Below are 56259 nucleotides of genomic sequence, written 5' to 3' on the forward strand. Positions count from 1 at the left end.
GTCGGCTGCATCTCGCTGCAGAAGGCCGAGGCCGACGACGGCCGCTGGTACCCCGAGTTCTTCCGCATCAACTTCTCCCGCTGCATCTTCTGCGGCCTGTGCGAGGAAGCCTGCCCGACCACCGCGATCCAGCTGACCCCGGATTTCGAGATGGGCGAGTTCAAGCGCCAGGACCTGGTGTACGAGAAGGAAGACCTGCTGATCTCCGGCCCCGGCAAGAACCCGGACTACAACTTCTACCGCGTCGCCGGCATGGCCATCGCCGGCAAGCCCAAGGGCAGCGCGCAGAACGAGGCCGAACCGATCAACGTCAAGAGCCTGCTGCCGTAAGGAGACGTCGCGTGGAATTCGCTTTCTACTTCGCCGCCGGCGTCGCCGTGCTGGCAACCCTGCGGGTCATCACCAACAGCAACCCGGTGCATGCCCTGCTCTACCTCATCGTTTCGCTGCTCGCCGTGTCGATGACCTTCTTCAGCCTCGGCGCCCCGTTCGCCGGCGCCCTGGAGATCATCGTCTACGCCGGCGCGATCATGGTGCTGTTCGTCTTCGTGGTGATGATGCTCAACCTGGGCCCGGCGATCGCCGAGCAGGAGCGCAAGTGGCTCAAGCCCGGGGTCTGGATCGGCCCGGGCGTGCTTTCCGCCGTCCTGCTCGTCGAGCTGCTGCTGGTGCTGTCGCGCAACCCCAGCGGCGCCGGCATCGGCCACACCACCGTGGACGCCAAGGCCGTGGGCATCGCCCTGTTCGGCCCTTACCTGCTGGTCGTCGAACTGGCCTCGATGCTGCTGCTGGCGGCACTGGTCGCCGCCTACCACCTCGGCCGCCACGACGCGAAGGAATAACACCATGAATGCAATCCCCCTGGAACACGGGCTGGCACTCTCCGGCGTGCTGTTCTGTCTCGGGCTGGCCGGCCTGATGGTCCGGCGCAACATCCTGTTCGTACTCATGAGCCTGGAAGTGATGATGAACGCCGCCGCGCTGGCCTTCGTGGTCGCCGGCAGCCGCTGGGCGCAGCCCGACGGCCAGGTGATGTTCATCCTGGTGCTCAGCCTGGCCGCGGCCGAGGCGAGCATCGGTCTGGCGATCCTGCTGCAACTGTATCGCCGCTTCCATACCCTCGATGTCGACGCTGCCAGCGAGATGCGCGGATGAACCTGCTGCCCCTCACCTTCCTGTTCCCCCTGGTCGGCTTCCTGCTGCTGTCTTTCTCCCGCGGCAAGTGGTCGGAAAATCTCTCCGCGCTGGTCGGCGTCGGCTCGGTCGGCTTGGCCGCGCTGTCCGCCTTCTGGGCGATCTGGAGCTTCCACAGCGCCCCGCCGGAAGGCGGCGCCTACACCCTGGTCCTGTGGCAGTGGATGAACGTCGACGGCTTCGCGCCGAACTTCGCCCTGTACCTGGACGGTCTGTCGGTCACCATGCTCGGCGTGGTCACCGGCGTCGGCTTCCTGATCCACCTGTTCGCCAGCTGGTACATGCGCGGTGAAGCCGGCTACTCGCGCTTCTTCGCCTACACCAACCTATTCATCGCCAGCATGCTGTTCCTGGTGCTGGGCGACAACCTGCTGTTCCTGTACTTCGGCTGGGAAGGCGTGGGCCTGTGCTCCTACCTGCTGATCGGCTTCTACTACAGCCACGTACCGAACGGCAACGCGGCGCTCAAGGCCTTCATCGTCACCCGCGTGGGCGACGTGTTCATGGCCTTCGGCCTGTTCATCCTGTTCCAGCAGCTGGGCACCCTGAACATCCAGGAACTGTTGGTGCTGGCCCCGCAGCACTTCGCCCAGGGCGACCTGTGGGTGAGCCTGGCGGCCCTGGCGCTGCTCGGCGGCGCGGTCGGCAAGTCGGCCCAGCTGCCGCTGCAGACCTGGCTGGCGGACGCGATGGCCGGCCCGACCCCGGTTTCCGCACTGATCCACGCGGCGACCATGGTCACCGCGGGCGTCTACCTGATCGCCCGCTGCCACGGCATCTTCACCCTGGCGCCGAACGTGCTGGAACTGGTCGGCGTGGTCGGCGCGGTCACCCTGGTCCTGGCCGGCTTCGCCGCCCTGGTGCAGACCGACATCAAGCGCATCCTCGCCTACTCGACCATGAGCCAGATCGGCTACATGTTCCTGGCCCTGGGCGTCGGCGCCTGGGACGCGGCGATCTTCCACCTGATGACCCACGCCTTCTTCAAGGCCCTGCTGTTCCTCGCCTCCGGTGCGGTGATCGTCGCCTGCCACCACGAGCAGAACATCTTCAAGATGGGCGGCCTGTGGAAGAAGCTGCCGCTGGCCTACGCCAGCTTCATCGTCGGTGGTTCGGCCCTGGCCGCCCTGCCGCTGGTCACCGCCGGCTTCTACTCCAAGGACGAGATCCTCTGGGAAGCCTTCGCCAGCGGTCACCAGAACCTGCTGATCGCCGGCCTGGTGGGTGCCTTCCTGACCTCGATCTACACCTTCCGCCTGATCTTCATCGCCTTCCACGGCGAGCAGAAGACCGAGGCCCACGCCGGCCATGGCATCAGCCACTGGCTACCGCTGTCGGTGCTGATCGTGCTGTCGACCTTCATCGGCGCGCTGATCACCCCGCCGCTGCACGGCGTGCTGCCGGAAAGCGTCGGCCATGCCGGCGGCGAAGCCCAGCACAGCCTGGAAATCGCCTCGGGCGCCATCGCCCTGGCCGGTATCCTGCTGGCCGGCCTGCTGTTCCTCGGCAAGCGCCGCTTCGTCAGCGCCCTGGCCAAGAGCGCGCCGGGCCGCTTCTTCGGCACCTGGTGGTACCACGCCTGGGGCTTCGACTGGCTGTACGACAAGCTGTTCGTGAAACCCTACCTGCTGCTCTGCCGCCTGCTCGGCCGCGACCCCATCGACCAGACCCTGGTCCTGGTGCCGCTGTCCGCCCGCGGTGGGCACACCCTTCTGAGCCTGACCGAGAACGGCCGCCTGCGCTGGTACGCCGCTTCCCTGGTCGGCGGCGCGGTGCTGCTGCTCGCGCTGCTACTGGCCTAACGCATTCACGAAAGAGATCGAGCCCGTCATGATTCTGCCCTGGCTAATCCTGATCCCCTTCATCGGCGGCTTCCTCTGCTGGATCGCCGAGTACACCAGCAAGACCCTGCCCCGCTGGGTCGCGCTGGGTTCCATGACCCTGACCCTGGCCCTGAGCCTGTGGCTGTGGCACACCGGCAACTTCCACCTGGCGCCCGCGCCGGGTGGCGAGCCGCAGTGGACCGCCGAGTTCAAGCTGCAATGGATCGAGCGTTTCGGCATCAGCGTGCACCTGGCCATCGACGGCCTGTCGCTGCTGATGGTCGCCCTCACCGGCCTGCTCGGCGTGCTGTCCGTGCTCTGCTCGTGGAACGAGATCCAGCGCCGCATCGGCTTCTTCCACCTGAACCTGCTGTGGATCCTCGGTGGCGTGATCGGCGTGTTCCTCGCCGTCGACCTGTTCCTGTTCTTCTTCTTCTGGGAAATGATGCTGGTGCCGATGTACTTCCTCATCGCGCTCTGGGGCCATAGCTCGGACGACGGCAAGAAGACGCGCATCTACGCCGCCACCAAATTCTTCATCTTCACCCAGGCCAGCGGCCTGGTGATGCTGGTGGCGATCCTCGGCCTGGTGTTCGTGCACTACAACAGCACCGGCGTGCTGACCTTCAACTACGCCGACCTGCTGAAGACGCAGATGAGCGAGCACGTCGAGTGGCTGCTGATGCTCGGCTTCTTCGTCGCCTTCGCGGTGAAGATGCCGGTGGTGCCGGTGCACTCCTGGCTGCCGGACGCCCACGCCCAGGCGCCGACCGCCGGTTCCGTGGACCTGGCCGGCATCCTGCTGAAGACCGCCGCCTACGGCCTGATCCGCTTCGCCCTGCCGCTGTTCCCCAACGCCTCGGCGGAGTTCGCGCCCATCGCCATGACCCTGGGCCTGATCGGCATCTTCTACGGCGCCCTGCTGTCCTTTGCGCAGACCGACATCAAGCGCCTGGTGGCCTTCTCCAGCGTGTCGCACATGGGCTTCGTGATGATCGGAATCTACTCCGGCAGCCCGCAGGCGCTGCAGGGCGTGGTGATCCAGATGATCGCCCACGGCCTGTCCGCCGCCGCGCTCTTCATCCTCTGCGGCCAGCTCTACGAGCGCCTGCACACCCGTGACATGCGCAAGATGGGCGGCCTGTGGTCGCGTATCCCCTACCTGCCGGCCGTGGCCCTGTTCTTCGCGACCGCGTCCCTGGGCCTGCCGGGCACCGGCAACTTCGTCGGCGAGTTCCTGATCCTGCTGGGCGCCTTCAAGACCGTGCCGGTGGTCATCGTCATCGCCACCTTCGGCCTGGTGTTCGCCTCGATCTACTCGCTGATCATGATCCACCGCGCCTACTTCGGCCCGGCGAAGGCGGACTCGCCGATCGCCGGCCTGAACGCCCGCGAGCTGAGCATGGTCCTGGGCCTGGCGGTCCTGCTGATCATCCTCGGCATCTACCCGCAGCCGGTTCTCGATACCTCCGCCGCCACCATGCACGGTGTCCAGCAGTGGTTCGATTCCGCCCTTTCCACCCTTGCCGCACGGTAGTCGCGAAATGACCTTCACGATCCAACACTTCATCGCGCTCCTGCCGCTGCTCATCACCAGCGCCACCCTGGTGGTGGTGATGCTCGCGGTCGCCTGGAAACGCAATCACCGGCTGATCGCCACCCTCTCGATGATCGGCCTCAACCTGGCACTGCTGTCGATCCTCTGGGCGATCAAGGCGACGCCCATCGCCGTCACCCCGCTGCTGCTGATCGACAACTTCGCGCTGTTCTACTCGGCGCTGATCCTGATCGCCGCCCTCGCCTGCTCGACCCTCGCCCATGCCTACATGGAGAGCTACCCGGGCAACCGCGAGGAGCTCTACCTGCTCCTGCTGCTGGCCACCGCCGGCGGCCTGGTGCTGGTGGCGGCGCAGAACCTGGCCGGCCTGTTCATCGGCCTGGAACTGCTCTCGGTGCCGGTCTACGGCATGGTGGCCTACGCCTTCTTCAACAAGCGCAGCCTCGAAGCCGGCATCAAGTACACCGTGCTGTCCGCGGCGGGCTCGGCCTTCCTGCTGTTCGGCATGGCCATGCTCTACGCCGAAGCCGGCACCCTGGACTTCGCCGGCCTGGGCAGCGCCCTGGCCGAAGGCACCGTGCACAGCCCGCTGCTGACCATCGGCGTGGGCATGATGCTGGTGGGCCTGGGCTTCAAGCTGTCGCTGGCGCCCTTCCACCTGTGGACCCCGGACGTCTACGAAGGCGCCCCGGCCCCGGTGGCGGCGTTCCTCGCCACCGCCGCCAAGGTCGCCGTGTTCGCCGTGCTGCTGCGCCTGTTCCAGATCGCCCCGGCGGCCCTGCACAGCGGCGTGCTGCACGTCGCCCTGGCGGTCATCGCGGTCATCTCGATCCTGGTCGGCAACCTGCTGGCACTGACCCAGAGCAACCTCAAGCGCCTGCTCGGCTACTCCTCCATCGCCCACCTGGGCTACCTGCTGATCGCCGTGGTGGCCAGCAACGGCCTGGCCGTGGAGACCGTCGGCGTCTACCTGACCACCTACGTGGTCACCACCCTGGGCGCCTTCGGCGTGGTCACCCTGATGTCCACCCCCTACGGCGGCCGCGACGCCGACGCGCTGTTCGAGTACCGCGGCCTGTTCTGGCGCCGTCCGGTGCTGACCGCGGTGATGACCGTGATGATGCTGTCCCTGGCCGGCATCCCGCTGACCGCCGGCTTCATCGGCAAGTTCTACGTCATCGCCAGCGGCGTCGAGTCGCACCTGTGGTGGCTGGTCGGCACCCTGGTGCTGGGCAGCGCCATCGGCCTGTACTACTACCTGCGCGTCATGGTCACCCTGTTCCTGGTCGAGCCGAACATGAAGCGCCACGACGCGCCCCTGGACTGGGCCCAGCGCGCCGGCGGCATCATGCTGGTGGCCATCGCCCTGCTGGCCTTCTTCCTCGGCGTCTACCCGCAGCCGCTGCTGGACATCCTCCAGCACTCCGGCCTGGCGGTAGCCGTCGCCGGCTGATCGCAGGCAGCAAAGAAAAACCCCGCCTCGGCGGGGTTTTTTGTTGCCTGCGAAAAGCTGTTCGTACGCGCCGGGATTGTTCTTCGTAGGAGCGAGCTTGCTCGCGAACAGGCGCCGCTGCGGAGCTCATTCGCGAGCAAGCTCGCTCCTACGAAAAGCCGTGCTTCCTGGAGCGTAGGAGCGGATCTTATCCGCGACTCCGCCGGCAAGGCCGGCGTTCATGCCATCGCGGACAGAGTCCGCTCCTACCGCATGAGCGAGCATGGCTTTTCGTAGGATGGTGTTGAGCGAAGCGATACCCATCAGCGCAACCGCATGGGTTTCGCAAGCTCAACCCATCCTACGAAAAGCACCTCGGCGCAGACCGTTGCTCCTACGCAATCCTCAGGCCCTCCCCTACCCCGCCGGGTCTTCCAGTTCCTCGCGGCCGGTGAACAGGTCCCAGCTGGCGATGAACAGCGCGGCGATCAGCGGGCCGATGACGAAGCCGTTGAGGCCGAACAGCGACATGCCGCCCAGGGTGGAGATCAGCACCACGTAGTCGGGCATCTTGGTGTCCTTGCCCACTAGGATCGGGCGCAGGATGTTGTCCACCAGGCCGATCACCAGCACGCAGAAGAGGATCAGCACCACGCCCTGCCAGATCGCCCCGGTGAGCAGGAACCAGGCCGCCACCGGCACCCATACCAGCCCCGCGCCTATCGCCGGCAGCAGCGACAGGAAGGCCATCAGCGTGCCCCACAGCAGCGAGCCCTGGATGCCGAGGAACCAGAAGATCAACCCGCCCAGCGCGCCCTGGGTGGCGGCCACGGCGATGTTGCCCTTCACCGTGGCGCGCACCACGGTGGTGAACTTGGTGAACAGATGCTGCTTGTGCTCGTGGTCCAGCGGCACCGCCTGCTTGATCCGCCGGCCCAGGGTGCGGCCGTCGCGCAGCAGGAAGAACAGCAGGTAGAGCATCACGCCGAAGCTGACGACGAAGTCGAAGGTGTTCTGGCCGATGCTGAAGGCCTTGGTGGCGACGAACTGGCTGGCCTGCATGGCGCCGCTGGAAAGCTTCTCCTGCAGGCTCGAGAGGTCGCCCAGGTCGAAGCGCTCCAGCCACTGGTGGGCCCACGGCGGCAAGGCGGCGAAGGCCTGCTGCACCAGGCCGGCGAGGTTCAGCTGGCCGGACTTCAGGCTCTGGTAGAGGTTGGCGCCTTCCTGCACCAGCGAGCCGGCGATGAAGATCACCGGCAGGATCACGATGAGGATGCAGGCGCTCAATGTGATCAGCGCCGCCAGGTTCCGGCGCCCGCCCAGGCGCACCTGCAGCCGGCGGTGCACGGGGGTGAAGATGATGGCCAGGATGGTGCCCCAGAACACCGCGCCGTAGAACGGCAGCAGCAGCCAGGCGAAGGCGATGCTGACCACCGCCAGCAGTATCAGGAACGTCCGGTTTTCCAGTTTCGAATCGAGCATGTGCAATCCCATCTGCCGAGAGTGGCCTGCACATTAGTCAGCAGATGGGTGGCGAAGTGCAACCCGGCGCGAGACTGGCGCCCCAGAGGCCCAGCCGACGGACGGCAGCAATGTCTGTAAAGAAAATCGCACAGATGCCGATATTTCCGAACACCCCCAAGGTTCCCGCAGAGGACACCCCCATGCCTTTTCGTCGCCTCTCCATCCAGTGGAAGATCACCCTGCTCGCGGGCCTGTGCCTGCTCGGCGTGGTCTCGCTGCTCGCCGGCCTCTCGATCTTCCGCATGCAGCACAGCACCGCGCTGGTGAAGGAATCCAGCACGCACATGCTGGACGATGCCGCCGAAGCCCGTCTGCGCGCCCGCGGCGAAATCCAGGCGATGCGCATCCAGCGCTACTTCAGCGACGCCTACCGCTACGCGCAGAGCTTCGCCCGGCAAGCTTTGGCCGTGCGCCAGCTCGCCGCCCAGCGCGGCCTGGACACCCTGGCCCTGCGCGAGGAGCTGAACCGGCAGATGCGCGATGCGGTGGCGGCCAACCCCGAACTGCTCGGGCTGTACCTCGCCTTCGAGCCCGACGCCCTCGACGGCCATGACGCCCAGGCCGAAGGCCGCACGGAGATCGGCAGCAACGAAAAGGGGCGCTTCTCGCAATACTGGGCGCAGGCCACCCCCGGCAAGCTGGAAGCCGAGCCGATGGACGAGAAGATGCTCGCCGACACCAGCCCCGGCCCCAGCGGCGCGGCCTACAACGCCTGGTACACCTGCCCGAAGGCCGCCGGCAAGACCTGCGTGCTGGAGCCCTACGTCGACGAAGTGGGCAACCGCAAGATCCTCATGACCAGCATCGCCCTGCCCCTGCAGGTGGACGGTAAGCTGGTCGGCGTGCTGGGCGTGGACATCGCCCTCGACCGCCTGCAGGAAATCGCCCATGAAGGCAGCCAGGAACTCTACGAAGGCCAGAGCCGCGTCGCCATCATCAGCCCCGCCGGCCTGCTCGCCGGCTACAGCGCCGACGCCGGCAAGCTCGGCAGGAAGCTGCAGGAGGTCTACCCCTCCCAGAGCGAGCAGTTGCAGCAACTGCTGGGCGCCGACCAGCACAAGATCCTCGAACACGACGGCGACCTGCGCGCCCTGCAACCGCTGCGTCCGATCCCCGAGGCCGATGCCTGGGGCGTGCTCATCGACGTGCCGCTGCAGGCCTTGCAGGGCCCGGCGGTGAAGCTGCAGCAGGAACTGGACCAGCAACGCACCCAGGGCACCGTCGTCGAACTCGGCCTGGGCCTGCTCGCCGCCCTGCTCGGCCTGCTGCTGGTATGGCTGACCGCCCGCGGCGTGACCCGCCCGATCCTCGGCGTGGCCGGCATGCTGCGCGACATCGCCAGCGGCGAGGGCGACCTGACCCAGCGCCTGAAATACCAGGGCCAGGATGAACTCGGCGAGCTGGCCGGCTGGTTCAACCGTTTCCTCGACAAGCTGCAGCCGATCATCCGCGACGTGAAGGCCTCGGTGCAGGACGCCCGCGCCACCGCCGACCAGTCCGCCGCGCTGTCGACCCAGACCAGCGCCGGCATGCAGCAGCAGTTCCGCGAGATCGAGCAGGTGGCCACCGCCTCCCAGGAAATGAGCGCCACCGCCCACGACGTAGCCAACAGCGCCGCCAAAGCCGCCGACGCCGCCCGCGGTGCCGACGGCGCCACCCGCGACGGCCTGGCGGTGATCGACCAGACCACCCGCGCCATCGACGAACTGGCCCGCGACATGAGCCAGGCCATGACCCAGGTCGAAGGCCTGGCCGCCAGCAGCGAGCAGATCGGCTCGGTGCTGGAAGTGATCCGCGCCATCGCCGAGCAGACCAACCTGCTGGCGCTCAACGCCGCCATCGAAGCGGCCCGCGCCGGCGAGGCCGGGCGCGGCTTCGCGGTGGTGGCCGACGAAGTGCGCAACCTGGCCAAGCGCACCCAGGACTCGGTGGAGGAAATCCGCCAGGTGATCGAAGGCCTGCAGAACGGCACCCGCGAAGTGGTCACCGCCATGCACAGCAGCCACCAGCAGGCCCAGGGCAGCGTCAGCCAGGTCGAGCAGGCGGTGGCGGCGTTGCAGCGCATCGGCGAGGCGGTGGGGGTGATCAACGACATGAACCTGCAGATCGCCAGCGCCGCCGAGGAACAGAGCGCGGTGGCCGAGGAGATCAACCGCAACGTGGCGGGCATCCGCGACGTGACCGAATCGCTGTCGGGCCAGGCCCAGGAGTCGGCGCAGATCAGCCAGTCGTTGAATGACCTGGCGAATCACCAGCAGGGGTTGATGGGGCAGTTCCGCGTGTGATCGTGGAAGGCGCTCCCCTGTAGGAGCGAGCTTGCTCGCGAACAGGATTCCCCGGCGGCTGCGGCGTTGGATGCAAGAGCGCCCTCTCCCCAACCCTCTCCCTGAAGGGAGAGGGGGCTGTCCTGAGTGCTCGGAGAATCTGGAGTCATCCTGAAACTCCTAACCCCCCTCGTCATTCCCGCGAACGCGGGAACCCAGCGACGTAGGGCGCATAACCGTTCGCGGTTATGCGCCGTTGGCCGTGCCACCGGTGCGTCGGCCCCTCCCCCTGAAACCAACAAAAAACGCCGTTTCCCATGACGGGAAACGGCGTTCTTTCTCGAACCCCGGGCCATCACCGGCCCGCCGGCATTACAGACCGAGCTGGCGGTTCGACGCCTTGAGGAACTCCTGCTTCAGGTCCTCGTAGGTGTGCACCGCCGGGAACTGCGGGAACTCGCGGATGACGTTCTCCGGCGCATGGAACAGGATGCCGGCGTGGGCTTCGCTGAGCATGGTGGTGTCGTTGTACGAGTCGCCGGCGGCGATCACGCGGTAGTACAGGCTCTTCAGGGCGATCACCGACTGACGCTTGGGGTCCTTCTGGCGTAGCTGGTAGCCGACCACGCGGTCGGTCTCGTCGGTGACCAGCTTGTGGCACAGCAGGGTCGGGAAGCCCAGCTGGCGCATCAGCGGCTGGGAGAACTCGTAGAAGGTGTCGGAGAGGATCACCACCTGGAAGCGCTCGCGCAGCCAGTCGACGAACTCCACCGCGCCTTCCAGCGGCTTCAGGGTGGCGATCACTTCCTGGATGTCGGCCAGCTTCAGGCCGTGCTCGTCGAGGATGCGCAGGCGCTGCTGCATCAGCACGTCGTAGTCCGGGATATCGCGGGTAGTCGCCTTGAGCGCTTCGATACCGGTTTTTTCAGCGAAGGCGATCCAGATTTCCGGGACCAGTACCCCTTCCAGGTCGAGACAGGCGATTTCCACGAACGATTCCCCGCAGGTTTGGACAGAAGGCGGCACTCTAGCGGCTCGCCCGGGCCGGCGCAACGCGGCGCTTATACCCAAAGCATACAGTCGACCTTCCTGATGGTTATTTAGGGGCATATCCCTGCCTTTGTTAAGATCGGCAGTCTTATAGCGCACCGCGCAAGTACAAGTGGAAAACCGCCTGATGAGCCATCCGTTCGACGTCGCCGAAATCGCCGCGACCTATGCCAGCAAGTCCCCCCAGGACATCCTCAAGTTCGCCTTCGAGCACTTCGGCGACGACCTGTGGATCTCCTTCAGCGGCGCCGAGGACGTGGTGCTGCTGGACATGGCCTGGAAGATCAACAAGAACGTCAAGGTGTTCAGCCTGGACACCGGCCGCCTGCACCCGGAGACCTACCGCTTCATCGAGCAGGTGCGCGAGCACTACGGCATCGCCATCGAGGTCATGACCCCCGATCCGCGCCTGCTGGAGCCCTTCGTCAAGGAAAAGGGCCTGTTCAGCTTCTACAAGGACGGCCACGGCGAGTGCTGCGGCATCCGCAAGATCGAGCCGCTCAAGCGCAAGCTCGCCACCGTCAGCGCCTGGGCCACCGGCCAGCGCAAGGACCAGAGCCCCGGCACCCGCAGCCAGGTGGCGGTGGTCGAGCTGGACGGCGCCTTCTCCACGGCGGAAAAGCCGCTGTACAAGTTCAACCCGCTGGCCAGCATGAGCAGCGAGGAAGTCTGGGCCTACATCCGCATGCTGGAGATCCCCTACAACAGCCTGCACGAGCGCGGCTTCATCAGCATCGGCTGCGAGCCCTGCACCCGCCCGGTGCTGCCCAACCAGCACGAGCGCGAAGGCCGCTGGTGGTGGGAGGAAGCCACCCAGAAGGAATGCGGCCTGCACGCCGGCAACCTGATCACCAAGGGCTGAGCTCGTCGCCGGCGGGTTTTCCGCCGGCGCCGCAGCGCTTAAGGTAGGCCCTGCCCCTACCGCGAGAGGAAAGCCCCATGCGCATCACCATGGTCAAGAAGGTCCTGGCCGACGGCGAGGACTGCGGCAAGTGCAAGGACGTGCAGCAGCGCCTGGAGAAAGGCGGCTACCTGCCGCGCATCGACCGCGTGCTGGTGGCCGACGAACGCAACCCGGGCAGCGCCGGCTGGATGGTCGCCGCCCAGTACGGCGTGGACAGCGCGCCCTTCTTCGTGGTGCGCCACGACGACGGCCGCGAGCAGGTGTTCACCGTGTTCATGAGCTTCCTCCACGAGATACTCGAAGGCCGCGGCCCGGCGCCGCAGGATTCGCCCGAGGTACTGGCCGAGCTGGCCGGGCGCAACGACCTCGACCGGCTCTGATCCGCGCCCTGGCTTAATGTCGCCTTCAGGCTCCGACGCCTATAGTCCCGCGTGCCCCCTTACAAGAATCGACCATGCCCACCTTGCTCCCTACTCCCGGCCCCAGCCTGCTGGAAGCGCTCGACCGCCAGGCGTTCCTCGCCATCAACGCCACCGCGCAGACGCCAGCCTGGCTGATCGACGCCGCGCGCTTCATCGCCACCGTGCCGCTCTACCTGTTGCCGCTGGCATTGCTGTACCTGTGGTGCCGGGGTGACCACGGCCTGCGCGGCCATCTGCTGCGAGCCCTGGGAGTGACCGCCGTGGCGCTGGCCTCCAGCCAGCTGATCGGGCTGTTCTGGCCGCACCCGCGGCCCTTCGCCATAGGCCTGGGCCACGCCTGGCTGGCCCACGCCGCCAACGCCTCCTTCCCCAGCGACCACCTGACCATATTCGCTGGCTGCGCCCTCAGTCTGCTGTTCGATGACGCCTGGCTACTAGGTGCGTTGATCGGCGCCGTCGGGCTGGCGGTGGGCTACGCGAGGGTCTATCTGGGCATCCACTCTCCGCTGGATATGCTCGGCGCGCTGGCCGTTGCAGCGGTGAGCAACAGCATGGTCTGGCTGCTCTGGCAGCGTCATGGCGGTGCGCTCACGGCCCGAGCCGAGACGCTGTACCGACACGTTCTGGCGCCGGCCATCAGCCGGGGGTGGCTGCGTCACTGAATGTGTCTGGCGAGCGGCATGGATTCGGTTGTGAGCCTTGCCTCTCGCTCCTTCCTTAACAACCTCGTCATTCCCGCGGACGCGGGACCCCAGAGACTTCTTTGGGGTTGGGCTTGGTGTAGCGCGCCGCTCCGAGTCTGCGGAGATTTTTTGTTTCGCCCCCTCGGGCGAGTCCCTTTTGTCAAACGCCACAAAAGGAACCAAAAAGGCTTGCCCCAACATACGGGCCCGACAAAGCCGGGCTACCCTCACGAACTCCCCCGCCACGGAGGCCCGCCCCGAGGGTACGTCCCTGTAGCCCGCGGGGCTCTCGCGACATCCATGTCGCATGACCTCCTGAGCGCGGGTTTCGCTCGGCCTTCTGAAGGGGCGTTTCGGAGTGCGCGGATGTTTCTCTGGAAGTCCAAAAGCAAGAGCAAACGCGCTTTTGCTTTTGCTCTTCGTAGGAGCGAGCTTGCTCGCGAACCCCGCAGTCTCTGGGTTCCCGCGTCCGCGGGAATGACGAGGTGAGGTTAGGAGTGGGAGGATGGCGCCTGAGCGACGCACCGCTCAGGACAGCCCCCGCTCCCGCTTGCGGGAGAGGGTTGGGGAGAGGGCGCTCTTGAACCCAACACCTACCCCACCAGCAGCCACCACCCGCAGCAACTCAACTAAACCCCACCTACCCCACCCGTTTCACACCAGCCTCAATAAACCGGCAGCTCGATCCCTTCGAACAGCTCATCCAGCTCGGCCTTGTTGTGGCACTGCACAGCCTTGGCCAGCAGCTCGCGGGTCAGGTGCGGGGCGAACTTCTCGATGAAGTCGCACATGAAGCCGCGCAGGAAGGTACCGCGGCGGAAGCCGATCTTGGTCACGCTGGACTCGAACAGGTGGCTGGCGTCGAGCATCACCAGGTCGCTGTCCAGTTTCGGGTCCACCGCCATGTGCGCCACGATGCCCACGCCCAGGCCCAGGCGCACGTATGTCTTGATCACGTCGGCGTCGGCGGCGGTGAACACCACCTTGGGCACCAGGCCGCGCTGGTTGAAGGCCTCGTCCAGCTTGGAGCGGCCGGTGAAGCCGAACACGTAGGTGACGATCGGCTGCTCGGCGAGCAGTTCCAGGGTCAGCTTCGGCACCTTGGTCAGCGGGTGGCCCTGGGGCACGATCACGCAGCGGTTCCAGCGGTAGCAGGGCATCATGATCAGGTCGCCGAACAGCTCCAGGGCCTCGGTGGCGATGGCGAAGTCGACGGTGCCGTCGGCGGCCATCTCGGCGATCTGCATCGGCGTGCCCTGATGCATGTGCAGGGAGACGTCCGGGTACTGCTTGATGAAGCCGCTGATCACGCCCGGCAGCGCGTAGCGCGCCTGGGTGTGGGTGGTGGCGATGGACAGGGTGCCCTTCTTCTCGTTGGAGAATTCCTGGGCGATCTGCTTGATGCTCTCGACCTTGCGCAGGATCTCGCCGGCGGTGTTGATGATGCGCTCGCCGGCCGGGGTGACGCGGGTCAGGTGCTTGCCGCTGCGGGCGAAGACTTCCACGCCCAGTTCGTCTTCCAGCAGGCGGATCTGCTTGCTGATGCCCGGCTGCGACGTGTACAGGCTCTGCGCGGTGGCGGAAACGTTGAGGTCGTGGTGCGCGACTTCCCAGATATAGCGCAGTTGCTGAAGCTTCATGGAGATTCCTCGAAATGGATGTCGCGGCCCGCGACCCGGGCTCTGCTTTTATAACCATATTAATGGTTTGAGGAATAAAGTTAGACGTTTTTTTCGAGCTTGCCTACTACGTCCCCTATGGCAACATCCCGGCAACCCACGGACACCGGGAAAAGTGCGCGGCAGAGCGCCGCGTCCGTTCGTCGCGCAGCCGCCTTCAGCTGCGGTGCTGCAACATGGGCACCAGGTAGACCGGCACTTCCGCCAGTTGCACCACCCGTGCGGCGGTACGCCCCAGGGGCGTGTTCATGCCCTCGCCGTGGCTGTGGCTGCCGGCGACTATCAGGTCCACGGCCAGGCGCTGCGCCTCGTCGAGGATCACCTGCGGCGGGTCGCCCTGCAGCACGCGCACCGAACGGATCATGTCCGACTCCTCGTGCAGCTCGCCGAGTTCGTCGCGGAAGCCTTCCATCACCCGCCGCTCGATGTTGCCCATGACGGTGCTCAAACCGCTGCTGCGCAGCTCGGCGAGGGTGTCGGCATCCAGGTAGGTCTGCAGCACGGAGTCGGCGAACAGCCCCATCGGCTCCACGGCGTGCACCACGTGGATCTCGGCGTCGTAGGCGCGGGCGAGGGACATGGCGTGCTGGAGGACGTACGGGGCGTAGAGACCAAGGTCGGTAGCGTAGAGAATCGATCGGATCATGCGGCCTCCTACTGCCTTGGCGGCGGGCCTCTGAGCAGAGTAGCAGCAAGCGGCCGAGGCCGCGCTAGCTGGCCGTCTGCGGCTCGTTGCTGACGCCGTGGGGCACGTGGCCGGTGGCGACCACCTCCCGGGCCCGCTCGCAATGCCCGGGCTGGTCGTCGAAGAACACGTCGGCGCTGAAGGCCTCGAGGAACGCCGACTTGTCCAGGCCGCCGAGGAACAGCGATTCGTCCAGGCGGATGTCCCATTCGCGCAGGGTGCGGATGACGCGCTCGTGGGCCGGCGCCGAGCGCGCGGTGACCAGCGCCGTGCGGATCGGGCAGGACTCCTGGGGGAAGGCCTGCTGCACGCGGTTCAGCGCCGCCAGGAAGGGCTTGAACGGGCCGCCGCCCAGCGGCTCGCGGGCGGACTCCTGCTCGCGCGTCTGGAAGGCCTCCAGGCCGCCCTGCTGGAACACCCGCTCGGCCTCGTCGGAGAACAGCACGGCGTCGCCGTCGAAGGCGAAACGCAGTTCACCGGCGGTCTCGCGGCGGGCCCCGGCGGAGAGGATGGTGGCCGCGGCGAAGCCGTTCTCCAGGGCGCTGCGCACGTCCTCGACGTGGGTGGAGAGGAACAGGTGGCAGCCGAACGCCGCCAGGTACGGGTATGGGCTGCGCCCGCCGACGAAGGCCGCGCGGGAGATGCCCAGGCCGTGCTGCTGGATGGAGTTGAACACCCGCAGGCCGGTGTCGGCGCTGTTGCGCGAGACCAGCACCACTTCCACCAATTGCCGGCCGAGCATCTCGTTGAGCCCCAGCAGCTTCTGCACCAGGGCGAAGGCGTCGCCGGGCGGCAGCACCTCGTCCTCGTGGGCGATCTGGTACTGCCGGTAGGCCTCCACGCCTTCGGATTCGTAGATGCGGTGACTCTCGTCCAGGTCGAACAGCGCCCGCGAGGAGATCGCCACCACCAGCTTGTCGCCCAGCCCCTTGCCCATTGCCCGTTCCCCCGTGATGGATCAGCGCGCCTGGTTGCGCGCGTCGATGAAGCGTAGCGCCCGTTGCAGCGCCTCGATGCGTGGCATCGCCACCCCGGCGGCGGCCGCCGCGGCCAGGGGCGCATCATAGATCGCCTGCAGCTCCAGCGGCCGGCGCTGGGCGAAGTCGTGGTACATGCTCGGCAGGTAGTCGGGCATGCGTTCGGTCGCGCTCAGCATCGCCGCCGGGTAGCCGGCCGGCAACTCATGGCCGCAGGCGGCGGCGCCGGCCATCACCTCGTCCATGATGGCGGCGATCAGCGCGCGGCTGTCGGCGTTGGCCATCAGCGCCCGGGTGCCGCTGTCGAGCAGCACCGACAGGCCGTTGTAGGGGACGTTCCACACCAGCTTCTGCCAGCGCGCGTGCTCCAGCGCCGGCATCGCCACGGAATCCAGCCCGGCCTTGCGGAACAGCGCTGCGCCCTCCTCGGCAATGGCCTGGCCGGCGGCAGCGGCAGCCGGCCCGCTGTGGTAGCCCAGGTGCACCGCGCCCAGGGCCTGGTGCTCGATCACCCCGGGGGCGGAGCGGTGCACGCAGATGTAGCAGAGCCCGCCGAGCAGGTGCAGCGAGTCTGGCAACAGCGGGCGCAGGCCCTCCTCCACCGCCAGGCCGTTCTGCAGCAGCAGGACCTTGGCGCCCGGCGCCGCGGCGCGGGCGATCAGCGGCGCCAGCTCGGCGTTGCTGGTGGTCTTGGCGCCCACCAGCAGCCAGTCGCACGGCGGCAGGTCGGCGACGTCGTGATAGGCCTGCACCGGCGCCAGGCCCAGCGTGCCGTGCACCTGGCTGTTCAGGCGCAGGCCGTGCTCGGCCACCGCGGCGTATTCGCTGCGCAGCAGGAAATGCACGTCGAAGCCGGCGCGGGCCAGCATCAGGCCGTAGAAACCGCCGATGGCGCCAGTGCCGATCACGCCGATGCGGACGGGGGAAACAGTCATTCAGGGCAACTCCTCGGGAATGCGCAAGGCCGCGGCGCGCAGGGCCTGGGCCAGTGGGCCGGCGCGCAGGGGCGCGTCGAGGCGGCCATGGAAGGCGCCGTCGCGCACCAGGAACAGCGCCGGCAGGTGGAAGACTTCATAACGCTCGACCAGGCCGCCATTGCGCCCGGCATCGACCCAGCACAAGCGCCGCACCGGCAGCCCCATGCCCGGCAACTGCGCGCGGGCCCAGCGGCAGGAAGCGCAGCCCTCGGCGCTGAACACCAGCAGTGAGTCGCCGGGCAATTCGAGCAACCGGTGATCGGCATCCAGGTCGGTGAGTTCCAGCGACGGCACTATACTTTGCCCAATGCCAACGCCAAAAAGATTGCAGTCGGAGCCTTCCGTCATGCGACAGTTCCTGCGTCACCCCTGTGATCTACCGGTGGAGCTGGTGGTCCGCAGGCAGCTCTTCCTGCCGCGCCAGCGCCTGTACAATATCAGCCTCGGCGGGGTGGCCTGCAACGCCCCGCGCGGTTTCCGCCGCGGCACCGCGGTCGAGCTGCGCATCCCGCTGCTGGGCGACGCCGCGCGCTACCCCGGCGTGGTGGCCTGGAGCCGCAAGCTCAGCGACGACTACCTGGTGGGCGTGGCCTTCCTCGACGAAGACACCCTGTTCCGCGCGCGCATGGTCGAGCAGGTCTGCCAGATCGAGCACTTCCGGCGCCAGCGCGAGCGCGAAAGCGGGCAGGCGCAGCCGGTGGAAGACACGGCGCTGGAGTGGATCGCCTGCAACGCCGCCGACTTCCCCCTGTTCTGCGCCATCTGAAACGGCGCCGAACCCCGTCATCCGGGCATTTTCCCGCTGCCTGCCCATTGTCGAGCCGGCGTCCGACGCGTTAAGGTTCGACTTCCCCTTAGCGAGATTCATGCCTGCGCCCCATCGCATGGGGGGTTCCTGGCGGCCGGCACCCGTGACCTGACTGAGTACCACGATGGCTGATTTACAGATCGACGACCTTAACGTTGCCTCCAACGAGACCCTGATCACGCCGGAGCAGCTCAAGCGCGAAATCCCCCTGACCGAAGCCGCCCGGCAGACCGTCGCCCATGGCCGCCAGGTCGTCCGCGACATCCTCGATGGCAAGGACCACCGCCTGTTCGTGGTGATCGGCCCCTGCTCCATCCACGACGTCAAGGCCGCCCACGAATACGCCGAGCGCCTCAAGGTCCTGGCCGCCGAAGTCGCCGACAGCCTGTTCCTGGTAATGCGCGTGTACTTCGAGAAACCGCGCACCACCGTGGGCTGGAAAGGCCTGATCAACGACCCCTACCTGGACGACTCCTTCAAGATCCAGGACGGCCTGCACATCGGCCGCCAGCTGCTGCGCGACCTCGCCGAGATGGGCCTGCCCACCGCCACCGAGGCGCTCGACCCGATCTCCCCGCAGTACCTGCAGGACCTGATCAGCTGGTCGGCCATCGGCGCGCGCACCACCGAATCCCAGACCCACCGCGAGATGGCCTCCGGCCTGTCCTCCGCGGTCGGCTTCAAGAACGGCACCGACGGCAGCCTGACCGTGGCGATCAACGCCCTGCAGTCGGTCTCCAGCCCGCACCGTTTCCTCGGCATCAACCAGGAAGGCGGCGTCTCCATCGTCACCACCAAGGGCAACCGCTACGGCCACGTGGTGCTGCGCGGCGGCAACGGCAAGCCGAACTACGACTCGGTGAGCGTGGCCCTGTGCGAGCAGGAGCTGAACAAGGCCAAGGTGCCGCCGAACGTCATGGTCGACTGCAGCCACGCCAACTCCAACAAGGACCCGGCGCTGCAGCCGCTGGTGATGGACAACGTCGCCAACCAGATCGTCGAAGGCAACAACTCCATCGTCGGCCTGATGGTGGAAAGCCACCTGGGCTGGGGCAACCAGCCGATCCCGAAGGACCTCTGCCAGCTGCAGTACGGCGTCTCCGTCACCGACGCCTGCATCGACTGGGAAACCACCGAGAAGGCCGTGCGCAGCATGCACGCCAAGCTCAAGGACGTGCTGCCCAAGCGCCAGCGCGGCTGAATCGGACACAACGAAAAACGCCGGGCAATGCCCGGCGTTTTCATTGGGTGCTGGCGGCTCAGGCCATGCGGTCGGCGTGGCGCGGATGGCGCTCCAGGTAGCGCTCGACGTAGGAGCAGGAGGGAATCACGCTGTAGCCCTTGCGCTCGGCGTACTGCAGCGCGTGCTCGGTGAGCGCCGCGGCGATGCCGCGGCCGCGCAGGCTGTCGGGCACGAAGGTGCGGTAGATGTCCAGCGTCTGCTTGCCCAGATCCATGTAGGCCAGGTAGGCACGATGACCGTCCACCGTCGTGACGAACTGGTGGCTGGACTCATCATGATGGATGGACAACGACTCACTCACTTGCACTCTCCTCTTGCGCGTCTCACAACTCGACGCGCACCTGATTGATCTTGTTCAGGCGGAGGTTCATCTCGGCCGAGCCCGTCCCCATGAGGACCGTGATATAGACTCGTCCGTTCTCCACCTTGTGCAGTACACCCTGATAATAGGCACCATCGAAGGTGATGAACTGCAGGCGCTTGCCGGTGTACTGGGCAAGGCTGTCGATACTGACGAAGCCATATTGCTGCGTTCTCTTCTCCGACTCAACCGTTTCTTCGGCCGAAATCTTCTGCGTGGCCGAATCGGCGGTGACCTTGTGCTTCAGCGGGTCGACCCAGGCGAAGCCGATCGGGTTCACCGCCTGCTGGTTCACCAGCACCACCGGGCGCAGCATGCCGACCACGTCCTTGGCCTCGAAGAACTGCAGCCCGCTCCAGGTCATGCCCTCGCTGGGGTTGAGTTCCAGGCGCAGCGACTGCGGGTCGGCCAGGTAGCGGGCGTAGGCGTCAAGCAGCGGCTGGTCCAGCGCCACGCGCTGGCTGCGCATGGCCTTGTCGAACTGCGCCAGGGCCTGCTTGAGGTACTCCTCGCGCTTGACGCCCAGGCGCGCGGCGCAGAATTCCTGGACCTTGCGCTGGTACTGGTTGTCGTCCAGCTCGACGGTCACCTGGGACACCCGCGGCGGGTTCACGCGCATGTCGCCGGGGCGTTCGGAGACGTTGCTCAGGGACATGCCGACGCGGGTGTCGAGCATGCCGCGAGCGTCCGAGCGCAGGTTGAAGGTCAGCTTCTGCGCGCCGGGTTCGAACAGGTACGAGAACTCGATATCCGATTCCAGGGTGCGGTAGCCCATCTGCAGCAGCTCGTCGGAGCCGATGTTGCGGATGTTGCCGCAGGCCACCTCGCTCATGGCGGTGAACACGCTGCTCTCCGCCGGCTGCTGGTACAGCGCCTGCATGAACGGGCCGTGCACCTGCAGCTCGACGCCGGTGAGTTCCATGGCCATCTGCTTGGGCAGCTTGCCCTCGGCCAGGCGCTCCTTGAAGCTCAGCAGCTCGCGCAGGCCGTTGAACCTGAGCTGGGCATGGGCCACCTTCAGGCTGTCGCGGGCGGCCGGCACACGGATCTCCACGTTCTTCAGGCCGACGCGGCCGTCGAAGGAAGAGGAAATCCCGCCGTAGGTGATCTCCACCATCGGCGACAGGCGCGCCACGGCGTCGTCGACGATGCTGCGCACGGACAGCCACAGCGACACCTTGATGATGAGCGCGACGGCCACGATGCCGAGCAGGCCCCACTTGAGCAGTTTCGACATTCGGAAGGACTTCCCTGTAAGCGGATTGATACGGACGGCGGTGCTGGCAGCTTAACAGCACGGCCTGCGCGCCTCCACGTACACCCCGCGAAATTCACCGGCTCGCCCATCGGAGAGTGAAGTCTGTCGCAAAACCGCGGTGACCGGCCGGTCGGACACAGCGCTTTACGGTCGCCGTGGTCGCCAGTATGTTCTGCGCCACGCCCCTTTTCCGGATGTCCTGCCATGAGTGAACTGATCAGCTATCAACTCGACGACGGCGTCGCCACCCTGACCCTCGCCAACGGCAAGGTGAATGCCATCTCCCCCGCCGTGATCGAGGCCTTCAACCAGGCTCTGGACCGTGCCGAGCAGGACCGCGCGGTGGTGATCCTCACCGGCCAGCCGGGCATCCTTTCCGGCGGCTACGACCTCAAGGTGATGACCTCCGGCCCGGAGAACGCCGTGGCCCTGGTGGCCGCCGGTTCGACCCTGGCCCGGCGCATGCTGGCCCACCCCTACCCGATAATCGTCGCCTGCCCCGGCCACGCGGTGGCCAAGGGCGCCTTCCTGCTGCTCTCGGCGGACTACCGCATCGGCGTCGACGGCCCCTTCCAGATCGGCCTGAACGAAGTGGCCATCGGCATGACCATGCACCACGTGGGCATCGAGCTGGCCCGCGACCGCCTGCGCAAGTCGGCCTTCAACCGTTCGGTGATCAACGCCGAGATGTTCGCCCCGCAAGAAGCCATGGCCGCCGGCTTCCTCGACAAGGTGGTGAGCGCCGAGGAACTGCTGGACACCGCCCGCGCCGCCGCACAACAGCTGAAGAAGCTGAACATGACTGCGCACCGCAACACCAAGCTGAAGGTGCGCCGGCAACTGCTGGAAACCCTGGACCAGGCCATCGAGAAGGACAAGCAGCACCTGGCCTGAGGTGCTCCTACGCCGCCCCACCCGCGCCCTGCGTGCGATATCGCGGGCAGGGCCCGCTCCTACAATTCGCCGTTAGGCATGGCGTTTCCCCGTAGGAGCGGACCTTGTCCGCGATAGCCGGACATATCGGCGCGATTCGCGGATGAGATCCGCTCCTACCATACGGGCGGGCACGGCTTCTCGTAGGAGCGAGCTTGCTCGCGAATGTGGCCCCGCTGCGGACTCTGTTCGCGAGCAAGCTCGCTCCTACGAAGAGCCCCTCGGCACAGCCGGTAAGACCCTGCCCCACACCATTCCCTGTAGGAGCGCGCCCTGCGCGCGATTTCGCGGGCAGGGCCCGCTCCTACGGGGGCTCCTCGAATAGTTACGAAAAAGGCAAAACTGATTAAGCCCGTTCAGTCTTTTTCAAAAATTATTGCGCGTTAACCTATTGATGAACCCACAGGAAAAGCAACCAACGAGGTGTTCATCATGAAACTCCAACTGATCGCCACTGCCCTCCTCGCCAGCGCCACCCTGCTCGGTGCCCAGGCCGGCTTCGCCGAAGAATCGCCGCTGATGCAGAACCGCATGGTCAACCTGAACCAGGCCGCGCTGCAGCACCAGGCCGAGCGGACCGCCAGCCAGCAGCACGACGCTACCCCCGCCCACCAGGGCTGACCGGCGCTCGCCGGCACTCCGACGGCCACGCGCCCCGGCTCCGGGACGCGCCAGGCCGCCGGCCACGCCTCAGCCGAGCTTCTCGTCGGCGGCGACTCCCTTGCGATAGACCGCATAGACCACTACGGGGATGTCCAGATGGCCGAGATACCTGTCCAGCAACGGTCGCACGTCCTTCCAGTCCAGCCCGCCGACACCGGTGGCCAGGCACGGCAGTGCCAGGCTGCGAACGCCCTCCCCCTCGACGTACTTCGCCAACTCCCGCAGGCAGTGCCCGACGTTCTCCAGGCTGGCCTTGGCCGGCTTGGCGCTGCGCCCGCTGCCCTGCATGTCCTGGGTCAGCAGGTTGACGATGCCGCGGGTCGAACCGTCGGCGTCCACCCCCGACCAGGCCCAGATGGAGCCCGGCGCGGGCGCCGAGGCATGGGCCGCATGACGGTAGTCGCGGACCAGCGACGGCCAGCGCTCGCGCAGGGCCAGGGCCAGGCCGCTGTCGAACGGGTCCTGGGGCGCGATGCCATGGGCGATGACCTGGGCCTTGCTCAGCAGAATGTCGCCTTCAACTTCTCGAATCATGGATCTTTCCTTGCTCGGTGGAGTACCTCGGAAGCCTTGCCTTGCGCTCCCGTCTATTTCCACGTTACGCCTGGCCGCACCACGGACCTTGACCCGCATCAAGGCCGCATCCCCCTCGCGGCAGGCGGCAAAACATCAATTCCACCGATAGTTGAAAGCAACGAACTTCGTTATCCCATCGACGAGACTGCTGGGAAACTGGCCCCACTCCCACTTCCGGCAGCCACCGCCATGCACCGCTCCACCGCCCGCACCCTGCGCAACGGCGCCCTCGCCAGCATCGGCCTGTATAGCATCGTGGTCCTGGTGGCGCTGGCCCTGAGCGGCGGCTTCCAACTCACCCGCAACATCCAGCCGGACGCCGTGGACAAGAGCGCGCTGTTCCAGCGTTTCAACGAAGTGCTGCCCAACGCCCTGGCGGTGCTGCAGCAGAGCCTGCGCCCGCACTCCTGAACCCGCGCTGGCGGCCTGCGCCAGCTTGCCCATACTTTGCAGATCGCCGCCGGCGCCCGCCGGCACCGCCCGCCTCCGCCTGCCGGGAGAACGCGCCATGGGTCGAGTCGTCGCATCCGCCGTCTACTGCAAGGGCAAGAAGGTCGCGGATATCCCGCTGGAAGCGGGCTATCGCTGGGCCTGCCAGCCCGACCACTTCGTCTGGACCGGCCTGCAGGAACCCACGCCGGAAGAGCTGATGAACCTGCAGAAGCAGTTCAACCTGCACGAGCTGGCGATCGCCGACGCCCTGGAGAAGCACAGCCGGCCGAAGCTGGAGACCTTCGGCGACGCGCTGTTCATGGTGATCTACTCGCCGGTGCGCGCGGACAGCCGGCTGATGTTCGTGGAAACCCACCTGTTCGCCGGCATCGGCTACATCATCAGCGCCCGCCACGGCTTCTCGCAGTCGTACTCGCAGGTGCGCCAGCGCTGCGAGGCGCGCCCGCTGCTGCTGGCCCACGGCACCGACTTCGTGCTCTACGCCCTGCTCGACTTCGTGGTCGGCAACTACGAGCCGGTGGTGGAGGAGATCCGCGGCGAGATCGAGGTGCTGGAACAGCGCGCCCTGCGCACCTCGCTGAGCCAGGAGGAGATCGAGCGCATCTACGGCCTGCGCCGCGAGGTGCTCAAGCTGCGCCACTACGCGGCGCCCATGGTGGAGATCTGCCAGGAGTTGCAGCGCCTGGACTTCCCCTTCATCGACAAGCAGATGCGCCCCTACTTCCGCGACGTGGCCATCCACGTCAACCGCCTGCTGGAAGACCTCAACTCGCTGCGCGACATCGCCAGCCAGACCATCGAGGTCGGCCTGTTGCTGGAATCCTCGCGGCAGAGCGTGGTGCAGCGCAAGTTCGCCGCCTGGGCGGCGATCCTCGGCTTGCCCACCGCAGTGGCCGGCATCTACGGGATGAACTTCGAGTACATCCCGGAGCTGCACTGGCACTACGGCTACTTCCTGGTGATGGGCCTGCTGGTGATCGGCTGCATCGGGCTGTACGTCAGCTTCAAGCAGGCGGATTGGCTCTAACGCCCGCGCCGGCTGCTCTTCGTAGGATCGAGGGGGACGCCTAGTTCTTGCTCGCGAACAAACCCCGCTGCGGAACCTGTTCGCGAGCAAGCTCGCTCCTACGAAAGGCGGTTTGCCTCGGCGCGTGAACGAAAACGCCGCTCCGGGGAGCGGCGTTGGTGGGCGCGGCGGGCTCAGGCGGCGTTCTGCTCGTCCTTTTTCCGGCCCAGCTGGACGAAGCGCATCATCCATTCCGCCACGGTGGCGCCCTGGTGCTCGCGGTCGAGGCTGTCGATGCCCTTCCGGTAGACCGGCTCGCTGAAGATCTCGCGGCGCAGGTCGAGGATCGCCTGGGAGTAGTCGGCGACGAACTCCGGGTGGCCCTGGAAGCACAGCACCTGGTCGCCGATGGCGTAGGCGGCGTTCGGGCAGAAGTCGCTGCTGGCGATGCGCCGGGCGCCCTCGGGCAACTGGGTGACCTGGTCCTGGTGGCTGACCAGCAGGGTCAGGTCGTCCAGTTGCGGCTGCATCCACTGCGGCTGCTCTTCGATGCGGTAGTCATGGATGCCCACGCCCCAGCCCTGGTCGGCGCGCTCGGTCTTGCCGCCCAGCAGCAGGGCCAGCAGCTGGTGGCCGAAGCACACGCCCAGCAGCTTGTCGCCACGCTCGTAGCGGCTCAGCAGGTAGTCCTTGAGCTTACGGATCCAGGGTTCGTCGCCGAAGGAGTCGTACTTGCTGCCGGTCACCAGGTAGGCGTCGTAGTGCTCGCTGTCGGGCGGGTAATGGCCCTCCACCACGTTGTACACCTTGAACTCGGCGGGCACCGGTTGCTTGGCGAACAGCTGCTGGAACATCCAGCCGTAGCCGGTGTACTGGTCGATCAGCTCGGGACGCAGGATATCGGTTTCCAGAATGCAGATTTGCAGCGACATGTAGTGGTGGGTTCCTGATGTTAAGCGGGCACGAACGCGCGTTTTCTTAACAAACTGCACGCCCCGTGAAAACTACACACTGTTTTTTCACGATACAAGATGGCAAAGCCATTCCTTGCATCGGAATTTCAGGGGAAATACCCGAAAAACCGCCGCGCATCAATGCCGGCGCAAACGATGGCGACCGGCTGCTCAGCCATCCCGCGCCATCCCCAGCGCCTGCGCGGTCTCCAGCACCCAGGCGTACTCGCCCTGCAGGTTGCCCAGGGCCATGGCGTGGACCTCCTCGGCGCTGCGCAGGGTGCCGTGGTAGTCGCGCTGTTCGAAGGCGAAGCAGGCATCGGCCACCACGAAGGTGCGAAAGCCCAGGTTGCCGGCGCTGCGCGCGGTGCTTTCCACCGAGTTGTTGGTGCTGACGCCGGCGATCACCAGGGTGTCGATGCCGCGCACCCGCAGCCAGCGTTCCAGGCCGCTGTTGGCGAAGGCGTCGGGGACGTTCTTCTCCAGCACCTGCTCGTGCTCCAGCGGCGCCCCGGCCGCGCGCCAGGCGGCCAGGAGTTCGGCGATGCGGGCTTCGGCGTGGGGGTTGTTGCGGGGGACCGGGGTGGTGGCCATGCCTTTTTGCATGTCGATGATGATCAGGGCGGGGGTGTTGGGCATGGTGGGTCCGGGGGTGATGGGTTTCGCTGCGCTCAACGCCATCCTACGGGGGTCGTGGGGAAGAAAAAACCGGTGGTGGGGGCGGTTTTCGGGGGAGTCGCATTCCTGCTTTGGCTTTTGCTTTTCGTAGGAGCGAGCTTGCTCGCGAATGGTGCTCGCCGGCGGCCATGGTGTTTCCGGTTGCTCCGTCCCCTCTCCCCAGCCCTCTCCCTGAAGGGAGAGGGGGCTTGTCCGTGCAGAGAGAAGGAATGGCCTCAACCTGAAACCGCCGGCGTGTCCGGCTAACTCAAGAGCACCTGCACACACCGAACGGTCCCCTCTCCCTTCAGGGAGAGGGTTAGGGAGAGGGAGCGGAGTCCCCCCCAGAACACCGCTGCCACAGGTAACTCCCGTTCGCGAGCAAGAACTAGGCGTCCCCCTCGCTCCTACACCAACCCCATTCAGAAGATCTCGTTGCGCAACGCCTTGTCCAGCAACAACGCCGGCGGCTCGAAGCGTTCTCCGTACTGCTCGGCCAGGTACTGCGCGCGGGCGATGAAGTCCTGCAGGCCGTACTGGTTGATGAACTGCAGCGCGCCGCCGCTCCAGGCAGCGAAGCCGATGCCGAAGATCGAGCCGATGTTGGCGTCGGCGGTCGACAGCAGCACGCCCTCCTCCACGCAGCGCACCGTCTCGATGGCCTGGACGAAGAGGATGCGGTCGCGCACGTCCTCGGCCGGGATCATGCCGTCGGGCTTCTCGAAGCGCTGCTTCAGCTCCGGCCACAGGTGCTTCCTGCCGTTGGCGGGGTAGTCGTAGAAGCCGCCGCCGGCCGCCTTGCCCGGGCGCTTGTACTCGTTGAGCATCAGGTCGACCACGGCGAAGGCCGGGTGCTGCGGCAGGGCCTTGCCTTCGGCTTCCAGATCCTTGCGGGTCTGCTCGCGGATGTGGCTCATCAGGCTCAGCGAGACCTCGTCGCTGATCGCCAGCGGGCCCACCGGCATGCCGGCCTGGCGCGCCTGGTTCTCGATCATCGCCGCCGACACGCCCTCGCCGAGCATGGCCAGGCCTTCGTTGGTGAAGGTGCCGAACACCCGCGAGGTGAAGAAGCCGCGGCTGTCGTTGACCACGATCGGCGTCTTCTTGATCTGCAGGACGTAGTCGAAGGCGCGGGCCAGGGTGGCGTCGTCGGTCTTCTCGCCGCGGATGATCTCCACCAGAGGCATCTTGTCCACCGGGCTGAAGAAGTGCAGGCCGATGAACTTCTGCGGTTGCGCCACGGCCTGGGCCAGGCCGGTGATCGGCAGGGTCGAGGTGTTGGAGGCGATCACCGCATCAGGCAGCGCGGCGGCCTCGGCGGCGGCGGTGACCTTGCCCTTGAGCGCGCGGTCCTCGAACACCGCCTCGATGATCAGGTCGCAGCCCTCGAAGTCGGCTTCGCTGGCGCTCGGCTTGATGCGGGCGAGGAAGGCATCACGCTTCTCGGCGGTCATCTGGCCCTTGCCGACCTTCTTCTCCAGCAGCGCGGCCGAGTAGGCCTTGCCCTTCTCCGCCGCTTCGATGGAGACGTCCTTGAGCACCACCTCGATGCCGGCGGCGGCCGAGACGTAGGCGATGCCCGCGCCCATCATGCCGGCGCCGAGCACGCCGACCTTCTTCGTCTGCTGCTGCGGGTAGCCCTGCGGGCGCGACTTGCCGGCGTTGATCTCGTTCAACTGGAACCAGAAGGTGCCGATCATGTTCTTCGCCACCTGGCCGGTGGTCAGCTCGGTGAAGTAGCGCGCCTCGATCAGTTGCGCGGTGTCGAAGTCCACCTGGGCGCCTTCGACGGCGGCGCACATGATCTTCTCCGGCGCCGGGAAGCAACCCTTGGTCTTGTCACGCAGCACCGAGGGGGCGATGGCCAGCATCTGCGCCACGTTCGGACTGGACGGGGTGCCGCCGGGGATCTTGTAGCCCGCCGTGTCCCACGGCTGCTTGGCGTTGGGGTTGGCGGCGATCCATTCGCGGGCCTTGGCCAGCATGTCTTCGCGGCTGGAGGCCAGCTGGTGGATCAGCCCAGCCTTGAGCGCTTGTTCCGGGCGCACCTTCTTGCCTTCGGCGAGGTACGGCAGGGCCTTCTCCAGGCCCAGCAGGCGCACCATGCGCACTACCCCGCCGCCGCCGGGCAGCAGGCCCAGGGTGACTTCCGGCAGGCCCAGCTGCACGTGGCTTTCGTCCAGGGCGATGCGGTGATGGCAGGCCAGGCAGATTTCCCAGCCGCCGCCCAGGGCCGCGCCGTTGATGGCGGCCACCACCGGCTTGCCGAGTGTCTCCAGGCGGCGCAGCTGGCCCTTGAGCACCAGGATGCCGGCGTAGAAGGCCGGGGCGTCGGCCTTGGTGACCTTGATCAGTTCGTTGAGGTCGCCGCCGGCGAAGAAGGTCTTCTTGGCGGAAGTCAGGATGACGCCGGCGATGGAATCCTTCTCGGCTTCCAGGCGGGCGACAGTGGCGGCCATGGCCTCGCGGTAGGCGCCGTTCATGGTGTTGGCGCTCTGGCCGGGCATGTCCATGGTCAGGACGACGATGTTGTCCTGGCCCTTTTCGTAGCGGATGGCTTCGGTCATTTCTTCAATCCTTTTCGACGGCTGGCGCAGGGACGCCGGTTTCTGGTTCCCCGCGTTCGCGGGGATGACGATGGGGAGCACCGAGCTTCACCCGTCATTCCCGCGCACGCGGGAACCCAGTCGACGCAACCCCTGCCCCGGCTCAGATTCGTTCGATGATGGTGGCGATGCCCATGCCGCCGCCCACGCAGAGGGTGGCCAGGCCGTAGCGCAGGTTGCGCCGCTCCAGTTCGTCGAGCAGGGTGCCGAGGATCATGCAGCCGGTGGCGCCCAGGGGGTGGCCCATGGCGATGGAGCCGCCGTTGACGTTGACCTTGCTCTCCGGCACGCCCATGTCCTTCATGAACTTCATCACCACCGAGGCGAAGGCCTCGTTGACCTCGAACAGGTCGATCTCGTCGACGCGCAGGCCGGCCTTGGCCAGGGCCTTGCGGGTGGCCGGCGCGGGGCCGGTGAGCATGATGGTCGGGTCGGTGCTGGTGACCGCCGTGGCGACGATGCGCGCGCGGGCCTTCAGGCCCAGCTCGCGGCCCTTGGCCTCGGAGCCGATGAGCATGGCGGCGGCGCCGTCGACGATGCCCGAGCTGTTGCCCGGGGTGTGCACGTGCTCGATGCGCTCGACGTAGCTGTACTTGCGCAGGGCGGTGGCGTCGAAGCCCATCTGCCCCATCATCTCGAAGCTCGGCTTGAGCGCGCCGAGGCCTTCCAGGGTGGAATCGGCGCGGATGAATTCGTCGTGGTCGAGGATGACGATGCCGTTCTGGTCGGTGACCGGCACCAGGGACTTGCCGAACAGCCCCTCGGCGCGGGCCTTGGCGGCCTTCTGCTGGGAGCGCAGGGCGAAGGCGTCGACGTCGGCGCGGCTGAAGCCTTCCAGGGTGGCGATCAGGTCGGCGCCGATGCCCTGGGGCACGAAGCTGGTGTGCAGGTTGGTTTGCGGGTCCAGCGCCCAGGCGCCGCCGTCCGAGCCCATGGGCACCCGCGACATGGATTCCACGCCGCCCACCAGCACCAGGTCCTCGAAGCCCGAGCGCACCTTCATCGCGCCCAGGTTGACCGCCTCCAGGCCCGAGGCGCAGAAGCGGTTGATCTGCACGCCCGCCACCTGCTCGTCCCAGTCGGCGACCAGCGCGGCGGTCTTGGCGATGTCGGCGCCCTGGTCGCCCACCGGCGTCACGCAGCCCAGGACGATGTCGTCGACCTGCGCGGTGTCCAGCTGGTTGCGCCGCTGCACTTCGCGCAGCAGGCCGGCCATCAGGTCGACCGGCTTGACGCTGTACAGCGCGCCGTCCTTCTTGCCCTTGCCGCGGGGCGTGCGCACCGCGTCGTAAATCAATGCTTCGGTCATGGCGTTCTCTCTTGGGAGTGCTCTCTTGGCGTGGAGGTCACGCAGGCAGCGTGTCGGCCTACCTTAACCGCGCGGTGGCGGCCGGCAATGACCGGATCGCTCAGGCGGATTGACCCCCGCGCTCAGCCCGGGCGACCGGCGGTCGCCTGGCGCACCGCTCTGGGCCGCGCGCCGACGGGCGGTCGGATGGGCGGTCGAGCCGCAGGCCAGAGCCGTCACCGCCTTGTCATATAGATGGAATATGCCTGGAACCATAGGATTTGCTGCCAGATCGTCTAAGCCCGCGCCAGCCGGGGCTTAGACTGAAATTTCGCAGTACCTATGGGACGTCGCTGCCGGGTCTTGCCGGAGCGGCCGGTATGCCAAGCCAAGGCCACAGCCACCCGGCGCCGGGTCGTACGAGCGCGCGGGAGCGGGCCAACAACAAGAAAGGCGGGAACATCATGATGGATCAACAACCGAAGAAATGGCGGCAGGCCAGCCTGATCGTCTTCGTTACCGCAGTGGTGCTCATCATCCCCAACCTCAGTCGCCTGGTCGGCTAGCCAACCGTCCGCCTGCCGCTGCGAAGCCGGCGTCGCCCGAGTGGCCGCGCCCTCGCAGCGCAGGTGGCAGTGCCGTTCGTCGGCATCCTCTGCTATGTTTGCGCAGCCCATCGCTGGAGCCCGCCCATGCGCTTCATCCTGTCGCTGCTGATCCTGCTCTGCCCCACCGTATTCGCCGCCGAACTGACCCTGGAGCTGCCCGCCGGCACGCGCACGCTGAGCAGCGCCGAGCTGCTGGGCAACGCCCAGGCGCGCAACATCGAGATCAAGGACGACGTGGCCTACAAGCGCACCATGCACTACCGCGCGGTGCCGCTGGCGGCGCTGCTGGAGGGCGTGGACGGCCGCGCCCACGTGCAGGCCGTGGCGCTGGACGGCTTCGCCGCCGAGCTGCCCGCCGCGCCGCTGCTGCAGAAGGAGGGCGCGCGGGCCTGGCTGGCCATCGAGGACGAAGAGAAGCCCTGGCCGCCGCTGGGCCAGGACAAGCCTTCGGCCGGGCCCTTCTACCTGGTCTGGACCGACCCGCAGGCCTCGGCCATCGGCCCGGAGCAATGGCCCTTCCAGGTCAGCAGCCTGCGCGTGCTGGATTCGGTGGAAATCCGCTTCCCGGCCCTGGTCCCGGCCAAGGACGCCAGCCCCGACGTGCAGGCCGGCTTCGCCCTGTTCCAGAAGCACTGCCTGGCCTGCCACCGCCTGAACGGCGCCGGCGACGCCCAGTTCGGCCCGGACCTGAACCAGCCCTACAGCCCCACCGAGTACTTCGCCAGGGACTTCCTCCACGCCTACATCCGCGACCCGCAGAGCCTGCGCCGCTGGCCCCAGGCGAAGATGCCCGGCTTCGCCCCGGAAACCCTCGACGACACCGAGCTGGACCAGCTGATCGACTACCTCGCGCACATGGCGGCGCGGCGCCAGGCGCTGATGTAGAGCGCGCCGGCAAAGAAAAAGGCGGACGCTCCACAGGGGCGTCCGCCTTTTTTTCGCACCCAGGGCAGCGCAAACGCCGCCCTCCCCGCCTCACAGCTTGGCGATGGACACCTCGGTGGATTTCACGAAGGCGATCACTTCGCTGCCCACGGCCAGTTCCAGCTCCTTCACGGAGCGGGTGGTGATCACCGAGGTGACGATGCCGGCGGCGGTCTGCACGTCGATTTCCGAGAGCACCGGGCCTTCGAGGATTTCCTTCACGGTGCCCTTGAACTGGTTGCGGACGTTGATGGCTTTGATGGTCATGGCGTTTCTCCTATGGGGAATGTCGGTAGTGCACGGATGAACGGTGGATCAGAGCGCCCAGCGCAGTTGCGTGGGCAGTGGGGATACGGGTTCCGGCTCGGGCGGCAGCGGCGGCAACGCCAGCACGCGGTCGAGCACCTCGGCCTCCAGCGCGGCCAGGCGCGCCGAGCCGCGGGAGCGCGGGCGGGCCAGGTCGACGTTCAGGTCCAGGCCGATCTCGCCTTCCTCGATGAGGATCACCCGGTCGGCGACGGCCACCGCCTCGCTGACGTCGTGGGTGACCAGCAGCACGGTGAAGCCGTGGCGCTGCCAGAGGTTCTCGATCAGCCGCTGCATCTCGATGCGGGTCAGCGCATCCAGCGCGCCCAGCGGCTCGTCCAGCAGCAGCAGGCGCGGCCGGTGGATCAGCGCGCGGGCCAGGGCCACGCGCTGCTTCTGGCCGCCGGACAGGCTGGCCGGCCATTCCCGGGCGCGGTCGGCCAGGCCCACCGCTTCCAGGGCTTCCAGGGCCTCCTTGCGCCAGTCGCCGGACAGACCCAGGCCGACGTTGTCGATCACCCGCTTCCACGGCAGCAGGCGGGCGTCCTGGAACATCAGGCGGGTGCCTTCGCGGGCCTCTTCCAGGGGCGCGGAGCCGGCCAGCAACTCACCTTCGCTGGGGGCGTCGAGGCCGGCCAGCAGGCGCAGCAGGGTGCTCTTGCCGCAGCCGCTGCGGCCGACGATGGCGACGAACTGGCCGGCGGGGATGCGCAGGTCGATGCCCTTGAGCACCTCGCGCTCGCCGAAGCGCTTGACCACGCCGCTCAGCGCCAGCGGGATGCCCTGCTTGAGGTTCTGCGGAGTGCTGAGGGCGTTCATGCCGCACCTCCCTTGGCCTGGTAGGCCGGGTGCCAGCGCAGCCAGACGCGCTCCAGGCCGCGGGCGGCGAGGTCGGCCAGCTTGCCGAGAACGGCGTACAGCAGGATCGCCAGGACCACCACGTCGGTCTGCAGGAACTCCCGGGCGTTCATCGCCAGGTAGCCGATGCCGGAGCTGGCGGAGATGGTCTCGGCGACGATCAGCGTCAGCCACATGAAGCCCAGGGCGAAGCGCACGCCCACCAGGATCGACGGCAGCGCGCCGGGCAGGATCACCTGGCGGAACAGGGCGAAGCCGGACAGGCCGTAGCTGCGAGCCATTTCCAGCAGCCCCGGATCGATGTTGCGGATGCCGTGGTAGGTGTTCAGGTAGATGGGGAACAGGGTGCCGAGGGCGACCAGGAAGATCTTCGCCGACTCGTCGATGCCGAACCACAGGATCACCAGCGGGATCAGCGCCAGGTGCGGCACGTTGCGGATCATCTGCACCGAACTGTCGAGGAAGCGCTCGCCCCACTTCGACAGGCCGGTGACCAGGCCCAGGGCCAGGCCGATGGAGCCGCCGATGACGAAGCCGATGGCGGCGCGCCAGGTGCTGATCGCCAGGTGTTGCCAGAGCTCGCCGCTCTTCACCAGCTGGTAGCCGGCCTCGACCACCGCGCTGGGCGCCGGCAGGATGCGGCTGGAGAGGAAACCGCCCTCTACCGCCACCTGCCAGACCAGCACCAGGGCCACCGGCAGGGCCCAGGGCGCCAGGCGCTGGGCCACTTGGTTGAGAGTATTTGTCTTCATGTCTTGTGCTTCTCCGGGTTGCTCGCGGGGTTCGCGAGCAAGCTCGCTCCTACAAAGTCGACTTCAGCTCTGCGCGGCCTGCTGCTTGGGCAGGATGTCGTTGGCCACCATCTCGCCGAAGGGGCTGACGTAGCCGCGGGCTTCGGGCTGCTGCGGGCGGGCGAGGTCCAGGTGCGGGAACAGCAGTTCGGCGACGCGGTAGGACTCTTCCAGGTGCGGGTAGCCGGAGAAAATGAAGGTGTCGATGCCCAGCTCGGCGTATTCCTTCACCCGCGCGGCCACGGTCGGGCCGTCGCCGACCAGCGCGGTGCCGGCGCCGCCGCGCACCAGGCCGACGCCGGCCCAGAGGTTGGGCGAGACTTCCAGGTTGTCCTTGCTGCCGCCGTGCAGGGCGGCCATGCGCTGCTGGCCCACCGAGTCGAAGCGGGCGAGCGAGGCCTGGGCACGGTCGATGGTGTCCTGATCGAGGTGGCTGATCAGGCGGTCGGCGGCCTTCCAGGCTTCCTCGTTGGTTTCCCGCACGATCACGTGCAGGCGGATGCCGAAGCGCACGCTGCGGCCCTGCTTCGCAGCCTTCTCGCGGACCTGGGCGATCTTCTCGGCCACCGCGGCCGGCGGCTCGCCCCAGGTCAGGTACAGCTCGACCTGCTCGGCGGCGAGGTCCTGGGCGGCTTCCGAGGAGCCGCCGAAGTACAGCGGCGGACGCGGCTGCTGGATCGGCGGGTAGAGCAGCTTGGCGCCCTGCACCTGGATGTGCTTGCCGGGGTAGTCCACGGTCTCGCCTTCCAGCACGCGGCGCCAGATGCGGGTGAATTCGACGGAGGCCTCGTAGCGCTCTTCATGGCTCAGGTGCAGGCCGTCGCCGGCCAGCTCGTCCGGGTCGCCGCCGGTGACCAGGTTGAACAGCGCGCGGCCGTTCGACAGACGGTCCAGGGTCGCTGCCTGGCGCGCGGCCACGGTCGGCGAGATGATCCCCGGGCGCAGCGCCACCAGGAACTTCAGGCGCTGGGTCACCGGGATCAGCGAGGCGGCGACCAGCCAGGAGTCCTCGCAGGAGCGCCCGGTGGGGATCAGCACGCCGCCGAAGCCGAGGCGGTCAGCGGCCTGGGCCACCTGCTGCAGGTAGCCGTGGTCGACCGCGCGGGCGCCCTCGGCGGTGCCAAGGTAATGGCCGTCGCCGTGGGTGGGAAGGAACCAGAAGATGTTGAGGCTCATCGCTATAACTCCAGATTGAGCGCGCCGGCGTGGCGTAGCCGCGCGATGATGGGATTCGTGTATGGGGTGATGCTCTTCGTAGGAGCGAGCTTGCTCGCGAACAAATCTCCCGGCCGCTCTGAAGCTGGGCGGGTTCGCGAGCAAGCTCGCTCCTACATCGTGATCGTGCTCGTCAGTTGCTGGCAGCCACCTTGGCCTTGCTGTCCGCCGGCGGCGTCCAGACCACGTCCTTGATGCTCAGCGCCTTGGGAATCAGCTTCAGCTGGGTGAAGGCGTCGGCGATCTTCTGCTGCTTGGCCACCACCTCGGGGGTGATGAACTGCGCGCCGTAGCCCTGGCGCTTGACCGCGGTGAGGGTGATGTCGGCGGGCAGGCCGAGCAGCGGGGCGACCTGTTCGGTGACCTGCTCGGGGTTCTTCTGCGACCACTCGCCCACCGAGCGCACTTCTTCCACCAGGGTGGTCAGCACCTGCGGGTGCTCCTTGGCGTAGGTGCGGGTGGCCAGGTAGAACTGGTGGTTGTCGGCCAGGCCGCGGGCATCGACCAGGGTGCGGGCGTGCAGCTGCTTCTCGGCGGCGGCCTGGTACGGGTCCCAGATCACCCAGGCGTCGACGGCGCCGCGCTCGAAGGCGGCGCGGGCGTCGGCCGGCGGCAGGTACACCGGCTGGATGTCGCTGTACTTCAGGCCGTTCTCCTCCAGGGCGCGCACCAGCAGGTAATGCACATTGGAGCCCTTGTTCAGGGCGACCTTCCTGCCTTTGAGCTCGGCGACGGATTTGATCGGCGAGTCCTTCGGCAGCAGGATGGCCTCGCTGGTGGGCGCCGGCGGCTCGTTGGCCACGTAGACCAGGTCGGCGCCGGCGGCCTGGGCGAACACCGGCGGCGTCTCGCCGGTGACGCCGAAGTCGATGCTGCCGACGTTCAGCCCTTCCAGCAGCTGCGGGCCGCCGGGGAATTCCGTCCACTGTACCTTGATGCCCTGCTCGGCCAGGCGCTTCTCCAGCGTGCCGCGGGCCTTGAGCAGCACCAGGGTGCCGTACTTCTGGTAGCCGATACGCAGGGTACCGGGTTGTTCTTCGGCTTGGGCGCCGTGGGCCAGGGCCGCGATCAGCAGGGCCGCCAGTCCACCACGCAAAGTGAGGTTGCGCATTGCATGCTCCTTTGTCGTTGTGTGCTCGCCGGACCTGCGCTCCCGTTGGCGGAATGCTGAGGACCTGGTGCTTTTGTCATCCAACGCTCGCACCACCTGCCCATTCGGGGCTCGGCAGCGCTCCACGCTTTTTTCTTGCAGCTTGTCGCTTGCAGCCTGCAGCCGCTTCTTTCAAATACTCCAGCGCGCCTTGAGCAGGCGCTCGCTGAGCAGGTTCGGGTCGATCGGCCGGGGCCGCCGCGCCAGGGCGCCGTGGAACTGTTCCAGGGACTCCAGCAGGCGCCGCTCCAGGGCCGGCTCCAGCTGCGCCGGCGCATCGGCCGTGGCATAGGCGATCTGCGAATCCTCGGCGAATACCCCGTGCAGCATCTCCTGGGCCTTCAGCGCCGCCAGAACCGGCTTGAGCGCGTAGTCCACGGCGAGCATGTGGGCGTTGCTGCCGCCGGTGGCCAGGGGCAGCACCACCTTGTGGCTCAGGGCGCGCTCGGGCAGCAGGTCCAGCAGCACCTTGAGGGCGCCGGCGATGGAGGCCTTGTACACCGGGGTGGCGATCACCAGGCCGTCGGCCCGCGCCACCTGCTCCAGCAGCTCCAGCACCTGGGGGCTGTCGAAGCGGGCATGCAGCAGGTCCTCGGCGGCGAAGTCACGCACCTGGTAGGCGCGCACCTCCACCCCACGCTCATGCAGCCACCGGCGGGCAACGTCCAGCAGGACCGCGGAACGGGAGCGCTGGCTCGGACTGCCGGCGAGGGTCACCACATACATTGCACGCTTCCTTATAACTGAAAGAGCCGACTTGAAGCCGGCTCGCTAACCAACGTGCATAGACCTTAACAGGGGTTTTGATATTCCAATAAATGTTATTTATTCATTTGCTTATAACTTAAATAGAGACTGTAGGAGCGAGCTTGCTCGCGAACGGGAGTTACTTGTGGCAGCGGTGTTCTGGGGGGACTCCGCTCCCTCTCCCTAACCCTCTCCCTGAAGGGAGAGGGGACCGTTGGGCAGGGCTTGATGTTATGGCGTTAGCCGGCAGGCACGGTGGTTTCCGGCTGGAACCCTACCTATTCTCGGCACGGACAAGCCCCCTCTCCCTTCAGGGCGGGGCGCGCAGCCGAGGGCTGGGGAGAGGGCGCTCTTGAACCCAGCACCTACGCCACCAGCAAACGCCAATTCGCGAGCAAGAACTAGGCGCCCCCCTCGCGCCTACGAACAGCGCGGCATCTAGATAACGTGAGAATGCTGCAACTCCGTCAACGCCTCTCCCCGCAGATACGCCAGCTCCACCGCGCGGCGGTCGCGCGGGCGTGGCAGGGGCACCGGGAACTCGCGGCGCAGGCGGCTCGGGGCGCCGCCCAGGAGCAGCACGCGGTCGCCCAGGTAGAAGGCCTCGTCGAGGTCGTGGGTGACCAGCAGGATGCTGATGTCGTATTCCAGGGCCAGTTGCTGGATCAGGTCCTGCAGGCGCAGGCGGGTGAAGGCGTCCACCGCGCTGAAGGGCTCGTCCAGCAGCAGCACCTGCGGCCGGCCGTAGAGCCCGCGGGCGATGGCCGCGCGCTGGGCCATGCCGCCGGAGAGCTGCTTGGGCAGCAGGCCGCCCTTGCCTTCCAGGCCGACGTCGCGCAGCAGCCGGGCGATGCGCTGGTCGTCGGCGAGCCAGCCGTCGGCGAAACCGACGTTCTGCGCCACCGTCAGCCAGGGCAGCAGGCGCGGCTCCTGGAACACCACGCCGATGCCGCCGCCGCGGCCGCTCTCGCCGTCCGGGCCGAAGCCCAGCAACGGGTTGCGCTGCAGTTGCCCGGCGAAGTCGGCGTCCAGGCCGGCGGCGATGCGCAGCAGGGTGCTCTTGCCGCAGCCGCTGGGGCCCAGCAGGCTGACCACCTCCCCCGGCGCCAGCGCCAGGCTGACGTCGTCGAGCACGCGCAGGCCGTCGAAGCTCTTGCGGATGTTGTTGAGTTCCAGCAGCGCGCTCATGCCTTGCCCTCCAGGCCTTCGAAGCTGTCTCGCCAGGCCAGGGCGCGGCGTTCCACGGCCTTGAGCAGGCCGTCGCTGAGCTTGCCGAGCACGGCCAGGACCAGGATGGCGGCGATGACGATGTCCGGCCGCGAGGTTTCGCGGCCGTCGCTGAGCAGGTAGCCCAGGCCACGGGTGGCGGCGATCAGCTCGGCGGCGACGAGGAACATCCAGCTCAGGCTGAGGGCGCCGCGCAACCCGGTGAACAGGCTCGGCAGCGCCGCCGGCAGGAGGATGCGCCGCGCCAGGGTGAAGGTCGACAGGTGGTACAACCGGCCCAGCTCCACCCACTTGCGGTCCACCCCGCGCACGCCGGCGACCAGCGCCAGGTACACCGGGAAGAAGGCGCCGAGGGCGATGAGCACCACCTTGGGCGTCTCGTCGATGCCCAGCCAGAGCAGCAGCAAGGGCACCCAGGCCAGGCTGGGGATTGCCCGCAGGGCCTGGAAGCTCGGCTCCAGGTAGGCCTCGGCGCGCTGGCTGAGGCCGACCCAGGTGCCGATCAGCAGGGCGGCGAAGGAGCCGATGGCGAAGCCGCTGGCCACCCGCGCCAGGCTGGCGCCGATGTGCTGCCACAGCTCGCCATGGGCCAGTTGCCAGAGGGTGAGCGCGACGCTGCTGGGCGCCGGCATCTGGTTCTCCGCCAGCCAGCCGGCGCGCACCGCGAGTTCCAGCGCGGCGCACAGCAGCAGCGGCAGTACCCAGGCCCGCCAGCGCAGCGGGCGCGGCCGCAGCGACAGGGCCAGGCGGCGGCTACGGCCCAGGTCGAGGGGCTGGCTCGGCACGCCCATGGTTCACTCCGCCCTGGCCAGGGGCTGCTTGCCGATGACCTCGCCGGCCAGTTGCGGGGCGATCAACTGGTCCACCACCTTGGCCACGTCGGTGCCGGGGCGCACCAGTTGCTCGTCCACCAGGATGGGCGCGGCGGCCTTGAGCGCGGCGACCTGCTCGGCGCCGGGCAGCGGCTGGCTGAAGTCGGTGCGCGAGAGCTGCAGCCTGGCCACTTCCAGCGGCAGCTTGGCCTCTTCGGCCAGCAGCCTGGCGGTCTCCTCCGGATGCTCGATGGCCCAGTGGCGGGCCCGCTCGTAGGCGCCGATGACCTGCTTGATCAGTTGCGGCTGCTCGTTGGCGAAACGCTCGGTGACGCTGAGCACGCCGTAGCTGTTGAAACTCACGTTGCGGTACAGCAGCCGTGAGCCGGCCTGCAGCTCGCTGGCCGCCATGTGCGGGTCGAGCCCGGCCCAGGCGTCCACCTGTCCGCGCTCCAGCGCGGTGCGGCCATCGGGGTGCTGCAGGTGGACGATCTCCACGTCGCCCTTGCCCAGGCCGACGCTCTGCAGGCTGCGCAACAGGAACAGGTAGGGGTCGGTGCCCTTGGTGGCGGCCACCTTGTGGCCCTTGAGGTCGGCCAGGGATTTCAGCGGCGAGTCCTTGGGCACCACCAGCGCGGTCCATTCCGGGCGCGAGGCGATGTAGACGGTCTTCAGCGGGCTGCCGTTGGCGCGGCTGAGCACCGCGGCCAGCCCCGCGGTGGAGGCGAAGTCGGTGCTGCCGGCGTTGAGGTATTCCAGCGAGCGGTTGCTGCCCTGGCTGAACACCCAGCGCACCTCGGTGCCCTGGGGTTTTAGCGCCTGTTCCAGCCAGCCGAAGTGCCTGAGCACCAGGCTGGTGGGCGCGTAGTAGGCGTAGTCCAGGCGGACTTCCTTTGGCGTTTGTACGGAAGCGGTGGCAGTGAAGGCGCCGAACGGCAGACACGCCAGGAGAGCGGCGGTCAGGCTGCGGCGCCAGGTGGACGGACCCATGGTCGATCTCCTTGGCGGCGTGGCTGACGTCTTCTCCCCGTGTGGCGGGCAAGTCAGAGCGGGAAAACAAAGCGCGGCGCGAGGCCGGGCGGGAACGGAAAAAAAGGCGGCCGGCGAACCGGCCGAATACCCTACTCGTGGTTTGGAACAGGTGCGGCTGCGCGGGGCTGCCGCGGGAAAATCAGCGGTTGGGCTGCGGGGTCAGGCGCAGGTACGGCTTGACCGCGCGGTAGCCTTTGGGGAAACGCCGGCGAATCTCATCCTCGTCTTTCAGCGAGGGCACGATGACCACCTCGTCGCCGTCCTGCCAGTTGCCGGGCGTGGCGACCTTGTGGTTGTCGGTCAGTTGCAGCGAGTCCACCACCCGCAGGATCTCGTTGAAGTTGCGCCCGGTGCTGGCCGGGTAGGTGATGGTCAGGCGCACCTTCTTGTGCGGGTCGATGACGAACAGCGAACGCACGGTCAGGGTGTCGTTAGCGTTCGGGTGGATCAGGTCGTACAGCTCGGAGACCTTGCGGTCGGCGTCGGCGATGATCGGGAAGTTGACCACGGTGTTCTGGGTTTCGTTGATGTCGTCGATCCACTTCACGTGGGACTCCACCGGGTCCACCGACAGCGCGATCACCTTGACGCCGCGCTGGGCGAAGTCGTCCTTGAGCCTGGCGGTCAGGCCCAGTTCGGTGGTGCACACCGGGGTGAAGTCCGCCGGGTGGGAGAAGAGAATGCCCCAGCTGTCGCCGAGCCATTCGTGGAAACGGATGCGGCCTTCGCTGGATTCCTGTTCGAAGTCGGGGGCGATGTCGCCGAGACGCAGACTCATGGGTTGGGCTCCTGGTTCGTGTGGGGTTCACTATGCACAAGGCCGGAGTGCATTAAAAAGAATATATTTTGATTTTCTTATAACCAAAAAGACATGCAGCCGCCTGGCCTCGCGCCACTGGCCATTGAGCATAGCCGCCAAGGCCCCCGCCGCCGTCCATTCGTCGCCTGCGCCCCGCCGCCGCCCGGCCTGACTACACTGAAATCATTAACCCGCAAGGTGTGGGAGGTGTCTTCATGTTCGGTAAACGAGTGACTGACGGCGAGCCGGGCACCCACTATCGGAGCGACCGGATCAGCGCGGTCAATGGCCAGTATTTCTTCTCAACCCGCGAAGGCACGCTGGAAGGGCCGTTCTTCACCCGCTTCGATGCGGAGCGCGAGGTGATGCAGTACATCAGCCGGATGCAGCAGGCCGCCGGGCTGTATGCGCGGGTGGCGCAGTAGGTGTCGTTCGGGTCATGAACCCCGGCCAGGTGCCGGGGTTTTTCTTTGGGGGTCTTCCGGGGGCAGGTTCTTTTCGTAGGAGCGAGCTTGCTCGCGAACAGAGTTTCCCGGGTGTATTGGTGCATCGACTGACCTCCCTTCCCTCTCCCCAACCCTCTCCCTGAAGGGAGAGGGGGCTTGTCCGTGCCGAGAGAAGATTTGGCGTCAGCCGGAAACTTCGCGGTAGCCGGCTAACGCCGCAACACCCGAGCACACCGAACGGTCCCCTCTCCCTTCAGGGAGAGGGTTAGGGAGAGGGCGCTCTTCAAGACGCACGCCGAACCTGGCCGGCAGAACACCATTCGCGAGCAAGAGCTAGGCGCCCCCCTCGCTCCTACGAAAAGCCCCCCCAACGAAAAAAGCCCCGGCATCGCTGCCGGGGCTTCGCTATCGGCCCTCCTGCGTGGGGACGGCCGCCAGACTCAGCGGACCGCTTCGAACAGGCCGGTGGCACCCATGCCGCCGCCCACGCACATGGTCACGATGCCGTAGCGCAGGTTGCGCCGCTGCAGTTCGCGCACCAGGTGGCCGACCTGGCGCGAGCCGGTCATGCCGAAGGGGTGGCCGATGGAGATGGAGCCGCCGTTGACGTTGTACTTCTCGTTGTCGATGCCCAGGCGGTTGCGCGCGTACAGGCACTGCGAGGCGAAGGCTTCGTTGAGCTCCCACAGGTCGATGTCGTCGATCTGCAGGCCGCGGGCCTTGAGCAGCTTGGGCACCGAGAACACCGGGCCGATGCCCATCTCGTCCGGCTCGCAGCCGGCCACGGTGAAGCCGCGGAAGAAGGCCTTGGGCTTGAGGCCCAGCTCCAGGGCCTTGTCCAGGCTCATCACCAGGGTCATGGAGGCGCCATCGGAAAGCTGCGAGGCGTTGCCGGCAGTCACCGAGCCGTCTTCGGCGAACACCGGCTTCAGCGAGTTGAGGCCTTCCAGGGTGGTGTCCGGACGGTTGCAGTCGTCGCGGTCGACCACGCCTTCGACCACCTTCTTCTCGCCGGTGGCCTTGTCTTCCACGGCGTAGCGCACGTTCATCGGCACGATTTCGTCGTCGAACAGGCCCTCGGCCTGGGCGCGGGCGGTGCGCTGCTGGCTCTGCAGGGCGTAGAGGTCCTGTTCCTCGCGGGTGACGTTGTAGCGGCGGGCGACGATCTCAGCGGTCTGCCCCATGGGGTAGTAGATCCCCGGGAATTCCGCTTCCAGGCGCGGGTTGACGAAGTGGTCGGTGTTGCGCGACTTGGCCGTCAGGGTGATGGACTCGACGCCGCCGGCCACCAGGATGTCGCTGCAGCCGGAGGCCACCTGGTTGGCGGCGATGGCGATGGCCTGCAGGCCCGAGGAGCAGTAGCGGTTGAGGGTCATGCCGGCGACGTGGATGCCCAGCTTCGACAGCACCGCGGCGTTGCGGCCGATGTTGTGGCCCTGGGCGCCCTCGTTGGAGCCGGCGCCGACCACGCAGTCGTCCACCAGCAGCGGGTCCAGGCCGTTGCGCGCCAGCAGCGCGTCGATGCAGTGGGCCACCATGTCGTCGGGCCGGGTCATGTTGAACTTGCCGCGGAAGGACTTGGCCAGGCCGGTACGGACGCTGTCGACGATCACCACTTCACGCATGGGAAACCTCGTTGCTTGTTGTTCGATTGGGGAGGTGCAGTCGGCCAAGCATAGGGCGAGCGAATGCCGGGGCGCGATGATCATTCATCCCGGATATGCGCTGCCATCCCCCAGCGGATACGCGACCGCCGCCCAAGGGCGGCGGTCGCGGGCGCCCTTGCGGCGCGGTCAGACGGTGTCCACCTTCAGCGCGTGGTCGGCCAGCAGGCCGTTGAGCACCGCATGGGTGTCGCCGCTGGAGACGATGGCGCCGCCGTGGTGGTCGGTGTACTTGGCCACCAGGTCGACGTTGGCCAGGTCGATGCTCTGGGTCGTCGCGCCCCCGGTCGCGCCCGTGGGGTTCACCGAGATGGTGGTGGTCGAGGTGGTGGCGTTGACCGAGAAGGTCAGGTACTGCGCCAGCGAATCGGCGGTGGCGTGCTCGCCCTGCAGCAGGTCGGCCAGGTTCAGCGAGTCGCCCTCGCCGATGTTGAAGTCCTTGATCACGTCATGCCCGATCTCGCCCTTCTGCCAGACGAACTGGTCGGCGCCGGCGCCGCCGGTGAGGGTGTCTTCGCCCATGCCGCCGAACAGGATGTCGTTGCCGTCGCCGCCGAGCAGGGTGTCGTTGCCGCCCTGGCCGAACAGCAGGTCGTCGCCCTTGCCGCCTTCGAGGATGTCGTTGCCGCCGCGGGTGTCGCCGGCGACGTTGAGCTCATAGGCGTGGGCGACGATGTAGTTGGTCACCTGGCTCTGGGACGGCGCGGCGCCGCCGTTGGCGGCGGTCAGGTAGTCCACCAGGCCCTGGTAGCCGGCGCCGTTGTGGGTGCCGGCGGCGTGCCCGGTCCAGCTCAGGGCGTCGGTGTTGATCACGTCGCCGAAGAGGATGTCGTTGCCGTCGCCGCCCACCAGATGGTCGTGGCCCACCGCCTGCGGCGAGGTGTTGCTGAAGCCTTCCTGCAACGCGGTCTGCAGCTGTTCGGCGGTGTTGATGATCTGCGGCTGGCCGACGTTGGCGGTGAGGTCCGGGGTGTTGCCGGTGAAATGCAGGGTGGCGGTGCCCGTGGTGCTGGTGTTGTCGAAGAACTGCAGGATGCCGCTGTTGATGCCGTCGCCGATGCCGATGGTGTTCACCGACACATGGTCGCTGCCGCTGAACAGGCCGCCGCCGTTGAGCAGGTTGTTGGCGACGTCCAGCGCGTCCTTGATGTCGTGGTAGTTGGTGACGGTGCCGCTGTTGCTCGTGTCGCCGATGTAGGTGGTCGGGTTGCCGTCGGTGAGGAAGAACGCCAGGTTGATGTAGTCGTGGGCGGCGTTTGCGCCGCCGCCCACCGTGGCGTTGAACCAGTCGACGGTGGACTTCAGCGCCGCCTCGTAGTTGGTCCCGCCCACTGCGCTGAGGCTGTTGATGGCGCTGATCAGGGTGGCCACGTTGGTGCTGTTCAGGCCATGCACCTGGGTCAGCGTCGAGCCGTCGGCGAAGGACACCAGGGCCAGGTTGATGGTGCCGTCGTGGCCCTTGATCTGGTTCAGCAGGTTGATCAGCGCCGCCTTGGCCAGGGCCATGCGGCTGAGCCCGGCGGTCCCGGAGGGGTCGGCCATGCTGCCGGAGGTGTCGATGATCAGCGCGATGTTGTAGTTCTTGCCGGGCGTGGTGGTGACGGAAACGCCGCCCACGTCGCCGATCAGCACGTCGTTGCCGAAGCTGCCGGCGATGGTGCCGTGGTCCGGCCCGAGCGGGCTGGGCACGATGTGGGGCGTCGTCGAGCCGTCGGTATCGCTGGCATTGCTGCCCACCACCAGGATCGGCGCGCCGTATTTCACGCAGATGTCGAGGTTGGCCGAGGCGGTGTCGCCGTCGCCATCGACGATGGTGTACTGGAACGACTCGCTGATCTGCCCGCTTTCCGGGAAGCTCACGCTGGCCTTGACCGCGTAGGTGTAGTCGCCGGCGTGGTGGCCGCCGCCATCCTTCAGGTACAGCGTCAGGGTGCCGTTGTCGGTGCTGATGGTCAGCAGGCCGCTGCTGGCGTTGTAGCTGCCGGTGGCGTGGCTGGCGCTGGGGTTGAGGTTGGTGAGGTGGCCGTTGGCGTCCACCGCGAAGGTCTCGCCGCCGATGCTCACCTGGGTGATGCGCACGGTGCCGTCGGCGCTTACCGGCAAGTCATTGGCCAATACGTTGCCGCTGACCGCGTCGAGGTGGCTGAGGTTGACCAGGGTGGCGCTGAGGTCGCTGGGGTCGGTGACGATGACCGGGGTGCCGTGGCTGTCCACCCGCACCAGGTCCTGGTCGGTGATGGAGGTGCCGACGCCGACGGCGAAGGCCTCGACGTTGTTGGTGCTGCCGTTGTGCGCCGCGAGGAAGCTCTGCCAGGCGTTCAGCGCAGAGTTGGTGCTACCCGTGGTGGGCTCGCCATCGGAGATGAAGTACACCCGGTTGATCGCCGCGGGGTCGGCCCCCGGCGCGTTCAGGTCGGCGTTGATGCTGGTCTGGGCGCGGTTCAGGGCGGCCTCGTAGTTGGTGTTGCCGCCGGCCTGCAGGCCGTTGATGGCGTTCACCAGGCTGGTGTAGCCGCTGTCGCCGGCGTCGTCGAAGCTGTAGTGGCTGGCGGCGCTGGCCGAGGTGGCGAAGCTGATCAGCGAGACCTGGATCAGCAGGCCCATGGACGCGTACTCGTGCAGCATGTTGATCAGCGCGGCCTTGGCCTGGGCCAGCTTGCTGCCCTGCATGCTGCCGGAGACGTCGAGCACCAGCGTCAGGTTGACCGCCGGCGGCGGCTGCACCAGCAGGCATGCCGGGTGGTCGTCCACCGCGGTGGGGCCGTCGTCGGCGAAGCCGATCTTGTTGCCCAGGTCGAGGGTCTGGCTGCTGCTGGCCTTGTCGCCGTCGTAGTCAGTGATGCTGGCGGTGCCTTCCAGGCCGACCAGCCCGGTCTTCAGCCAGGCCACCTGGCTGTCGTAGTTGCCGGAAGCCCCCGGCCCGTCGTGCTGGATGGCCGAGTACTGGGTGAGGATCACCTTGCCGCTGTTGCCGTCCAGGCGCAGGTCGAACACGGTGTTGGCCGTGGTCACGCCCTGCAGGCTGGTGGCGGTGCTGCCGACGATCTTGCCGCCGACGTCGTACAGGTGGATGGTCGCGTTGCCGCTGCTCAGCCCGCTGTCGGCGCCCTGCCCGGCCAGCAGCTTGAGGCTGTAGCTCCAGCTCACGGCGGAGGCCGGGGCATCGGCGCCGGCGCTCTGCGAGGTGATGACGAAGGCGCTGGTGAAGTCGCCGCTGGCGGTGTCGGAGTTGGCGCCTATGGTGTCGGCGTCCTGGGTCAGCACGACGGCGGACTGGCCGCCCAGGCCGACGCTGATGGACGGGCCGTCGTCGGCGAAGGCCACCTTGTTGCCCAGGTCCAGCGAGGCCGTGGAGCTGGCCTTGTCGCCGTCGTAGTCGGTGATGGTCGCGGTGGCCTGCAGGCTCACCAGGCCGGTGGCCAGGGGGGCCTGCTGGGTGGCGTAGTTGCTGGTGGCGCCCGGCAGCGCGTGGTCGATTTCGGCGTACTGCGTCAGGGTGACATTGCCGCTGCCATCCACCTTCAGGTTGAAGATAGTGTTGCTGGCATTCACCCCGCCTTCGGTGTTCGAGGTGCTGCCGATGATCTGGCCGTTCTGCTCGTACAGGTAGATCTTCTGCCCCGCACTGTTCAGGCCCGATTGGGTGCCTTCGGCCACGTCCAGCTTCAGCGCGTAGCTCCAGTTCACCGAAGCCGGAGTGTCAGCACCAGCGCTCTGCGATGTGATGGCGAAGGCTGCGGCGAAGCTGGTGGTGGCGGTGTCGAAGTTCGAGCCGATGGTGTCCGCGTCATGGGTCAGCAGCACGATGGGCTTGCTGCCGCTGAGGTCGATGCAGATGGACGGGCCGTCGTCGTCGAACGCGACCTTGTTGCCCAGGTCCAGCGAAGCCGTGGAACTGGCCTTGTCGCCGTCGTAATCGGTGATGGTGGCGGTGGCCTGCAGGCTCACCAGACCGGTGCCGAGGGGGGTCTGCTGGGTCGCGTAGTCGCTGGTCGCGCCCGGTAGCGGGTGATCGATCTCGGCATATTGCGTCAGGGTGACGTTGCCGCTGCCGTCGACCTTCAGGCTGAAGATGGTGTTGCTGGCATTCACGCCGCCTTCACTGCTGGCGGTGCTGCCGATGATCTGGCCGTTCTGTTCGTACAGATAAATCTTCTGTCCGGCGCTGTTCAGACCCGACTGGGTACCCTCCGCCACATCCAGTTTCAGCGCATAGCTCCAGTTCACCGAAGCCGGCGTATCGGCGCCAGCGCTCTGCGAAGTGATGGCGAAGGCCGCGGCGAAGCTGGTGGTAGCAGTGTCGAAGTTGCTGCCGATGGTGTCGGCGTCCTGGGTGTGCAGCAGCACGGGAGCGTTGCCGCTCAGGCCCACGCTGATGCTCGGGCCGTCGTCGTCGAAGGCGACCTTGTTGCCCAGGTCCAGGGAGGCCGTGGAAGTGGCTTTGTCACCGTCGTAATCGGTGATGGTCGCGGTGGCGTCCAGGCTGACCAGGCCGGTGCCGAGGAAGGCCTGCTGGGCGGCATAGTTACTGGTCGCACCCGGCAACGCGTGATCGATCTCGGCGTATTGCGTCAGGGTGACGTTACCGCTGCCATCGACCTTGAGGCTGAAGATGGTGTTGCTGGCATTCACGCCGGCTTCGGTGCTGGAAGTGCTGCCGATGATCTGGCCGTTCTGCTCGTACAGATAAATCTTCTGCCCGGCACTGTTCAGGCCCGACTGGGTGCCCTCCGCCACGTCCAGTTTCAGCGCATAGCTCCAGCTCACCGCGGCCGGCGTGTCGGCACCAGCGCTTTGCGAAGTGATGGCAAAGGCTGCGGCGAAGCTGGTGGTGGCAGTGTCGAAGTTCGCACCGATGGTGTCGGCGTCCTGGGTGTGCAGCAGCACCGGGGCGTTGCCACTGAGGCCCACGCTGATGCTCGGGCCGTCGTCGTCGAAGGCGACCTTGCCGCCCAAGTCCAGGGAGGCCGTGGAACTGGCCTTGTCACCGTCGTAGTCGGTGATGGTCGCAGTGGCGTCCAGGCTGACCAGGCCGGTGCCGAGGAAGGCCTGCTGCGCGGCATAGTTACTGGTTGCGCCCGGCAGTGCGTGGTCGATCTCGGCGTATTGCGTCAGGGTGACGTTGCCGCTGCCGTCCACCTTCAAGTTGAAGATGGTGTTGCTGGAATCCACGCCGGCTTCGGTGCTGGAAGTGCTACCGATGATCTGGCCGTTCTGCTCGTACAGGTAGATCTTCTGCCCTGCACTGTTCAGGCCTGACTGGGTGCCTTCGGCTACGTCCAGTTTCAACGCGTAGCTCCAGCTCACCGTGGCCGGGCCGTCGGCGCCGGCGTTCTGTGAGGTGATGGCGAAGGCCGCGGCGAAGCTGGTGGTGGCGGTGTCGAAATTGCCGCCGATGGTGTCCGCATCCTGGGTCACCAGGTTGCCGAGTTGCGCGCCGCTGGCGCCGATGCCGATGCTCGGGCCGTCGTCGGCGAAGCCGATCCGGCCACCCAGGTCGAGGTTCTGGCTGGCGCTGGCCGGGTCGCCGTCACGGTCGGTGATGGTGACGCTGCCCTGCAGTTGCACCAGGTCGCTGCCGAGGGAGACCTGCTGGCTGTCGAAGCCGCTGGTGGCGCCCGGCAAGGCATGGTCGATGGCGGCGTACTGGGTCAGGGTGACCTTGCCGCTGGCGGCGTCCACCGCCAGCGAGAAGACGGTGTTGGCGCTGCTGACCGCGCCGGCGCTGGCGGCGGTGGAGCCCACCACCACGCCATCGATCAGGTACAGGTGGATGCCCTGGCCGCCGCTGCTCAGGCCCGAGGCCTCGCCCTGGCTGGTGACGTTCAGGCTGTAGTGCCAGGCCACGCTGCCGGCGCCGTCGGCGCCATAGGCCAGGGTCGCCTTGAAGGCGCTGGCGAAGTCCGCCGAGACGCTCTCGGAAGCGCCGCCGCGGGTGCCCGCGTCATGGCTGAGCAGGCTCGGCGCCTCGCCGTCCAGGGCCAGGGAGGCGGTGGGGCTGTCGTCGTTGATGAGGATGGCCAGGTTGCCGCTGGCGGGGGTGCCGTTGCCGTCGGTCAGGGTGTAGGGGACGCTGAGGGCGATGTCGTCCTCGACGCCGTGCTGCGGGTGGTCCAGCGGCTGCTGCAGGACCAGTTCGTAGGTGCCGTTGGCGAGATTGGTGAGGCTCAGGGTGAACACCGTCTGGCCATTGGCCGAGGCCGTCAGCACATGGCCGTCGGGGCTCACGCTGTAGCTCAGGGCCACGCCGCCGGAGGTCAACGCCGGCAGGCCGGTGGTGCTCCAGGCGAAGGTCCCGGGGCCGTCGGCGCCGAAGTCATAGCCGAGGCTGCCGGAAGCGCTGGCGCCGACGCCGGGCAGGCCGTCGTTGCCCTGGATGCCGCCGGGCAAGCCGTCTTCATCCACCACGGCGCTGGCGTTGCCCGCGCTGGGCACGCCGTCGACGGGCGGGGCCGGTGGTTCCGGCGGGGTCGGCGGCGCAGCCTGTGCCTGCTCGGGGCTGGGTATGCCGTCGAACAACCGTGGGAACAGCGGGCCGCTGGCCAGGGGCCCGGTGGGGAAGCCGATGTCCGGATCGATGTGGCCGCCGATCTCGGTCAGCAGCACGAAGGAGTGCCCGCCGCCGGCCTTGGCGTTGCCGCCGGCGGAGAACGACGGGCCGGCCGCGGTGGCCTCGGCGACCTGGCTCGGGTCCTGCCCGGCGGCGATGGCCGCCTGCAGCGCCTTGACGTCGGTGATGTCCTGCTGGCTGGGCGCGACCGGCGCCTGCGCCGGCGCGCTGTCCGCGTACTGGTGGTGGGCGGCGGCGACCAGTTGACTGCTCATCGGCATCGAACTGTCGCGCCCCAGGGTGAGTTCGCCGCCGCCGGCGATCGCCACGGCCACGGCACCTTCGTGCCCGGTCACCAGTTGTTCGCCGACGAACAGCTTGTCGCCCTGGTGCAGGATGCGACGCGAACCATCCGCGGCCACGGCGAAGACCTCGCCCACCGCCTTGCTGACGATACCTACCAAGCTGGCCATGACTGCATCCTCCGCGCTCACCGCCCGGCGCCGCCTCCGGCGGCACCCAAGACCTCCGAGTTGGCCATGCCGTCACCGGCGCGCAGTGATGCGTAGAGGGAAGCAGAAGCCTGAAGGCGCTTTGGCATCAAAAAGCCAGCGGATGAATCCGCCATTTTTTTGACCACGCTTGCTTCGGTACTTCGCGGAAACGCCCGCCCTAACCGCCTGAAACGTACATGGCTGTATGTGCAAGCCCTATTCGTCCCCATAGCCAAGAAAAATCAGGGTTTGCGAGTTTTACAATGTGCCGCTTTTCACAGGTGTCATAAGACTTTTTCTGAATATGGGATGTGAAAAATTCTTCTGAGGTTCGCGAAAAGTTGTTCTTAGCTCTGATGTTACAGGCGTGAAACGCTTGATATCAGAAAAAAGCCAAGTTTTTGGCGAATTGAAAGAGCATCGAAGTCGAGAACACCAGGAGAACGCCATGCGCAGTCGTAACGCGACGCTATGGAGCGGTGTATTTCTGGCGGCCACCTGCGCTCAAGCCCACGCGATGAGCCTGACCCAAGCCATACAGAGCACCCTGCAATATCACCCGGAGATCAGCCAGAGCATGAACAGCCGGCTGACCGCAGACCAGGAACTGAAGATCGCCCGCGGCGGCTACCTGCCCACCGTCGATCTACTGCTGGGTTACGGCCGCGAAGGCGTCGATAGCCCCTCTACCCGTCAGGAAGGCAACCACAACAAGGAGACGCTCAACCGCGGCGATGCCGAGCTCCGCCTGCAGCAGATGCTGTTCGACGGCTTCGCCACGCCCAACGAGGTGGCGCGCAACGAGGCCAACGTCAATTCCAAGGCGTTCCGCGTGCTGGGCACCTCGGAGAACGCCGCGCTGCGCACCGTCGAGGTCTACCTCAACGTGCTGCAGCACCGCGAGATGGTGAGCCTGGCGCGCAACAACCTGCAGGCCCACCAGCGCATCGGCGACCAGATCCGCATGCGCAGCCAGCAGGGCGTCGGCAGCACCGCCGACAACGACCAGGCCACCGCGCGCCTGGCCCTGGCGCAGAACAACCTCTACACCGAGGAAGTCGACCTGCGCGACGCCGAGGCCAACTTCTACAGCGCCGTGGGCAAGCAGCCCGACGAGCTGGAGACGCCCTCCACCGTCAAGGCCCTGGTGCCGGGCGACATCAACAAGGCGCGCCAGGAAGTGCTGAGCAACAACCCGCTGCTCAAGTCGGCCCAGGCCGACGTGAATGCCGCCGAGAAGCAGTACGAGGCGGCCAAGTCGCCCTTCTACCCGCGCTTCGACCTGGAACTGTCGAAGGCGGCGAACAACAACGTCGACGGCGAAGTGGGCCACTACAACGACTGGGAAGCCCAGGTGGTGATGCGCTACAACCTGTTCAACGGCATGCGCGACAAGAACCGCCTCGGCGCCACCTCGCACCAGATCGACGAAGCCAAGGACATCCGCGACAACGCCCTGCGCCTGCTCAACGAGAACCTCTCGCTGGCCTGGGACGCCATGGAGAATGCCACCAAGCAGACCGGCCCGGCGCGCGAGTACGCCGACTACACGCGCAAGGTCCGCGAGGCCTACCAGCAGCAGTTCACCCTCGGCCAGCGCACGCTGCTCGACCTGCTGGACAGCGAGAACGAACTGTTCACCGCCAACCGCCGCTACACCCAGGTGCGCTACACCGAGGAGTACTCGCGCTACCGCGTGCTGGCCGCCATGGGCGCCCTGCTGCGCTCGCAGAACGTCGTGCCGCCCCATGAGGGCGTGGCGCTGTCCGACGTGAAGACCGAGACACGCCTGCCCGACATGAAATAAGGCCCTGCCCGCCCCGCCGCCCGACGCCGGTCCCACCGGCCGGCGGCGTTTGCGGGGCGCGGCGGCCGCACGGGGCTCGCAGAAGCCCGGGAGAAGTAGCGTGACCATGATCATCCAGGAGCGCGGCAACCCCGCAGCGGACGATCCCCGCCTGAGCCACGACGACCCCCTGCTCGACGGCCTGCTGATCCTCTGCCGCCTGCACGGCTGTTCGGTCAGCCGCACCAGCCTGAGCGCCGGCCTGCCGTTGCCGCAGCAACGCCTGAACGCCGAGCTGCTGCCCCGCGCCGCGGCCCGCGCCGGCCTGCAGGGGCGCCTGCTGCGCCGCGAGCTGAAGGCCATACCGGCGCTGAACCTGCCGGTGCTGCTGCTGCTCGACGGCGGGCGCAGCGCGGTGCTGCGCCAGTGGGGCGCGGACGGCCAGGCGCTGATCCTGCCCTGCGAGACCGAGGGCGGCGAGCAGTGGGTGAGCACCGAGGAGCTGGCCGCGCAGTACAGCGGCCTGGCCCTGTTCGCCCGCCCGCGCCATGAGCTGGAGGCAGCGCGCCAGCCGCTGGTGCCGCGGGTCGAGGCCTGGTTCCGCGACACCCTCAAGCTGTCGCGCTGGCTCTATACCGACGCCCTGGTGGCGAGCCTGCTGATCAACCTGCTGAGCATGCTGGTGCCGCTGTTCGTCATGCAGACCTACGACCGCGTGGTGCCCAACCAGGCCATCTCCACCCTCTGGGTGCTGGCCAGCGGGTTGCTGCTGGGCACCCTCTTCGAGCTGCTGCTGCGGGTGCTGCGCTCGCACCTGCTGGACATGGCCGGGAAGAAGACCGACGTGGTGCTCTCGGCCACGCTGTTCGAGCGCATCACCGGCATGGCCATGAAGTTCCGCCCGGCCACGGTCGGCGGTTTCGCCCAGAGCATCCACGACTTCCAGGGCCTGCGCGAATTCCTCACCGCGCTGACCCTCACCAGCCTCATCGACCTGCCCTTCTCGCTGCTGATGATCGTGGTCATCGGCCTGCTCGGCGGCTGGCTGGTGGCGGTGCCGCTGCTGGCCTTCCCGCTGACCATCGGCTTCGCCTACCTGATCCAGGTGCGCCTGCGCGACACCGTGCAGAAGAGCCTGACCCTCGGCGCCGAGCGCCAGGCCCTGCTGATCGAGACCCTCGGCGGCCTGGAAACGCTCAAGGCCTGCGGCGCCGAGAGCGAGCGGCAGTACCGCTGGGAAGCCACCCACGGCGCCCTCACCCGCCTGGACAACCACGCCCGCTTCCTCGCCACCCTGGCCACCAACGGCACCCTGTTCGTCCAGCAGTTCGCCGGCATGGCCCTGATCATCTGCGGCGTCTACGCCATCCTCGACGGCCAGCTCAGCGTCGGCGCCCTGGTCGCCTGCTACATGCTCAACAGCCGGGTGCTGGCGCCGCTGGGGCAGATCGCCGGGCTGATCACCCGCCACCAGCAGGCGCGCCTGACCATGAAGAGCACCGACGCGCTCATGGCCCTGCCCCAGGAGCGCCAGGCCAGCCAGCGCCCGCTGGAGCGCACCCAGCTGCATGGCGCGCTGGAGATGCGCCAGGTGGAATTCCGCTACCCCGAGCAGAACGCCGCGGCGCTGAGCCAGATCGGCCTGCGCCTGGCCCCCGGCGAGAAGGTCGGGCTGATCGGCCGCAGCGGCTCGGGCAAGAGCACCCTGGCGCGCCTGCTGCTGGGCTTCTACCAGCCGGACGAGGGGCAGATCCTGCTCGACGGCCTGGACCTGCGGCAGATAGACGTCGCCGACCTGCGCCAGCAGGTGGGCTACGTGGCCCACGACCTGCCGCTGCTGGCCGGCAGCCTGCGCGACAACCTGACCCTCGGCGCGCGCTACGTCGGCGATGCGCGCATGCTGGAGGTGGCCGAGCTGACCGGCGTCAGCGAACTGGCCCGGCAGCACCCGGCCGGCTTCGACCGCCCGGTGGGCGAGCGCGGCCAGCTGCTCTCCGGCGGCCAGCGCCAGGCCGTGCTGATGGCCCGCGCGCTGCTGCTGGACCCGCCGATCCTGGTGCTCGACGAGCCCACCAGCGCCATGGACAACAGCAGCGAGGAAGCCCTGCGCCGGCGCCTGCAGGCGTGCTGCGCGGGCAAGACGCTGCTGCTGGTCACCCACCGCACCTCGATGCTCGCCCTGGTCGACCGGCTGATCGTCCTCGACGCCGGGCGCATCGTCGCCGACGGGCCGAAGGAAGCGGTGATCGAAGCATTGCGCAAGGGCCACGTCGGCCCGGCAGCGGGGTGAAGCCATGAGCAGCATGCAACCGACGCCGGGCTACCTCGGCGGCCGCAGCGACACCGAGTTCATGCCCGAAGTCCAGGGCACGGTGCTGGAGGACTCGCCGCTGGCCGCGCGCATCACCCTCTGGGCGGTGCTCGCGCTGCTGGTCTGCGCGCTGGCCTGGGCGCACTACGCGCACCTGGAGGAAGTCACCAAGGGCGAAGGCAAGGCCATCCCCTCCAGCAAGGTGCAGACCATCCAGAACCTGGAGGGCGGCATCGTCTCGGAAATCTTCGTCCACGAAGGCCAGGTGGTGGACAAGGGCCAGACCCTGCTGCGCCTGGACGACACCCGCTTCGCCTCCAACAAGGGCGAGACCGAGGCCGACCGCAACGCCCTGGAGGCCAGGGTGGAACGCCTGAGCGCCGAGGCCGAGGGCCGCGAGCCGGACTTCTCCGACGCCCTGAAGCAGACCGCGCCGCAGGTGGTCGACGACCAGCTGCAGCTCTACCACAGCCGCCAGGCGCGCCAGGCCAGCGAGGTGAGCATCCTCCAGGAACAGCTGCGGCAGAAGAACCAGGAACTGCAGGAATTCCGCGCCAAGGCCCAGCAGTACCGTTCCAGCCTCGGCCTGGTGCAGCAGGAGCTGAACATGTCCACGCCGCTGGTCAAGAGCGGCGCCATCTCCCCGGTGGAACTGCTGCGCCTGCGCCGCAGCGTGGTGGAGATCAACGGCGAGCTGAGCGCCACCACCCTGGCCATCCCCCGCGCCGAAGCGGCGATGCAGGAGATCGCGCGGAAGATCGACGAATCGCGCCAGGCCTTCCGCACCGACGCCCTGAAGGACCTCAACGAGGCCCGCACCGAGCTGAACAAACTCACCGCCACCAGTCGCGCCATCGACGACAAGGTCAGCCGCACCACCGTGGTGTCGCCGGTGCGCGGCATCGTCAAGCAGCTGAAGGTCAACACCATCGGCGGCGTGGTGCAGCCGGGCAGCGACATGGTGGAAATCGTCCCGCTGGAGGACAACCTGCTGGTGGAAGCGAAGATCCGCCCGCAGGACGTCGCCTTCCTCCACCCCGGCCAGCCGGCCACGGTGAAGTTCAGCGCCTACGACTACACCATCTACGGCGGCCTGAAGGCCAAGCTGGAGATGATCAGCGCCGACACCATCACCGACGACAAGGGCAACGCGTTCTATCTGATCCAGGTGCGTACCGACAAGAATCATCTGGGGCCGGACAACAAGCCGCTGCTGATCATCCCGGGGATGGTGGCGACGGTGGATATCATTACGGGTGAGAAGAGTGTGTTGGATTATCTGCTCAAGCCGGTGCTGAAGGCGCGGTGGGAGGCGTTGCGGGAGCGGTGAGGGCTAGGGAGAGGGGGCGTCCGGTGTGGCCGGTGAGTCCAATCGCGGACAAAGTCCGCTCCTACGTCCGTGCTTCCCTGGAACTGCAGGAGCAGTTGTCTCACCGACTGCGCCGGGATGCTTTTCGTAGGATGGGTTGAGCTTGCGAAACCCATGCGGTCATGGCGATGGGTATCGCTTCGCTCAACACCATCCTACGAGCAGACCTGCACCCGAGCGGACCTTGTCCGCGATTGGACGCCCGGTGGCACGAACAGCCCCCTAGATGTTGTACTCCACCGGCGGCGCCGGCAGCTCCGCCAGCAGCTCATGCAACCCCGCCGACCACTGCTTGCGGATGCTCGCGTAGTACGCATCCTCCTCCGTCACCCGGTAGCCCGCCGGGACGATCAGGCTGTCGCGGTGGTACACCAGCAGGTCCAGCGGCATGCCCACCGAGAGGTTGCTTCGAATCGTCGAATCGAAGGACACCAGCGCGCAACGCAGGCCCTCGGCCAGGCTGGTGGTGAATTCCAGGTTGCGGTCGAGGATCGGCTTGCCGTACTTGCTCTCGCCCAGCTGCAGGAAGGGCGTGTCCTCGGTGGCCTGGATGAAGTTGCCCTGGGGGTAGATGCTGTACAGCTCCGGCGGGCCGCCGGCGATCTGCCCGCCGACCAGGAAGGAGCAGGTCAGGTCGGTGTTGCCGGCCAGCGGCGCGGCGTCGCGGGCCACCACCTCGCGCACGGTGGCGGCCACCAGCGCGGTGGCTTCGTAGAGGGTCGGCACGCTGTGCAGGTTCACCTGGCTGGCGTCGTCCAGGCGCTGCTTCAGCAGGTTCACCACCGACTGCGAGGTGGCCAGGTTGCCGGCGCTCTGCAGCACGATCAGGCGCTCGCCGGGCACGCCGAAGGTGAACAGCTTGCGGAAGGTGGCGATGTGGTCGATGCCGGCGTTGGTCCGCGAGTCCGAGGCGAACACCAGGCCCTCGTCCAGGCACATGGCTACGCAATAGGTCATGGGATGGCCTTCTTCAGGGGTTGCCCGGCAATACTAGACCACCACGGGTTTCCGTCCCGTGGCAGCGGGCGCGCCAGGCGCGCCCTCCTCCACCGGCCTCACTGCTGGCTGCGCAGCAGCGGCGCCACCACCACCCGCGCGTGCATCTGCTCGCCCAGGCCGCTGCCGCGGCGCATGCCGCGCACCGGGCAGGCGTCCAGGTAGTCCAGGCCCACCGCCAGCTTCAGGTGGCGCTC

The 56259-nt window shown here is 67.3% G+C and carries 49 protein-coding genes and 1 pseudogene (2 of these 50 cut by a window edge); 22 read left to right on the forward strand and 28 right to left on the reverse strand.

Translation table 11 applies throughout. From position 1 onward, the window contains the following. The 6 genes in view from nuoI to nuoN are tightly spaced (at most 28 nt apart) and all read left to right on the forward strand, a layout consistent with a single transcriptional unit that may run on beyond the window. Positions 1 to 330 carry the 3' portion of an NADH-quinone oxidoreductase subunit NuoI gene (gene nuoI / locus BM060_RS14320; protein ID WP_074980674.1) on the forward strand. The gene continues 219 nt to the left of window position 1, outside the view, so 330 of the gene's 549 nt are visible here — the last part of the coding sequence; its start codon lies beyond the left edge, outside the window; its stop codon occupies positions 328 to 330. An 11-nt stretch (positions 331 to 341) separates the two neighbouring features. Next, positions 342 to 842: an NADH-quinone oxidoreductase subunit J gene (nuoJ, locus tag BM060_RS14325; RefSeq protein WP_043318272.1), complete on the forward strand. Its 501-nt coding sequence runs from the start codon at positions 342 to 344 to the stop codon at positions 840 to 842. Positions 843 to 846: 4 nt separating this feature from the next. Next, the gene (nuoK, locus tag BM060_RS14330; RefSeq protein ID WP_009623272.1) at positions 847 to 1155 is read left to right on the forward strand and encodes an NADH-quinone oxidoreductase subunit NuoK; all 309 of its coding nucleotides are present in this window, start codon (positions 847 to 849) and stop codon (positions 1153 to 1155) included. Continuing rightward, on the forward strand, positions 1152 to 2996 hold the full coding sequence (gene nuoL / locus BM060_RS14335) for an NADH-quinone oxidoreductase subunit L (RefSeq protein ID WP_058490160.1): 1845 nt from the start codon (positions 1152 to 1154) through the stop codon (positions 2994 to 2996). The genes nuoK and nuoL overlap by 4 nt, the downstream gene beginning before the upstream one ends. A gap of 28 nt (positions 2997 to 3024) precedes the next feature. Then, positions 3025 to 4554 carry an NADH-quinone oxidoreductase subunit M gene (nuoM, locus tag BM060_RS14340; RefSeq protein ID WP_074980675.1) on the forward strand — a complete coding sequence of 510 codons (1530 nt, stop codon included), beginning with the start codon at positions 3025 to 3027 and terminating at the stop codon, positions 4552 to 4554. A gap of 7 nt (positions 4555 to 4561) precedes the next feature. Beyond that, positions 4562 to 6028, forward strand: coding sequence for an NADH-quinone oxidoreductase subunit NuoN (gene nuoN / locus BM060_RS14345; protein ID WP_074980676.1), 1467 nt, complete (start codon positions 4562 to 4564; stop codon positions 6026 to 6028). Between the two features lie 396 nt (positions 6029 to 6424). Here nuoN and BM060_RS14350 read toward each other — a convergent pair whose 3' ends face one another. Continuing rightward, positions 6425 to 7489: an AI-2E family transporter gene (locus BM060_RS14350; protein ID WP_074980677.1), complete on the reverse strand. Its 1065-nt coding sequence runs from the start codon at positions 7487 to 7489 to the stop codon at positions 6425 to 6427. A 515-nt stretch (positions 7490 to 8004) separates the two neighbouring features. On the opposite strand from BM060_RS14350, the pseudogene BM060_RS33715 reads away from it, so the two are divergent. Beyond that, a pseudogene (locus tag BM060_RS33715) lies at positions 8005 to 8958 on the forward strand (methyl-accepting chemotaxis protein); the annotation flags it as partial. Positions 8959 to 9060: 102 nt separating this feature from the next. Continuing rightward, positions 9061 to 9816 carry a methyl-accepting chemotaxis protein gene (locus BM060_RS33720; protein WP_439895978.1) on the forward strand — a complete coding sequence of 252 codons (756 nt, stop codon included), beginning with the start codon at positions 9061 to 9063 and terminating at the stop codon, positions 9814 to 9816. 351 nt (positions 9817 to 10167) lie between these two features. Here BM060_RS33720 and thrH read toward each other — a convergent pair whose 3' ends face one another. Continuing rightward, positions 10168 to 10785: a bifunctional phosphoserine phosphatase/homoserine phosphotransferase ThrH gene (gene thrH, locus BM060_RS14360; protein ID WP_058490163.1), complete on the reverse strand. Its 618-nt coding sequence runs from the start codon at positions 10783 to 10785 to the stop codon at positions 10168 to 10170. A gap of 187 nt (positions 10786 to 10972) precedes the next feature. Between thrH and BM060_RS14365 the strand changes: the two genes are divergently transcribed. From BM060_RS14365 to BM060_RS14375, 3 genes are all read left to right on the forward strand, one after another. Continuing rightward, complete coding sequence (locus BM060_RS14365) at positions 10973 to 11707, forward strand: phosphoadenylyl-sulfate reductase (RefSeq protein WP_074980679.1); 735 nt, start codon at positions 10973 to 10975, stop codon at positions 11705 to 11707. A 77-nt stretch (positions 11708 to 11784) separates the two neighbouring features. Further along, the gene (locus BM060_RS14370; protein ID WP_074980680.1) at positions 11785 to 12129 is read left to right on the forward strand and encodes a hypothetical protein; all 345 of its coding nucleotides are present in this window, start codon (positions 11785 to 11787) and stop codon (positions 12127 to 12129) included. Between the two features lie 74 nt (positions 12130 to 12203). After that, on the forward strand, positions 12204 to 12833 hold the full coding sequence (locus BM060_RS14375) for a phosphatase PAP2 family protein (protein WP_074980681.1): 630 nt from the start codon (positions 12204 to 12206) through the stop codon (positions 12831 to 12833). A gap of 686 nt (positions 12834 to 13519) precedes the next feature. Here the strand turns inward: BM060_RS14375 and cysB are convergent. From cysB to BM060_RS14400, 5 genes are all read right to left on the reverse strand, one after another. Next, positions 13520 to 14494 (reverse strand): HTH-type transcriptional regulator CysB, encoded by a 975-nt coding sequence (gene cysB, locus BM060_RS14380; RefSeq protein WP_074980682.1) that lies wholly within the window; start codon positions 14492 to 14494, stop codon positions 13520 to 13522. A 196-nt stretch (positions 14495 to 14690) separates the two neighbouring features. After that, on the reverse strand, positions 14691 to 15179 hold the full coding sequence (locus BM060_RS14385) for a universal stress protein (protein WP_009623290.1): 489 nt from the start codon (positions 15177 to 15179) through the stop codon (positions 14691 to 14693). A gap of 64 nt (positions 15180 to 15243) precedes the next feature. Continuing rightward, the gene (locus tag BM060_RS14390) at positions 15244 to 16155 is read right to left on the reverse strand and encodes a 5'-nucleotidase (protein ID WP_074980683.1); all 912 of its coding nucleotides are present in this window, start codon (positions 16153 to 16155) and stop codon (positions 15244 to 15246) included. Between the two features lie 21 nt (positions 16156 to 16176). Next, the gene (locus BM060_RS14395) at positions 16177 to 17130 is read right to left on the reverse strand and encodes a putative 2-dehydropantoate 2-reductase (RefSeq protein WP_074980684.1); all 954 of its coding nucleotides are present in this window, start codon (positions 17128 to 17130) and stop codon (positions 16177 to 16179) included. Then, a complete protein-coding gene (locus tag BM060_RS14400; RefSeq protein WP_009623296.1) occupies positions 17131 to 17520 on the reverse strand; it encodes a YbbN family protein in 390 nt (129 codons plus the stop codon). On the opposite strand from BM060_RS14400, the gene BM060_RS14405 reads away from it, so the two are divergent. Together BM060_RS14405 and BM060_RS14410 are read left to right on the forward strand one after the other, a co-directional pair. Beyond that, entirely contained in the window at positions 17519 to 17938 is a 420-nt protein-coding gene (locus BM060_RS14405; RefSeq protein WP_024128653.1) for a PilZ domain-containing protein, read from the forward strand. The two genes, BM060_RS14400 and BM060_RS14405, sit on opposite strands and share 2 nt — an antisense overlap. 166 nt (positions 17939 to 18104) lie before the next feature. Further along, entirely contained in the window at positions 18105 to 19181 is a 1077-nt protein-coding gene (locus BM060_RS14410) for a 3-deoxy-7-phosphoheptulonate synthase (RefSeq protein WP_074980685.1), read from the forward strand. A gap of 58 nt (positions 19182 to 19239) precedes the next feature. Here the strand turns inward: BM060_RS14410 and BM060_RS14415 are convergent, their stop codons facing one another. Beyond that, positions 19240 to 19524, reverse strand: coding sequence for a GNAT family N-acetyltransferase (locus tag BM060_RS14415; protein ID WP_009623398.1), 285 nt, complete (start codon positions 19522 to 19524; stop codon positions 19240 to 19242). Positions 19525 to 19546: 22 nt separating this feature from the next. Continuing rightward, complete coding sequence (locus tag BM060_RS14420) at positions 19547 to 20821, reverse strand: aq_1923 C-terminal domain (protein ID WP_074980686.1); 1275 nt, start codon at positions 20819 to 20821, stop codon at positions 19547 to 19549. Positions 20822 to 21046: 225 nt separating this feature from the next. On the opposite strand from BM060_RS14420, the gene BM060_RS14425 reads away from it, so the two are divergent. Continuing rightward, positions 21047 to 21736, forward strand: a complete 690-nt coding sequence (locus BM060_RS14425; protein WP_043272090.1) for a crotonase/enoyl-CoA hydratase family protein — start codon at positions 21047 to 21049, stop codon at positions 21734 to 21736. 471 nt (positions 21737 to 22207) lie between these two features. Then, positions 22208 to 22396: a hypothetical protein gene (locus tag BM060_RS14430; RefSeq protein ID WP_074980716.1), complete on the forward strand. Its 189-nt coding sequence runs from the start codon at positions 22208 to 22210 to the stop codon at positions 22394 to 22396. 69 nt (positions 22397 to 22465) lie between these two features. On the opposite strand, the gene BM060_RS14435 is transcribed toward BM060_RS14430, so the two are convergent. Next, a complete protein-coding gene (locus tag BM060_RS14435) occupies positions 22466 to 22972 on the reverse strand; it encodes a macro domain-containing protein (RefSeq protein WP_009618837.1) in 507 nt (168 codons plus the stop codon). A gap of 231 nt (positions 22973 to 23203) precedes the next feature. On the opposite strand from BM060_RS14435, the gene BM060_RS14440 reads away from it, so the two are divergent. Beyond that, the gene (locus BM060_RS14440) at positions 23204 to 23425 is read left to right on the forward strand and encodes a hypothetical protein (protein WP_074980687.1); all 222 of its coding nucleotides are present in this window, start codon (positions 23204 to 23206) and stop codon (positions 23423 to 23425) included. 97 nt (positions 23426 to 23522) lie between these two features. Beyond that, on the forward strand, positions 23523 to 24494 hold the full coding sequence (locus BM060_RS14445; RefSeq protein ID WP_009618833.1) for a magnesium and cobalt transport protein CorA: 972 nt from the start codon (positions 23523 to 23525) through the stop codon (positions 24492 to 24494). Between the two features lie 173 nt (positions 24495 to 24667). Here the strand turns inward: BM060_RS14445 and BM060_RS14450 are convergent, their stop codons facing one another. The 4 genes from BM060_RS14450 to BM060_RS14465 all read right to left on the reverse strand — a co-directional run bounded on the left by BM060_RS14450 (position 24668) and on the right by BM060_RS14465 (position 29998). Beyond that, positions 24668 to 25405 (reverse strand): amidotransferase, encoded by a 738-nt coding sequence (locus BM060_RS14450; protein WP_074980688.1) that lies wholly within the window; start codon positions 25403 to 25405, stop codon positions 24668 to 24670. 192 nt (positions 25406 to 25597) lie between these two features. Next, the gene (locus BM060_RS14455) at positions 25598 to 26065 is read right to left on the reverse strand and encodes a cysteine hydrolase family protein (protein WP_074980689.1); all 468 of its coding nucleotides are present in this window, start codon (positions 26063 to 26065) and stop codon (positions 25598 to 25600) included. A gap of 440 nt (positions 26066 to 26505) precedes the next feature. Further along, positions 26506 to 28650, reverse strand: a complete 2145-nt coding sequence (locus BM060_RS14460; protein WP_074980690.1) for a 3-hydroxyacyl-CoA dehydrogenase NAD-binding domain-containing protein — start codon at positions 28648 to 28650, stop codon at positions 26506 to 26508. Between the two features lie 142 nt (positions 28651 to 28792). Continuing rightward, positions 28793 to 29998 (reverse strand): acetyl-CoA C-acetyltransferase, encoded by a 1206-nt coding sequence (locus BM060_RS14465; RefSeq protein ID WP_074980691.1) that lies wholly within the window; start codon positions 29996 to 29998, stop codon positions 28793 to 28795. A gap of 671 nt (positions 29999 to 30669) precedes the next feature. Between BM060_RS14465 and BM060_RS14475 the strand changes: the two genes are divergently transcribed. Then, positions 30670 to 31470 carry a c-type cytochrome gene (locus BM060_RS14475; RefSeq protein WP_074980693.1) on the forward strand — a complete coding sequence of 267 codons (801 nt, stop codon included), beginning with the start codon at positions 30670 to 30672 and terminating at the stop codon, positions 31468 to 31470. A 90-nt stretch (positions 31471 to 31560) separates the two neighbouring features. On the opposite strand, the gene BM060_RS14480 is transcribed toward BM060_RS14475, so the two are convergent. The 10 genes from BM060_RS14480 to BM060_RS14525 form a co-directional block, all read right to left on the reverse strand. Beyond that, complete coding sequence (locus tag BM060_RS14480) at positions 31561 to 31776, reverse strand: TOBE domain-containing protein (protein ID WP_009618813.1); 216 nt, start codon at positions 31774 to 31776, stop codon at positions 31561 to 31563. 48 nt (positions 31777 to 31824) lie between these two features. After that, complete coding sequence (gene ssuB / locus BM060_RS14485) at positions 31825 to 32634, reverse strand: aliphatic sulfonates ABC transporter ATP-binding protein (protein ID WP_074980694.1); 810 nt, start codon at positions 32632 to 32634, stop codon at positions 31825 to 31827. Then, complete coding sequence (gene ssuC, locus BM060_RS14490) at positions 32631 to 33425, reverse strand: aliphatic sulfonate ABC transporter permease SsuC (RefSeq protein WP_043272099.1); 795 nt, start codon at positions 33423 to 33425, stop codon at positions 32631 to 32633. Before ssuC ends, ssuB begins: the two co-directional genes overlap by 4 nt. Before the next feature lie 63 nt (positions 33426 to 33488). Then, positions 33489 to 34640, reverse strand: a complete 1152-nt coding sequence (ssuD, locus tag BM060_RS14495) for an FMNH2-dependent alkanesulfonate monooxygenase (protein ID WP_074980695.1) — start codon at positions 34638 to 34640, stop codon at positions 33489 to 33491. A gap of 172 nt (positions 34641 to 34812) precedes the next feature. Next, entirely contained in the window at positions 34813 to 35790 is a 978-nt protein-coding gene (locus BM060_RS14500; protein ID WP_074980696.1) for a sulfonate ABC transporter substrate-binding protein, read from the reverse strand. Positions 35791 to 35961: 171 nt separating this feature from the next. Then, the gene (ssuE, locus tag BM060_RS14505; protein ID WP_058490181.1) at positions 35962 to 36555 is read right to left on the reverse strand and encodes an NADPH-dependent FMN reductase; all 594 of its coding nucleotides are present in this window, start codon (positions 36553 to 36555) and stop codon (positions 35962 to 35964) included. A 459-nt stretch (positions 36556 to 37014) separates the two neighbouring features. Continuing rightward, positions 37015 to 37764 carry an ABC transporter ATP-binding protein gene (locus tag BM060_RS14510; RefSeq protein WP_061562107.1) on the reverse strand — a complete coding sequence of 250 codons (750 nt, stop codon included), beginning with the start codon at positions 37762 to 37764 and terminating at the stop codon, positions 37015 to 37017. After that, complete coding sequence (locus tag BM060_RS14515; protein ID WP_058491018.1) at positions 37761 to 38588, reverse strand: ABC transporter permease; 828 nt, start codon at positions 38586 to 38588, stop codon at positions 37761 to 37763. Before BM060_RS14515 ends, BM060_RS14510 begins: the two co-directional genes overlap by 4 nt. A gap of 9 nt (positions 38589 to 38597) precedes the next feature. Then, positions 38598 to 39605 carry an aliphatic sulfonate ABC transporter substrate-binding protein gene (locus tag BM060_RS14520; RefSeq protein WP_135499996.1) on the reverse strand — a complete coding sequence of 336 codons (1008 nt, stop codon included), beginning with the start codon at positions 39603 to 39605 and terminating at the stop codon, positions 38598 to 38600. A gap of 181 nt (positions 39606 to 39786) precedes the next feature. Beyond that, entirely contained in the window at positions 39787 to 40425 is a 639-nt protein-coding gene (locus BM060_RS14525; protein WP_074980698.1) for a peroxiredoxin, read from the reverse strand. A 236-nt stretch (positions 40426 to 40661) separates the two neighbouring features. On the opposite strand from BM060_RS14525, the gene BM060_RS14530 reads away from it, so the two are divergent. After that, a complete protein-coding gene (locus tag BM060_RS14530; protein WP_009618794.1) occupies positions 40662 to 40871 on the forward strand; it encodes a DUF6316 family protein in 210 nt (69 codons plus the stop codon). Positions 40872 to 41332: 461 nt separating this feature from the next. Here BM060_RS14530 and BM060_RS14535 read toward each other — a convergent pair whose 3' ends face one another. Then, on the reverse strand, positions 41333 to 42517 hold the full coding sequence (locus BM060_RS14535; protein ID WP_058070283.1) for a thiolase family protein: 1185 nt from the start codon (positions 42515 to 42517) through the stop codon (positions 41333 to 41335). A 168-nt stretch (positions 42518 to 42685) separates the two neighbouring features. Continuing rightward, entirely contained in the window at positions 42686 to 49579 is a 6894-nt protein-coding gene (locus BM060_RS32155; protein ID WP_083426778.1) for a retention module-containing protein, read from the reverse strand. Between the two features lie 538 nt (positions 49580 to 50117). Here BM060_RS32155 and BM060_RS14560 point away from each other — a divergent pair. The 3 genes from BM060_RS14560 (at position 50118) to BM060_RS14570 (ending at position 55027) form a co-directional block, all read left to right on the forward strand. Beyond that, positions 50118 to 51407 carry a TolC family outer membrane protein gene (locus BM060_RS14560; RefSeq protein WP_370686626.1) on the forward strand — a complete coding sequence of 430 codons (1290 nt, stop codon included), beginning with the start codon at positions 50118 to 50120 and terminating at the stop codon, positions 51405 to 51407. A gap of 106 nt (positions 51408 to 51513) precedes the next feature. Beyond that, a complete protein-coding gene (locus BM060_RS14565; RefSeq protein ID WP_074980700.1) occupies positions 51514 to 53676 on the forward strand; it encodes a type I secretion system permease/ATPase in 2163 nt (720 codons plus the stop codon). A gap of 4 nt (positions 53677 to 53680) precedes the next feature. Then, positions 53681 to 55027, forward strand: coding sequence for an HlyD family type I secretion periplasmic adaptor subunit (locus BM060_RS14570; RefSeq protein WP_074980701.1), 1347 nt, complete (start codon positions 53681 to 53683; stop codon positions 55025 to 55027). Between the two features lie 261 nt (positions 55028 to 55288). Here BM060_RS14570 and BM060_RS14575 read toward each other — a convergent pair whose 3' ends face one another. After that, entirely contained in the window at positions 55289 to 56023 is a 735-nt protein-coding gene (locus tag BM060_RS14575; RefSeq protein WP_009618786.1) for a proteasome-type protease, read from the reverse strand. Positions 56024 to 56121: 98 nt separating this feature from the next. Then, positions 56122 to 56259: the 3' end of a transglutaminase family protein gene (locus tag BM060_RS14580; protein WP_058490186.1), read on the reverse strand. It continues 660 nt past the right edge of the window; only the last 138 of its 798 coding nucleotides appear in the window; its start codon lies off the right edge, out of view; its stop codon occupies positions 56122 to 56124.

Origin of the sequence: Pseudomonas citronellolis (genome assembly GCF_900112375.1) — a bacterium.
GTDB lineage: Bacteria > Pseudomonadota > Gammaproteobacteria > Pseudomonadales > Pseudomonadaceae > Pseudomonas > Pseudomonas citronellolis.

Bases quoted from the DNA above. Each gene is read 5' to 3' on its own strand.
- BM060_RS14410 (WP_074980685.1), top strand. From the start codon at position 18,105: ATGGCTGATTTACAGATCGACGACCTTAACGTTGCCTCCAACGAGACC.
- BM060_RS32155 (WP_083426778.1), bottom strand. From the start codon at position 49,579: ATGGCCAGCTTGGTAGGTATCGTCAGCAAGGCGGTGGGCGAGGTCTTC.
- BM060_RS33720 (WP_439895978.1), top strand. From the start codon at position 9,061: ATGCAGCAGCAGTTCCGCGAGATCGAGCAGGTGGCCACCGCCTCCCAG.
- nuoL (WP_058490160.1), top strand. From the start codon at position 1,152: ATGAACCTGCTGCCCCTCACCTTCCTGTTCCCCCTGGTCGGCTTCCTG.
- BM060_RS14465 (WP_074980691.1), bottom strand. From the start codon at position 29,998: ATGACCGAAGCATTGATTTACGACGCGGTGCGCACGCCCCGCGGCAAG.
- nuoN (WP_074980676.1), top strand. From the start codon at position 4,562: ATGACCTTCACGATCCAACACTTCATCGCGCTCCTGCCGCTGCTCATC.
- BM060_RS14430 (WP_074980716.1), top strand. From the start codon at position 22,208: ATGAAACTCCAACTGATCGCCACTGCCCTCCTCGCCAGCGCCACCCTG.
- BM060_RS14420 (WP_074980686.1), bottom strand. From the start codon at position 20,821: ATGTCGAAACTGCTCAAGTGGGGCCTGCTCGGCATCGTGGCCGTCGCG.
- BM060_RS14560 (WP_370686626.1), top strand. From the start codon at position 50,118: ATGAGCCTGACCCAAGCCATACAGAGCACCCTGCAATATCACCCGGAG.
- BM060_RS14390 (WP_074980683.1), bottom strand. From the start codon at position 16,155: ATGGGCAAGGGGCTGGGCGACAAGCTGGTGGTGGCGATCTCCTCGCGG.
- BM060_RS14455 (WP_074980689.1), bottom strand. From the start codon at position 26,065: ATGCCCAACACCCCCGCCCTGATCATCATCGACATGCAAAAAGGCATG.
- BM060_RS14530 (WP_009618794.1), top strand. From the start codon at position 40,662: ATGTTCGGTAAACGAGTGACTGACGGCGAGCCGGGCACCCACTATCGG.
- BM060_RS14370 (WP_074980680.1), top strand. From the start codon at position 11,785: ATGCGCATCACCATGGTCAAGAAGGTCCTGGCCGACGGCGAGGACTGC.
- BM060_RS14460 (WP_074980690.1), bottom strand. From the start codon at position 28,650: ATGACCGAAGCCATCCGCTACGAAAAGGGCCAGGACAACATCGTCGTC.
- BM060_RS14480 (WP_009618813.1), bottom strand. From the start codon at position 31,776: ATGACCATCAAAGCCATCAACGTCCGCAACCAGTTCAAGGGCACCGTG.
- BM060_RS14450 (WP_074980688.1), bottom strand. From the start codon at position 25,405: ATGTCGCTGCAAATCTGCATTCTGGAAACCGATATCCTGCGTCCCGAG.
- BM060_RS14400 (WP_009623296.1), bottom strand. From the start codon at position 17,520: ATGACGGAAGGCTCCGACTGCAATCTTTTTGGCGTTGGCATTGGGCAA.
- BM060_RS14525 (WP_074980698.1), bottom strand. From the start codon at position 40,425: ATGAGTCTGCGTCTCGGCGACATCGCCCCCGACTTCGAACAGGAATCC.
- BM060_RS14425 (WP_043272090.1), top strand. From the start codon at position 21,047: ATGAGTGAACTGATCAGCTATCAACTCGACGACGGCGTCGCCACCCTG.
- BM060_RS14520 (WP_135499996.1), bottom strand. From the start codon at position 39,605: ATGGGTCCGTCCACCTGGCGCCGCAGCCTGACCGCCGCTCTCCTGGCG.
- BM060_RS14570 (WP_074980701.1), top strand. From the start codon at position 53,681: ATGAGCAGCATGCAACCGACGCCGGGCTACCTCGGCGGCCGCAGCGAC.
- ssuD (WP_074980695.1), bottom strand. From the start codon at position 34,640: ATGAGCCTCAACATCTTCTGGTTCCTTCCCACCCACGGCGACGGCCAT.
- BM060_RS14350 (WP_074980677.1), bottom strand. From the start codon at position 7,489: ATGCTCGATTCGAAACTGGAAAACCGGACGTTCCTGATACTGCTGGCG.
- nuoM (WP_074980675.1), top strand. From the start codon at position 3,025: ATGATTCTGCCCTGGCTAATCCTGATCCCCTTCATCGGCGGCTTCCTC.
- ssuC (WP_043272099.1), bottom strand. From the start codon at position 33,425: ATGAAGACAAATACTCTCAACCAAGTGGCCCAGCGCCTGGCGCCCTGG.
- BM060_RS14565 (WP_074980700.1), top strand. From the start codon at position 51,514: ATGATCATCCAGGAGCGCGGCAACCCCGCAGCGGACGATCCCCGCCTG.
- BM060_RS14575 (WP_009618786.1), bottom strand. From the start codon at position 56,023: ATGACCTATTGCGTAGCCATGTGCCTGGACGAGGGCCTGGTGTTCGCC.
- BM060_RS14500 (WP_074980696.1), bottom strand. From the start codon at position 35,790: ATGCGCAACCTCACTTTGCGTGGTGGACTGGCGGCCCTGCTGATCGCG.
- BM060_RS14385 (WP_009623290.1), bottom strand. From the start codon at position 15,179: ATGATCCGATCGATTCTCTACGCTACCGACCTTGGTCTCTACGCCCCG.
- BM060_RS14445 (WP_009618833.1), top strand. From the start codon at position 23,523: ATGGGTCGAGTCGTCGCATCCGCCGTCTACTGCAAGGGCAAGAAGGTC.
- cysB (WP_074980682.1), bottom strand. From the start codon at position 14,494: ATGAAGCTTCAGCAACTGCGCTATATCTGGGAAGTCGCGCACCACGAC.
- BM060_RS14440 (WP_074980687.1), top strand. From the start codon at position 23,204: ATGCACCGCTCCACCGCCCGCACCCTGCGCAACGGCGCCCTCGCCAGC.
- BM060_RS14475 (WP_074980693.1), top strand. From the start codon at position 30,670: ATGCGCTTCATCCTGTCGCTGCTGATCCTGCTCTGCCCCACCGTATTC.
- BM060_RS14395 (WP_074980684.1), bottom strand. From the start codon at position 17,130: ATGACTGTTTCCCCCGTCCGCATCGGCGTGATCGGCACTGGCGCCATC.
- ssuE (WP_058490181.1), bottom strand. From the start codon at position 36,555: ATGTATGTGGTGACCCTCGCCGGCAGTCCGAGCCAGCGCTCCCGTTCC.
- BM060_RS14510 (WP_061562107.1), bottom strand. From the start codon at position 37,764: ATGAGCGCGCTGCTGGAACTCAACAACATCCGCAAGAGCTTCGACGGC.
- BM060_RS14535 (WP_058070283.1), bottom strand. From the start codon at position 42,517: ATGCGTGAAGTGGTGATCGTCGACAGCGTCCGTACCGGCCTGGCCAAG.
- BM060_RS14435 (WP_009618837.1), bottom strand. From the start codon at position 22,972: ATGATTCGAGAAGTTGAAGGCGACATTCTGCTGAGCAAGGCCCAGGTC.
- BM060_RS14365 (WP_074980679.1), top strand. From the start codon at position 10,973: ATGAGCCATCCGTTCGACGTCGCCGAAATCGCCGCGACCTATGCCAGC.
- nuoK (WP_009623272.1), top strand. From the start codon at position 847: ATGAATGCAATCCCCCTGGAACACGGGCTGGCACTCTCCGGCGTGCTG.
- ssuB (WP_074980694.1), bottom strand. From the start codon at position 32,634: ATGAACGCCCTCAGCACTCCGCAGAACCTCAAGCAGGGCATCCCGCTG.
- BM060_RS14405 (WP_024128653.1), top strand. From the start codon at position 17,519: ATGCGACAGTTCCTGCGTCACCCCTGTGATCTACCGGTGGAGCTGGTG.
- BM060_RS14375 (WP_074980681.1), top strand. From the start codon at position 12,204: ATGCCCACCTTGCTCCCTACTCCCGGCCCCAGCCTGCTGGAAGCGCTC.